This is a genomic window from Streptomyces sp. BK239, from assembly GCF_004217285.1.
Classification (GTDB): Bacteria; Actinomycetota; Actinomycetes; order Streptomycetales; family Streptomycetaceae; genus Streptomyces.
In genome coordinates this window covers 611,992-656,169 of record NZ_SHKS01000003.1, presented here as the reverse complement: position 1 = coordinate 656,169, position 44,178 = coordinate 611,992, and the positions used below count along the sequence as shown (strand labels likewise).

At 71.7% G+C, this 44,178-nt stretch carries 35 protein-coding genes, 3 tRNA genes and 3 pseudogenes (1 of these 41 only partly in view); 17 read left to right on the top strand and 24 right to left on the bottom strand.

Annotated features, from left to right (window positions below; translation table 11 throughout):
* Positions 1-192 (top strand): annotated as a pseudogene (locus tag EV567_RS28125) (hypothetical protein); the annotation flags it as partial.
* An 88-nt stretch (positions 193-280) separates the two neighbouring features.
* Positions 281-388, top strand: a pseudogene (locus EV567_RS27950) (PPOX class F420-dependent oxidoreductase); the annotation flags it as partial.
* Between the two features lie 26 nt (positions 389-414).
* Here the strand turns inward: EV567_RS27950 and EV567_RS12955 are convergent.
* The 8 genes from EV567_RS12955 to EV567_RS12920 all read right to left on the bottom strand — a co-directional run bounded on the left by EV567_RS12955 (position 415) and on the right by EV567_RS12920 (position 10,442).
* Entirely contained in the window at positions 415-1,176 is a 762-nt protein-coding gene (locus EV567_RS12955; RefSeq protein WP_130439344.1) for a TetR/AcrR family transcriptional regulator, read from the bottom strand.
* 93 nt (positions 1,177-1,269) lie between these two features.
* Positions 1,270-2,769 carry an MFS transporter gene (locus EV567_RS12950; RefSeq protein WP_130439342.1) on the bottom strand — a complete coding sequence of 500 codons (1,500 nt, stop codon included), beginning with the start codon at positions 2,767-2,769 and terminating at the stop codon, positions 1,270-1,272.
* A 147-nt stretch (positions 2,770-2,916) separates the two neighbouring features.
* On the bottom strand, positions 2,917-5,151 hold the full coding sequence (locus EV567_RS12945; RefSeq protein ID WP_130439340.1) for a glycosyltransferase family 39 protein: 2,235 nt from the start codon (positions 5,149-5,151) through the stop codon (positions 2,917-2,919).
* Positions 5,148-6,638, bottom strand: coding sequence for a bifunctional glycosyltransferase family 2/GtrA family protein (locus tag EV567_RS12940; RefSeq protein ID WP_130439338.1), 1,491 nt, complete (start codon positions 6,636-6,638; stop codon positions 5,148-5,150). Before EV567_RS12940 ends, EV567_RS12945 begins: the two co-directional genes overlap by 4 nt.
* A 14-nt stretch (positions 6,639-6,652) precedes the next feature.
* Positions 6,653-8,278 carry a HAMP domain-containing sensor histidine kinase gene (locus EV567_RS12935; RefSeq protein ID WP_130439336.1) on the bottom strand — a complete coding sequence of 542 codons (1,626 nt, stop codon included), beginning with the start codon at positions 8,276-8,278 and terminating at the stop codon, positions 6,653-6,655.
* Positions 8,275-9,015: a response regulator transcription factor gene (locus tag EV567_RS12930; RefSeq protein ID WP_165430366.1), complete on the bottom strand. Its 741-nt coding sequence runs from the start codon at positions 9,013-9,015 to the stop codon at positions 8,275-8,277. Before EV567_RS12930 ends, EV567_RS12935 begins: the two co-directional genes overlap by 4 nt.
* Positions 9,016-9,223: 208 nt before the next feature.
* Positions 9,224-10,096: a DUF2797 domain-containing protein gene (locus tag EV567_RS12925; protein WP_130439332.1), complete on the bottom strand. Its 873-nt coding sequence runs from the start codon at positions 10,094-10,096 to the stop codon at positions 9,224-9,226.
* Complete coding sequence (locus EV567_RS12920) at positions 10,017-10,442, bottom strand: HGxxPAAW family protein (RefSeq protein ID WP_130439330.1); 426 nt, start codon at positions 10,440-10,442, stop codon at positions 10,017-10,019. Before EV567_RS12920 ends, EV567_RS12925 begins: the two co-directional genes overlap by 80 nt.
* Positions 10,443-10,558: 116 nt before the next feature.
* On the opposite strand from EV567_RS12920, the gene EV567_RS12915 reads away from it, so the two are divergent.
* Positions 10,559-11,053: a MarR family winged helix-turn-helix transcriptional regulator gene (locus tag EV567_RS12915; RefSeq protein ID WP_130439328.1), complete on the top strand. Its 495-nt coding sequence runs from the start codon at positions 10,559-10,561 to the stop codon at positions 11,051-11,053.
* Positions 11,054-11,142: 89 nt separating this feature from the next.
* Here EV567_RS12915 and EV567_RS12910 read toward each other — a convergent pair whose 3' ends face one another.
* Together EV567_RS12910 and EV567_RS12905 are read right to left on the bottom strand one after the other, a co-directional pair.
* A complete protein-coding gene (locus tag EV567_RS12910; RefSeq protein WP_130439326.1) occupies positions 11,143-11,538 on the bottom strand; it encodes a hypothetical protein in 396 nt (131 codons plus the stop codon).
* A gap of 9 nt (positions 11,539-11,547) precedes the next feature.
* Positions 11,548-12,279 (bottom strand): hypothetical protein, encoded by a 732-nt coding sequence (locus tag EV567_RS12905; RefSeq protein WP_130439324.1) that lies wholly within the window; start codon positions 12,277-12,279, stop codon positions 11,548-11,550.
* A gap of 161 nt (positions 12,280-12,440) precedes the next feature.
* Between EV567_RS12905 and EV567_RS12900 the strand changes: the two genes are divergently transcribed.
* Positions 12,441-13,070 carry a hypothetical protein gene (locus tag EV567_RS12900; protein ID WP_242620780.1) on the top strand — a complete coding sequence of 210 codons (630 nt, stop codon included), beginning with the start codon at positions 12,441-12,443 and terminating at the stop codon, positions 13,068-13,070.
* Positions 13,071-13,728: 658 nt separating this feature from the next.
* The gene (locus EV567_RS12890; RefSeq protein WP_130439322.1) at positions 13,729-13,965 is read left to right on the top strand and encodes a hypothetical protein; all 237 of its coding nucleotides are present in this window, start codon (positions 13,729-13,731) and stop codon (positions 13,963-13,965) included.
* A 1,012-nt stretch (positions 13,966-14,977) separates the two neighbouring features.
* Here EV567_RS12890 and EV567_RS12885 read toward each other — a convergent pair.
* The gene (locus EV567_RS12885; protein WP_130439320.1) at positions 14,978-15,442 is read right to left on the bottom strand and encodes a hypothetical protein; all 465 of its coding nucleotides are present in this window, start codon (positions 15,440-15,442) and stop codon (positions 14,978-14,980) included.
* 1,041 nt (positions 15,443-16,483) lie between these two features.
* Between EV567_RS12885 and EV567_RS12880 the strand changes: the two are divergent.
* Positions 16,484-17,263 (top strand): annotated as a pseudogene (locus EV567_RS12880) (site-specific integrase); the annotation flags it as partial.
* A 94-nt stretch (positions 17,264-17,357) separates the two neighbouring features.
* Here EV567_RS12880 and EV567_RS12875 read toward each other — a convergent pair.
* Positions 17,358-17,430 (bottom strand) — tRNA-Arg (locus EV567_RS12875).
* A gap of 187 nt (positions 17,431-17,617) precedes the next feature.
* Positions 17,618-17,708 (bottom strand) — tRNA-Ser (locus EV567_RS12870).
* Between the two features lie 156 nt (positions 17,709-17,864).
* Here EV567_RS12870 and EV567_RS12865 point away from each other — a divergent pair.
* Entirely contained in the window at positions 17,865-18,395 is a 531-nt protein-coding gene (locus tag EV567_RS12865) for an SSI family serine proteinase inhibitor (RefSeq protein WP_130439318.1), read from the top strand.
* Positions 18,396-18,611: 216 nt separating this feature from the next.
* Positions 18,612-23,240, top strand: a complete 4,629-nt coding sequence (locus EV567_RS12860) for a PAS domain-containing protein (protein ID WP_130439316.1) — start codon at positions 18,612-18,614, stop codon at positions 23,238-23,240.
* Positions 23,241-23,431: 191 nt separating this feature from the next.
* Here the strand turns inward: EV567_RS12860 and EV567_RS12855 are convergent, their stop codons facing one another.
* The 5 genes from EV567_RS12855 to EV567_RS12835 all read right to left on the bottom strand — a co-directional run bounded on the left by EV567_RS12855 (position 23,432) and on the right by EV567_RS12835 (position 28,574).
* Positions 23,432-25,090, bottom strand: a complete 1,659-nt coding sequence (locus tag EV567_RS12855; RefSeq protein WP_165430365.1) for a long-chain fatty acid--CoA ligase — start codon at positions 25,088-25,090, stop codon at positions 23,432-23,434.
* A 177-nt stretch (positions 25,091-25,267) separates the two neighbouring features.
* A complete protein-coding gene (locus EV567_RS12850) occupies positions 25,268-25,816 on the bottom strand; it encodes a SigE family RNA polymerase sigma factor (protein ID WP_130439314.1) in 549 nt (182 codons plus the stop codon).
* A gap of 261 nt (positions 25,817-26,077) precedes the next feature.
* Positions 26,078-27,244: a lipid-transfer protein gene (locus EV567_RS12845; RefSeq protein WP_130439312.1), complete on the bottom strand. Its 1,167-nt coding sequence runs from the start codon at positions 27,242-27,244 to the stop codon at positions 26,078-26,080.
* Complete coding sequence (locus EV567_RS12840) at positions 27,241-27,657, bottom strand: MaoC/PaaZ C-terminal domain-containing protein (protein ID WP_130439310.1); 417 nt, start codon at positions 27,655-27,657, stop codon at positions 27,241-27,243. Before EV567_RS12840 ends, EV567_RS12845 begins: the two co-directional genes overlap by 4 nt.
* Positions 27,654-28,574 carry a bifunctional MaoC family dehydratase N-terminal/OB-fold nucleic acid binding domain-containing protein gene (locus EV567_RS12835; protein ID WP_130439308.1) on the bottom strand — a complete coding sequence of 307 codons (921 nt, stop codon included), beginning with the start codon at positions 28,572-28,574 and terminating at the stop codon, positions 27,654-27,656. The genes EV567_RS12840 and EV567_RS12835 overlap by 4 nt, the downstream gene beginning before the upstream one ends.
* A 655-nt stretch (positions 28,575-29,229) precedes the next feature.
* On the opposite strand from EV567_RS12835, the gene EV567_RS12830 reads away from it, so the two are divergent.
* On the top strand, positions 29,230-30,105 hold the full coding sequence (locus EV567_RS12830) for a bifunctional DNA primase/polymerase (RefSeq protein ID WP_130439306.1): 876 nt from the start codon (positions 29,230-29,232) through the stop codon (positions 30,103-30,105).
* A 42-nt stretch (positions 30,106-30,147) separates the two neighbouring features.
* On the opposite strand, the gene EV567_RS12825 is transcribed toward EV567_RS12830, so the two are convergent.
* On the bottom strand, positions 30,148-30,396 hold the full coding sequence (locus tag EV567_RS12825) for an SCO4226 family nickel-binding protein (protein ID WP_130439304.1): 249 nt from the start codon (positions 30,394-30,396) through the stop codon (positions 30,148-30,150).
* A gap of 186 nt (positions 30,397-30,582) precedes the next feature.
* The gene (locus EV567_RS12820; RefSeq protein WP_130439302.1) at positions 30,583-31,179 is read right to left on the bottom strand and encodes a dihydrofolate reductase family protein; all 597 of its coding nucleotides are present in this window, start codon (positions 31,177-31,179) and stop codon (positions 30,583-30,585) included.
* Positions 31,180-31,352: 173 nt separating this feature from the next.
* Here EV567_RS12820 and EV567_RS12815 point away from each other — a divergent pair, with 173 nt between their 5' ends.
* Positions 31,353-32,042, top strand: a complete 690-nt coding sequence (locus EV567_RS12815) for a hypothetical protein (protein ID WP_130439301.1) — start codon at positions 31,353-31,355, stop codon at positions 32,040-32,042.
* Positions 32,043-32,464: 422 nt separating this feature from the next.
* Here the strand turns inward: EV567_RS12815 and EV567_RS12810 are convergent.
* Positions 32,465-32,551 (bottom strand) — tRNA-Ser (locus tag EV567_RS12810).
* Positions 32,552-32,968: 417 nt separating this feature from the next.
* Here EV567_RS12810 and EV567_RS12805 point away from each other — a divergent pair.
* A complete protein-coding gene (locus tag EV567_RS12805) occupies positions 32,969-33,604 on the top strand; it encodes a hypothetical protein (protein WP_130439299.1) in 636 nt (211 codons plus the stop codon).
* Between the two features lie 147 nt (positions 33,605-33,751).
* Here the strand turns inward: EV567_RS12805 and EV567_RS12800 are convergent, their stop codons facing one another.
* Positions 33,752-35,365: a S1C family serine protease gene (locus EV567_RS12800; protein WP_130439297.1), complete on the bottom strand. Its 1,614-nt coding sequence runs from the start codon at positions 35,363-35,365 to the stop codon at positions 33,752-33,754.
* Positions 35,366-35,674: 309 nt separating this feature from the next.
* Here EV567_RS12800 and EV567_RS12795 point away from each other — a divergent pair, with 309 nt between their 5' ends.
* From EV567_RS12795 to EV567_RS12785, 3 genes are all read left to right on the top strand, one after another.
* Positions 35,675-36,511: a glycerophosphodiester phosphodiesterase family protein gene (locus tag EV567_RS12795; protein ID WP_130439295.1), complete on the top strand. Its 837-nt coding sequence runs from the start codon at positions 35,675-35,677 to the stop codon at positions 36,509-36,511.
* A gap of 242 nt (positions 36,512-36,753) precedes the next feature.
* Positions 36,754-37,392 carry an ATP-binding protein gene (locus EV567_RS12790; protein WP_130439293.1) on the top strand — a complete coding sequence of 213 codons (639 nt, stop codon included), beginning with the start codon at positions 36,754-36,756 and terminating at the stop codon, positions 37,390-37,392.
* 217 nt (positions 37,393-37,609) lie between these two features.
* Positions 37,610-38,575 (top strand): DUF5926 family protein, encoded by a 966-nt coding sequence (locus tag EV567_RS12785; protein WP_130439291.1) that lies wholly within the window; start codon positions 37,610-37,612, stop codon positions 38,573-38,575.
* A 277-nt stretch (positions 38,576-38,852) separates the two neighbouring features.
* Here the strand turns inward: EV567_RS12785 and EV567_RS12780 are convergent, their stop codons facing one another.
* Positions 38,853-39,653, bottom strand: a complete 801-nt coding sequence (locus EV567_RS12780; RefSeq protein ID WP_130439289.1) for a hypothetical protein — start codon at positions 39,651-39,653, stop codon at positions 38,853-38,855.
* Between the two features lie 56 nt (positions 39,654-39,709).
* On the bottom strand, positions 39,710-40,375 hold the full coding sequence (locus EV567_RS12775) for a bifunctional DNA primase/polymerase (protein ID WP_130439287.1): 666 nt from the start codon (positions 40,373-40,375) through the stop codon (positions 39,710-39,712).
* 516 nt (positions 40,376-40,891) lie between these two features.
* Between EV567_RS12775 and EV567_RS12770 the strand changes: the two genes are divergently transcribed.
* The 3 genes from EV567_RS12770 to EV567_RS12760 form a co-directional block, all read left to right on the top strand.
* On the top strand, positions 40,892-42,397 hold the full coding sequence (locus tag EV567_RS12770) for a PP2C family protein-serine/threonine phosphatase (RefSeq protein WP_207228761.1): 1,506 nt from the start codon (positions 40,892-40,894) through the stop codon (positions 42,395-42,397).
* 87 nt (positions 42,398-42,484) lie between these two features.
* The gene (locus EV567_RS12765; protein WP_130439596.1) at positions 42,485-43,954 is read left to right on the top strand and encodes an aminopeptidase P family protein; all 1,470 of its coding nucleotides are present in this window, start codon (positions 42,485-42,487) and stop codon (positions 43,952-43,954) included.
* An 18-nt stretch (positions 43,955-43,972) separates the two neighbouring features.
* On the top strand, positions 43,973-44,178 hold the beginning of the coding sequence (locus tag EV567_RS12760; protein ID WP_130439283.1) for a PLP-dependent aminotransferase family protein. The gene runs 1,192 nt beyond the window's last position; the window shows 206 of its 1,398 coding nt (coding positions 1-206); it begins with the start codon at positions 43,973-43,975; the stop codon falls past the right edge of the window.

The window sequence follows — 44,178 nt, the reverse complement described above, 5'->3', positions numbered from 1 at the left end:
CACCCGGCCCTCCCCGACGGACGGAGTCCGGCGCAGCGCGGCGAAGCCTGCGAAGCAGTGCGAGGGGCGCAAAAGGAAGGGGCCCGGGCGGCGATGGTCGAGCAGGGCAAGTCGATCATCCGGGTCACCCCGCGGAAGTGGGGACCGGTCGCCACCGGAGGCTTCCCGGCACGACTGGCGCCCCAGCAGTAGCCCACGCCCGGCCCTCCCCGACGGACGGAGTCCGGCGCAGCGCGGCGAAGCCTGCGAAGCAGTGCGAGGGGCGCAAAAGGAAGGGGCCCGGGCGGCGATGGTCCAGCAGGGCAAGTCGATCATCCGGGTCACCCCGCGGAAGTGGGGACCGGTCGCCACCGGAGGCTTCCCGGCACGACTGGCGCCCAAGCAGTAGCGGGGGCGGGCCCATCGGCCGCGGCGTCAGTCTCGGTCAACCATCGCCTCGATGCCCGCGACCAACAGGTCCAGGGCGAACGTGAAGTCGCGGTCCAGCATCTCCGCGACCGTGTCGCCGCCCCGGGCCGCCATGATGTCCTTCGACTGTTCCACCATCTCGGCCGTCTCCGGCGCCCGGGTCACCGATGCCATGGCGTTGTGGAAGTACTCGTCCGCGCTCATGCCGGTGTCCGCCGCCCGGCCGAGGAAGTGGCTCTCGATCGTGCCGTAGCCGTACACGAACTGGAAGACGGCGGAGATCGCGCCGGTGATGCGGTGGGCGGCGAGTCCGGTGCCGCGGACGACCTGCTGGACCGTCCGGGAGAACGCCAGCGAGTTCGGCCCGATGTTCAGGTACCGCCCGGCCAGCGGGGACAGCCAGGGGTGGCGGACCAGCAGCGTGCGGTATCTGGTGGCGAGCGTGCGCAGCTGCCCGCGCCAGTCCTCGTCCGCGGCGTCCGGGTCGGGCAGCTCCATCTCGCCGAAGGCCGCGTCCAGGGCGAGTTCGAGCAGGTCGTCCTTGGTGTCGACGTACCAGTACACCGACATCGCCGTCACGTTCAGCTCGGACGCCAGCCGCCGCATGGAGAACTTGTCCAGTCCCTTGGCGTCCAGCAGCCGCACGGTGGCCTCGATGATGCGGTCCCGGTCCAGTCCGGAGGGCTGCCCGCCGCCGCGACGCCGGTGCGCCTTGCCCTCCAGCCAGACACTGGTCCGCGCCGCCTTCCCGGCATCGGCCTTCGCCATGGGCGCAACCTTCCGACGTCGCTGTTCCTGGGGAGAATGCTAGGGCGTGCCGCGAGCGGCACCTCCGCCCCGTATCCCCTGGTCCCGCGCCTGTCACTCCGGCGGAGCCGCACGCTCCGCCCGGCGCAGCAGCGCCGCCGCGACCAGACCGCCCAGGAGGACGGCGACCGCCCCCACCAACTGGCTGGTCTCCAGCCCGGAGGCGAACGCGTCGGCGATCCGCTCCCGCTCCCCCGCCCCGTCCGCCGCGGCCAGCGCCGCCGGCAGCGACGCCGCGGACACCGCCACCAGGGACGCGAAGCGGGAGTTGAGCACGGCGCCCAGGACCGCGACGCCGAGCCCGTTGCCGAACTCGGCGAGCGTTCCGTTGATCCCCGCCCCGACGCCCGCCTTCTCCGGCGGGATCGCGCTCATGATGGCGTTGGCCATCGCCGGCATCGACAGCGCCACACCCGCGCCCATGACGACCAGCCCGAACAGCGTCCCGCCGTACCCGTGCCCGCCGAGCAGCGCGATCGCCGCCAGCCCGGCCGACACCAGCGTCATCCCGAGCGCGATGGCCGCCGGCGTGCCGGCCCTCAGCACCAGTTTCGCCCCGACGCCGGTGAAGTTGAGGACGACGACCGTCAGCGCCAGCGGCGCGGTCCGCAGCCCGGCGTCCAGCGGCTCGTAGCCGAGCACGAACTGCAGGTGCTGGGTGAGCAGGAACAGCGAGCCCGTCATGCCGAACGCCACCAGGATCGCGCCCGCGACCGCGCCGACGAACCTCTGGTCGCGGAAGAAGTGCATGTCCAGCATCGGGTGCTCGGTGCGCAGCTCCCACAGCACGAAGAGGCCCAGTACGACCGTCCCGGCCGCCGCCGGGACCAGCACCCGCGCCGAGGCCCAGCCGTGCTCGGGGCCGGTGATGATGGCGTACACGACGGCCGTCATCCCGACGGTCGACAGCACCGCGCCGACCAGGTCGGGCCGGTCGCCGGCCTGGTGCCTGGACTCCGGTACCAGCGCGGCGACCGCGACCAGGCCGAGCAGGGCGACCGGGATGTTGATCAGGAAGATCGCCCCCCACCAGAAGTGGTTCAGCATCACCCCGCCGATCAGCGGCCCGGCCGCGAAACCGAGCGAACTGACCGTCGACCACAGCGCGATGGCCTTCACTCGCTCCTGGTCGTCGAAGATCTGCACGACGACGGCCAGGGTCGTCGTCATCAGCAGCGCGCCGCCGACGCCCATGCCCGCGCGGGCCGCGATCAGCTGGGCCGGGCTCTGCGACAGCCCGGCCGCCAGCGAGCCCAGGCCGAAGACGGCGAGGCCCGACATCAGCATCAGCTTGCGGCCGTAGCGGTCGGCGGCGTTGCCCGCCGTGAGCAGCAGGCCGGACTGGACCAGGGAGTAGGCGTTCATCATCCACTGCACGTCGGCGGTGGTCGCGTCCATCTCCCGGGTGAGCGAGGGGATCGCCACGTTGAGGATCGTGTTGTCGAGCAGCACGGTGAGCTGCGCGAGGCAGATGACGCAGAGGATCAGCCAGCGCTGGGGGTGACCGGCCGGCGTGGTCTCGGGCGGGGCGGTTTCCTGGGGGGACGTCGTCATGCTGTACACCGTAGAACGACTCTCGTACGGTGTACAACGCGGTATTCGGGCACGGGGGTTCCAAGCAAGAGGGTGTCTTCGGGTACGGCGAAGGGCGGTGACCTGAGGCCACCGCCCTTCGCCGTGCCGTGCGCGTTTCCCGCGGGGTCAGCCGCTCGCCTTCTGCGTCAGGTCGTAGAAGGTGGCCGAACCCACCGTGACCTGCTTGAAGTTGGCCTGCACCCATGCGGTGATCTGGGCGGACGAGCCGTTGTCGCTGCCGCTGCCGCGCATGCCGCCGCCCGAGCCGCCGGAGATGAAGTAGTGGATCTTTCCGTCGGTCACGTACTGCTTGAACTGGGCCGGCGTCGGGGACGGGTCGGTTCCGTTGAAGCCGCCGATCGCCATCACCGGGTCGCCGGTGGCGAGCTGGTAACTCGCGGCGTTCTGGGCGCCGATGGCCGCCGCGACCCAGGTGTGGTCGCCCGAGTCGGTCTCCAGCAGCTTCTTCGCCTCGTCGGAGACGCTGGCGCCGTTGATCAGACCGCCCATGCCGCCACCGCCGCCCATGCGGCCGCCGGTGCCGTTCTGCTGGTTCTGCCGGCCGTTCTGCTGGCCCGGCATTCCGCCACCGAAGCCGCCGAAGCCGCCGCCGGGGAAGCCGTTGCCGTTCTGCTGACCCTGCTGGCCGTTCTGCTGACCCTGCTGACCTTGCCGGCCGTTCTGCTGGTTCTGGCCGTTCTGGCCTCCGCCGGGGAACCCGCCCGTCCCGCGCCCGCCGCCGGGGAAGCCCCCGCCGCCCGGGCCGCCGCGACCGCCCGCGACCGCCGGGCCGGCGGTGACGATCGAGCCGGTGTGGCCCTCGTTCACCGTGGTCAGCGTGTACGCCGTCGGACCCGCCAGCGCCGCGACGACGCCGAGGCCGGCGACGCCCAGGGCCAGCCCGCGCCCCAGCCTGCTGACGAAGATCAGGCCGAGCGCCGCGGTCAGGCCGCCCACCAGCACGAGCCACTTCAGCCAGGGCAGGTAGTCGGAGGAGCGGTTGAGGAGGACGTACCCCCACACCGCGGTGGCCGTCGTCGCGCCCGCCAGGGTCAGCGACGCCCACGCCCTGCCCCGCAGCTCCCACAGCGTGACCGCGCCCATGCCGATCAACGGCGCGATGTAGGGGGCGAGGGCGACGGTGTAGTACTCGTGGAAGATCCCCTGCATGTAGCTGAAGACCACCATGGTGATCAGCAGCGCGCCGCCCCACACCAGGAACGAACCGCGGGTGACGGACGTCCGCCGGGCCCTGCCCGTGGCCACCAGGCCCGCGACGAGCAGGATCAGCGCGGCCGGGATCAGCCAGGAGATCTGGCCGCCGATGCCGGAGCCGAACAGCCGGTCCCAGCCGGTCTCACCCCAGTTGCCGCCGCCGTTGCCGCCGCCACCGCCGCCGACGCTGCCGGTCTCCTCGCCGTTGAGGCGGCCGAGACCGTTGTAGCCGAAGGTCAGCTCCAGGAACGAGTTGTTCTGCGAGCCGCCGATGTACGGGCGGGAGGAGGCGGGCCACAGCTCGACGATCGCGACCCACCAGCCGCCGGAGAGGACCAGCGCGCCCGTCGCGGCGGCCAGCTGTCCGAACCGCTTCCTCGCACTCACCGGCGCGCAGACCGCGTACACGACCGCCAGCGGCGGCAGGATCAGGAAGGCCTGGAGGGTCTTGGCGAGGAACGCGAAGCCGATCGCGGCTCCGGCCCACAGCAGCCACTTCGTCCGGCCGTCCTCCAGGGCGCGGATCACGAAGTAGCAGGCCACGGCCATCAGCAGGGCGAGCATCGCGTCCGGGTTGTTGAACCGGAACATCAGCGCGGCCACGGGGGTGAGCGCGAGCACGGCGCCCGCGATCAGGCCGGCCGCGGCGCTGAACCGGCGGCGCACCGCCGCGTACACCACGGCGACCGTGCCGACGCCCATGAGGACCTCGGGGGCCAGGATCGCCCAGGAGCTCAGGCCGAAGATCCTCACGGACAGCGCCATCGGCCACAGGGAGGCCGGCGGCTTGTCGACGGTGATGGCGTTCGCCGCGTCCAGGGAGCCGAAGAAGAAGGCCTTCCAGGACTGGCTGCCGGCCTGTATGGCAGCGGAGTAGAACGAGTTGGCGTAACCGGAGGCGCTGAGGCCGTAGAGGTAGAGGACGAGGGTGGCGGCCAGCAGGCCGAGGAAGGCGGGGCGGGCCCAGCGGGGGTCCTCGGGGCGGCCGCGCCACAGTCTGCGCACGAAGGGCTGCTTCGGCTCACCCGACTCGGGGGCCGGGACGAGCGGTTCGCGTCCGGCGTCCGCGGCGTTCTGCCCCGCGGGCGTCCCCGGCGGACTCCAGGCGGTCGTCGCGGTCGTCGTCGGGTCGAGGTGCGTGGTCATCGGGCGTCCCCCGGGTCGGTGTCGTGGGGGCGCACCGGCTGCAGCCGCATGGTGGCGTCGGTGGCGTCCCCCCAGGTGCCGTCCGCGGCTTCGCCGGCGCGGAACCGGGTGGCGGGGTCGTACGAGCCCCGCGGGCCGTGCGAGCCCCGCGGGTCGTACGAGTCCCGCGGGTCGTACGAGTCCCGCTCGTCGTACGGGTCGTCGTGCCGGACGGGGCCCGCGGCCGGCGTCGGCTGGGCGTCGTCCCCCCGCCGGTCGGCGAACACCCACGCGCGGAAGAGCAGGAAGCGCAGGACCGTCGCCGCGAGGTTGGCGGCGACCAGCACCGCCAGTTCGGTGGAGTGCGCGGGGTCGGAGGTCGCCGCGTTCAGGGCGAGGAGCGAACCGCTGGTCAGCGCGAGGCCGATGCCGAAGACGACCAGCCCCTGCGCCTGGTGGCGGACGGCGCCGCCCTGGCCGCGCACCCCGAAGGTGAGCCGGCGGTTGGCGGCCGTGTTGGCGATCGCCGACACCAGCAGGGCGAGCGCGTTCGCGGTCTGGGAGCCGGCGAACAGCCGGAAGCCGCTGTAGAGCAGCAGGTAGAACAGTGTGGAGAGGCCGCCGACGACGCAGAAGCCGACGAGCTGGCGGGCCAGGCCCTTGGGTACGTCCATGATGTCGCGGTCGCGGGGGTCGTCGCCGAACGGCCTGGTCAGCCGGTCCAGGGGGAGCGAACCGGTGGCCAGGGCCTTCCCTACGCGCCATACCCCCTTCAGGTCGTCGGTCGCCGTCTTGACGATGTGCACCGTGGAGTCCGGGTCGTCGACCCAGTCGACCGGCACCTCGTGGATACGCAGTCCGGCCCGCTCGGCGAGCACCAGCATCTCAGTGTCGAAGAACCAGCCGGTGTCTTCCACCAGGGGGAGCAGGATCCGGGCGACGTCACGGCGGATCGCCTTGAAGCCGCACTGGGCGTCGGAGAAACGGGCCTGGAGCGAGCCGCGCAGGATCAGGTTGTAGCTGCGGGAGATGAACTCCCGCTTCGCGCCCCGCACCACGCGTGAGCTGCGGGAGAGCCGGGAGCCGATCGCCAGGTCGGAGTGGCCGGAGATGAGCGGCGCCACCAGCGGCAGCAGGGCGTTGAGGTCGGTGGACAGGTCGACGTCCATGTACGCGAGGATCGGGGCGTCCGAGGCGGACCAGACGGTCCGCAGCGCACGGCCGCGGCCCTTCTGAGCCAGCCGGAAGGACCTCACCTCGGGGATCCGCGTCTCCAGCAGTCGCGCCACGTCGGGTGTGGCGTCCGTGGACGCGTTGTCCGCGATCGTGATGCGGAAGGAGTAGGGGAACGTCCGCGTCAGGTGGTCGTGCAGTCTCCGGACGCACGGCTGGAGGTCCCTCTCCTCGTTGTAGACGGGGATCACTACGTCCAGGACAGGCGTACCGGCGGTGGCGGCCGGGAGGTGCTCCCGCGCCGGCAGGGTGCCGGGAGAAGAGTCGGTTCGCATGAGGACGACTTTCGTCAGGCGCCCTGTCGCACCCGTGTGCCGGCCCTGTGCTGGTCCTGTGAGTCCAGTTGCCAGTTGGTTTCGGGCGCGGGCTGGGGCAGGGTGGGTCCGAGGGCGGGCAGGTGCAGGGTGAAGACGGTCCGGCCGGGCACGCTGTCGACGGTCACGGCGCCGTCGTGCGCGGCCGCCACGGCCTGCACGATGGCGAGGCCCAGACCGGTCGAGCCGGAGGCGCGCGAGCGCGAGGAGTCCCCGCGGGCGAACCGTTCGAAGACGTGCGGGAGCAGGTCCGGCGGGATGCCCTGGCCGTCGTCCTGGACGTCCACGCACAGCCAGGGACCGCGCCGACGCACCCGTGCGGTGACGGTCGTGCCGGGCGGGGTGTGCGTGCGGGCGTTGGCGAGGAGGTTGACCAGCACCTGCTGGAGCCGGGCGGAGTCCGCCGACACCATGGCCGGCTCGTCGGGCAGGTCGAGCCGCCAGATGTGCTCGCGGCCCGCTGCGCGGGCGTCGCTGACGGTGTCGACGACGAGGGGGACGAGGTCGGTCTGATCGAACTGCAGCGGGCGGCCCGCGTCGAGGCGGGCCAGCAGGAGGAGGTCCTCGACGAGGAGGGTCATGCGTCCGGCCTCGGACTCGATGCGGCCCAGCGCGTGCCGGGTGTCGGGGCCGACCTCCTCGCGTCCGCGGCGGGTGAGTTCGGCGTAGCCCCGGATGGAGGCCAGCGGGGTGCGCAGTTCGTGGCTGGCGTCGGCGACGAACTGCCTCACCCGCGTCTCGCTCTCCTGACGCGCGTGCAGCGCGCCGTGGACGTGGTTCAGCATCCGGTTGAGCGCCGCGCCGACCTGCCCGACCTCGGTGTGCGGATCGGTCTCTGACTCCGGGACCCGCTCGCTGAGGTTGACCTCGCCGGTGTGCAGGGGCAGTTCGGAGACGCGGGTGGCGGTGGCGGCGACCTTGCGGAGGGGGCGGGTGGCCACGCCGACCATGACGGTGCCCGCGAGGCCGGCCGCGATGAGTCCGGCGGCGGTGAGGCTGATCTCCACGAGGATCAGGGTGTTGATGGTGTTGTCGACGTCCTTGGTGGGGATGCCGACGTAGTACCCGGAGTCGTCGTTCCACGCGTACTTGACGCGGTACGAGCCGAGGCCGGGGAGTTCCACGGTGTGCGGCTTCCCGTCCCGGGAGACGGAGCTGAGCGCCTTGACCTGGGACGCTTCGAGATTCGCGGCGGTCATCGTGAGGGCCGACGCCACACCCCGCTTGGCCTCGGTGACGGAGCCGTCGACGACCTTGGCGGCGACCGTCCCGGGGAGCTGCGGTCCCTTGGTGACGAAGTCGGAGAGGTCGGTCACCTTCGGCCTGCCCTGCTGCGTGGGCGTGCCGGCGGTGTTCGTGAGCCGGCCGGGCAGCCCACCGAAACCGCGCGGCGCCACCCGTGCCGCGGCCTCGGCGAGCCGCCCGTTGAGCTGGCCGTACAGATGGTCCCGCAGCACGATCGTGGTGACGGTGCCGATGACCGCGCAGACCACGGCGATCAGGGTGACGGAGACGACGACGAGGCGCGTCCGCAGGGTGCGCGGCTGCCCGGTCCGTCTCTTCGCCGTCCTCTGCCCGCGCGGTCGCCGCCGCCCGCTCATGACGCGGCGGGCTTGATCAGGTATCCCGCGCCACGCCGGGTGTGGATCATCGGCTCGCGTCCCGCGTCTATCTTGCGCCGCAGGTAGGAGATGTACAGCTCGACCACGTTGGCCTGCCCGCCGAAGTCGTACGACCACACGCGGTCCAGGATCTGCGCCTTGCTGAGCACACGACGCGGGTTGCGCATCAGGAAGCGCAGCAGCTCGAACTCGGTGGCGGTGAGGTGGATGTCCGCGCCGGCGCGGGAGACCTCGTGGCTGTCCTCGTCGAGGGTGAGGTCCCCGACGACGAGCACGGAGTCGGAGCGGCGGTCGGCGGCGCCGGAACGCCGGATGAGCCCGCGCAGCCGCGCCACGACCTCTTCGAGGGAGAACGGCTTGGTGACGTAGTCGTCGCCGCCTGCGGTGAGGCCCGCGATCCGGTCCTCGACCGCGTCCTTGGCGGTCAGGAACAGCACCGGGACGTCCGGCAGCTCACGCCGCAGCCGGCCCAGCACGGTCAGACCGTCCATGTCGGGCAGCATCATGTCGAGGACGACCGCGTCCGGCCGGAACTCCCGGGCGGCCTGGACGGCGCCGGTGCCGTCGCCGGCACTGCGGATCTGCCAGCCCTCGTAGCGCAGGGCCATGGACAGCAGCTCGGTGATCGACAACTCGTCGTCCACCACAAGCACTCGGACGGGGCTCCCGTCCGGCCTCAGCAGTTCGGTGCGCCCCTGGGGCGAGGTCGTGGTCATACGGCACACGATGTCGAGGGGCTCTGAGAGCACGCTTTCGGCTGTCTGTGATTTCCCTGAGAAACGCACAGCCGGCTCTCAGCCGAGCCGCCGGCGCGGGGCGGAATCCGTGCCTGTGTCCCTCTTCCTCCCCCTGGTCCTGCCCCTGGGCGGGCGCCGGAAGTCATGGCCTCCCCTATGAAGGCCCTTTGCGCGGGCTGTCACTCCCTCAGAACAAGCCGTCTTGGGGAATCGACCTGGTGAACTCCTTCACCGGCAGCGCGAGTTCGGGGCTTCCTTCCACCGGGACGAGCTGCCACCCCCGCATCAGCCGGGTGTCGAGCACGACCGCTCCGGCCGGCGTCCCCAGATGGAGATCGGGGCCCGCGGCCGCCAGGAGTTCGCCGTTCAGCATGCCGCCGGGGACCAGTTCGCTCACCTGGCCCAGCGGTGCCGGCGTGCCGTCGAGCCCGAACGCGCGGACATGGTCCACGGGGAGAAAGGGCTCCCGCCGCAACGACTCGGGCCAGGCCGCCAGTTCGAGGGCCTGTGCGTGCAACTCGCTGATCTCCGACGCCCTTTCCTCCGGACTCAACGGCAACTCGGCGCGTACGGCACGCTTCTCGGCGTACGGGATCCGGTCCGGGACGCGCAGGGCGGCCCGCAGCAGCTCCTCCGTGCGCCGGGCGGCCATCAGCGGGCCGGCCCCGAGCCAGCTGAAGCAGACCGCACCCTGTTCCAGCAGCCGGGCCGAACCCCGCTCGACCGCCGTGATCCCGACCTTGACCATGCCGGGCCCGAACCACGCGAGATACACCCGGTACGGCCGGGGATCGTCGGCGATCCCGTCGGCGGCCACCGAGTGCGCCCGGTCCAGCCGCGCGCACTCCTCGCACCGGCCCCCCGTGCTCCGCCCCGGCACCTGCGCCCGCACCGGACACGGATGCCCTCGCGCCCCCGCACACTCCCGCACACCCCCCTCCAGGACCCCGAAGGCCACCCGCTTCCCCCAGGACAGCGGACTACGACGCCCCCCGTCCCACATCAGCTCGGGTCCCCGCTCCGACCACCGCAGCCCCGCGCACTTCCATGCCTGTGCCATCGCTCACCACCGTAGGCCCTGCCACCGACAAAGCCCCCGCCCTTGCGCGCGCACGCCCACGCCCGGCGAGGCGGCACCCCAGGCACTCCGGGTGGCCGCCCCGGGCGTGCGGGTCGCGCACCCGCATCCCCCACTCCTCCCGCGGCCGCACCCCCGGCGGCTTGCCCCACCCCGTCAGGTGCAACACCCAGGTGACCAGCGCGGCCAGGGCGACGATCATCAGCCCGACCGAGAGCAGCGCGCCGGAGGAGGCGCACACCCCGACGCCCGCCACCGAGCCGCCGACGGCCGTGATGGCGACCCCGGTCCAACCGGCGATCGTGTGCCCTTCGTCGTACAGAGACATAGAACCCTCACGCTCTAAGAAGTTGCAGTACTTAACCTCTTACAAGGTAAGAGAAACCGAAAGCGGATAACAAGGAGCCAGCACCACCGGAACCGGAGAGGAAGCGAACCCCCGCGATGACAGCCGCCCAGCCCCCTCGCCCCGCCGCGACCCCAGTACAGGCGCTGGCCGCGATGGACGACCTCATCGCGGCCCACCTGGTCGGCCAGCAGGAGATGGCCCAGCGCCTGGGCCTGAACGTGAGCGACCTCACCTGCCTCGGATACGTCTTCCAGGCCGGCGAGGACCTCCTCACCGCGGGCGACCTCGCGACCCGGGTCCATGTCACGACCGGCGCGGTCACCGGCATCCTCAACCGCCTCGAACGCGCCGGCTACGTCACCCGCCGCCCGGACCCCCGGGACCGCCGCCGAGTCCGTGTGGCCCCGCGACCCGATGCGGCGGCACGCGTCCAGGCCCTCTACGAGCCGTACTACGCCCGCCTGAACGCCCTCTTCGCCGACTACGCCCCCGAGGAGATCGCCGTCCTCACCGACTTCTTCACCCGCACGACGAGCCTGGCCAACGCCTACCGCGAGGAACTGCGCGACCAGGCCGACGAGTCCTCCTGACCCGGGAAGCCGGCGGGCCACCGCGCCCGCGCACGTCGAAGCCCCCTCCGGAAGGACCCGGAGGGGGCTTCGACGCGCCGAGACGGATGTCAGCCGACGAGGCCGACGGACACGAGCCCGCCGCCCGCGGCGATCGCGCAGGCGATCCCGCGCTGCCACCACGTGACGGTCTCGGGGCGTCCGCGTGTCGCCATCACCAGGACGGAGTTGGCGGCGAACGCCGGGAGCAGGACGCCGAACAGCGCGAACGTCCCGACCGCGGACAGGGACAACTCCACCCGGGCCATCAGGGCGCCGACGGCCATGGCGACCGCGGCGAGCGCGTACAGCGCCGCCGAGACGAGCGTGATGTCGTCCCTCTTCACCGGCACGGGACCGCGCCGCTTGTGGTGGTTCCAGTGACGCCGCTCGGTGCCGAGCCGGGCCAGCACCATGATCACCACCTCGACCCCGAGGGCGGTCACCGCCACGTGCTCGATCGTCATGCCGTCACCTCACTTGTGGCAGGCCTGGGAGATGGCCGAGATCCCGATGAACGCCTTCACTGCCTCACGCTCCGCGGAACCGACACGCTTGCCGTTCACGAAGCGCCAGATGATGTTCGCGGTCTTCTTGGCGCCGTACCTCTTGAACAGCGCCACGGCCCGGACGACCTTGATGCTGGAACCGGCCGGCGCGAAGCTGATCAGGACGGCCGCGATGGCCGCACCGCACTTGACGACGAACTTGGTCTTGTCCCACCACCCGAAGGCGGCGCCCGGGTGGCTCCCCTTGCTGCCGCCGGTGAGCTGGGCGAGGACGGTGTCGCGCACCTCCGCGTTGGCGAAGACGGGCAGCAGCGCGGCCTGGGCCTCGGCGTCGCCGGGGTAGGCGGCCTGCACCAACTGCTGGGCGTTCGGCTTCGCCGGCAGCGCGGCCAGACGGGTGCGGAAGGCGTCCGCGTCCGGGGCGGGACGGGTCAGCGCTATGTCCAGCGCGGCGGCGAACTGCTCCTCAGTCACGCCGAGTGCGGCCACGCTCTCCGAAAGCGCCGCGCCCTGCTCCTTCTCCGCGGGCGTGAGGCCCGAGTCGTCGACGGCCACAGCGGCGCTGACAGCGGCCTGCGGCGCCGACTCCGCGGCATGGGCGCCGGTGGCGGTGGCGAAGAGGGCGCCGGCGGTCACCGCGGCGACGATCATCGCGCTGGTGCGGTGGAACGTGCTGCGCGGCCTCGTACTGGTGGTCATGCTCAAGTCCCCGTGTTTCATGTTCACTTGTATGAGGCGGTGTGTGCCTCGGTGGTCGAAATGAACGTATGACGCCGGAGAAGCCCCGTAAAGGATCTTGAGGAAGATCAGAGCTGGCGACGGGCGGCTTTCGGCTTCCCCTGTCGGAGCGGTACAGCAGGATGCGGGCAGGAGCGTGGGAGGAGATCGGCGTGGGCTTCGGCTACAAGACGGCCTGGCTGGCCGTGGGCAGCGGCGAAGTCGCCGACGCGCTGGGGCTGATCGGGCGAGTGGCCATGGACTGGGAGGCGGGCACGGAGGCGGCCTACCGGCGGGGCGTGTTCGTGGCTTCCCCGGTGGACGGCTGGACCATGGCCCACGGCCGGATCCACCTCGCCGACGGACTCGACGCCGACGGTCCCGCCCTTCTGTCCTGGCTCGGGTCACTCGGCCTGCGCCTGGGCGACCTTCAGTACTTCCACACCGACCGCATCGGCGAACTCCACGCCTGGGCGAGGGTGGAGGCCGGCCGGGTCGTCCGGGCCTACTGCTACGACGGCTCACGCGGCGACGTGCCCCTGCACATCGGTGAGCCCACCGGGATCGAGCGCCAACTCGGCGTCGGGCTCGGAGGACTGGAGGACGGCAGGGAGCACTGGACCGACTCCGACTGGGACGACTGGCATGCCGCCATGCCGCACGAACAGCACGTCATGGCCATCGCCCGGCACTGGGGAATCTGCCCTCTTGACCTCCCCGAGCCGCCACCGATGCCCCACGGCATCCACGGTTTCCCACCCGGCACGGAGTGACGACCAAGCCGCCGAGCCCGGATGCCATGCTCCGCCAAGGCTTGATCGATGTAGAGGCATAGCTCTTCACGCTCTTCGGTCTCGTAGCCGGCGCCGTCGTGGTCCTCGTTGATCTCGTTCAGCACCAGAACGACACGCTTGATCGCTTCGAAGACCTGCTCGTCGTCCTGGTCCCGGAGCGCCTCTACGTCCGACTCGAACGTACGCAGCGCCTCATCCGTCGCCGCCAGCAGCGACTGAGGGAAGAGCTCTGCCAGAAAGGCATCACTCTGGGACCGTGTCCCCACCGCGAGCTCCGTTGCCTTTTCGTCCACGCGCGCACGCCAACGTGCTGATGGTCTGATTGCCATGTTCTGGACCGTAAGCCCAGGCTCTGACAGTGCCGTTGCTGCGCACGCTTTCCAACTGTGTTGGTGCTCCCGAAGTCTGCGAACAGGGCTTTCACCTGCGTTCATGGGCGGCCAGTCGTCTGGGTGGCTACCGTCTCCGGTCCCATCTGAACGGCCGTGAACGGCGCTGAATGAGACGGAGACTGAGACGGTCGGAGACATGCCCCGACCGGGTGACATGCAGCCCGTTCGACCTCGGTGACCATTGGGGCGCCTCTATGGTGCGTCTCGCTCTTGCATACTCAGCTCACCAAGGAGTCGAACGCAGCATGGCGACACCGCCGGGTCAGCAGCCTGCCCAGCCGTACGGGCAGCCTCCGACGATCATCATCAACAACAGCAGTTCTGCCGTGGCATCTTCTGCATCGGTTATTGGCGGGGCAGGTCTGAGGCGTCGGCGTCAGTCGCTGTGGGTCCACTTCTGGCTGCTCATGTTCACTGCCGGTTTCGGCAATGTCTTCTATGGGGTGCACGTGAGCCGCTGGAACCGAGATCGGGGTCTCTGACCACCGATGAGAGGCCCTTCCGGCTCGACACGTCCGGGAGGGCCTCCGCCGTGAAATGGCTGGCAGGAGTGACTGGCTGCGACCTGGTGCATGCTGATGGCTCATGGACGGCCATGTAGTTTCTTACCGAAGATGCCGGCGTCGGGATGACTCTTGCCGAAAGTGCTCTTTGTGGCACTGGATGCGGCAACATTGTCCCACATGAACGAGGCCGTAGCAGCGTTAGCAGGAGCCTTGATCGGTGGGGGATTCGCGTTTGCTGGAGCGCTCGCGCAGGCCCGCAGTGCCCGAGCGCAGGCCGACGCCTCTCGCGCAGCAGCTAGGCACCAGACGGAATCCGCGCACATGCAGTGGGTACGCGGTGGCAGAAGCTCAGCGTGCTTTGAATTCCTGGCCCTGACTTTGGAGGTGAAAGACCAGGCATTTAATCTGCACAGTTTAAGAGAGCCGCTGGGTGGACGAGGCTTCTGGCGCAGAGTCTGCTCTTGGCGGACGGAAGCGGCAATTAGAAATGCCATCAATGAAACTCTCAGGCAGATGCGAGCCACCCTCGCCGTGATCGAGCTGTACGGTCCGGATGAGGTCGCCGGCGCCGCGCACAGAGTGGAAAGAGCATGCCTGGACCTGACCATGTGTGCTGAAGGATGGGTGAGGACTTCCGGTCTTCCTCAGTTCGACTGGAACACAGAATTATCAACAGTGCAGCGGGCGCGCGAGGAGTTCGCGACGGCCGTACGCCCGCATCTGAATGCGACGGGTGCCAGCCGATGATGTGACCGGCGCCAAAGGCTTTGTGGACTGGCCTCATCTTTATCAAGTCGATCACAGGGGATTCTTGACGTCGGTCAACCCGGCCTGCGCCTCGGCGGATCGTCCACTGAGGTCCGCCGCCGAGCGCTGCTGTTCGTGCTTGTTGGTGTCAGCCGCTGGTGTCAGTCGTCGCACGCAGCCTTGACAAGCGCGGCCGTTCTCTCGGGCTTGGACGGGTGTCGGGCTCTGCACTCTCGCCGCCTCAGACTCCGTTTGCCTCCTGATTTGGGCGAACGCTGCCGAGGTCCACCGTCTCGGCGGCGATCCCGGCAAGCGCGTCCTGGAGTCGGCGGACGGCATCCTCCGCCTCCGTGTATTCCTCAGAGCTGGGGAGGACAGTGCCAAAGCTGCCGCCACGGTCGGCCGGCATGGCGCGCCAGCGCAGGACCGGTTCAAGCGCGTTGAGAGCGCCGGAGAGAAACCAGGCCAGACGGCCGTGAGTACGCGCGAGGGAGATAGCCAGGACGGCGAGAGTTTCCCGCAGGTGTTCGAGCCGCTTGATCTGCGGCAAGTCCTCCTGGACGTTCGGCGGACCGACAACGTCGCGCAGGCCGGCTTCGGTATCAAGGGCGAGTGCACGGTCGCTCGGCTCCAGTTTCCACACCTGGTCCTGGATCTGCTGCTCCGCTTCCTCGACCAGCACTGCGACGATCCTGCGCATGTCCATGCAGATCAGCCTAGAGGAACGGGCTTAGGCGCTGGTGCTACCCCTCGATGCGAACTACGGGCGGGACGGTCGTTGAGGTCTGCCGAGCTGGTCAGCGAGCTTCTGGGAGCCGGTGACGACCGGTGCAGTCGTGGTGGTTGGTGTACTTCGCTGCTGTACCGCAACTTGATGCCGCTTCGCAGCGATGCGCTTACGAGGCTGCACATTTCGATCTTGAGGGCGGGCATTCGAAGATTGCCCGCCCTCAAGGAGGTTCGAAGCCTATGACCGTCCCTATTGCATACAAGGGGCTTGAGTTGATGCCCACGTGGTTTGTCATCACGGCTGCGGTTCTGGCTGTAGTCGGGATCATCCTGGCCTACCGACGGAGACAATGATGATCAGCTCAGAGCTGGTGAGCCGTCGCCCATCGGTTGATGGAGGCGGCTCACCTAGGGCCATGAGAGACGGATTGACCTCATCCTTGTCAGGTCGATCATGGGTAGCCAGGAACCTTGGCGAATCCGTTCTGCGCCCGGACTCCTCGACCGCTGACATCCGACGCCGATCGCCACCGTCCGTGGCTGTGTCAGGCATTGGTGTCAGATCAGCAAGGCACCCGCTCGGACCGCTCGACGGCGCCCTCGTAGTCGCTGTCGTCGTACCAATCTCGATCGGTCAAGGCACCCCTGCTCCAAAGGCTGGAGGGCGTGGCCGACTCCTTACCCCAGCCCACCACTGTCCCCAGCTCCCATCCCGTCCGCCGTCGACCCACACACCGTGGAGCGGGCGTGGTTCAGGGCGTCAAGGTGGAGCGCGCCACTGCACGAACGACCTTGACGCCCCTGGGCCGCGTCTGCTCGGCTCTGCCTGGGTCGACGGTGGACGGGATGGGAGCTCCCCGTGCACGCCCCTACGTGCCCGCAGTCGGCGCCGGCGCCCCCTCCATCCCGATGCCGGCCGATCCCCCGCCGGAGGCATCATCTTGTGCCCGCGGATGACGTCTAGCCCTTGCCCGCTTGCACGCAGCGCGCCGCCGGGCGGGGCCGCCGCTGGCGAAGACAGGCGTTCCCGTCCCGGCGGGTCGTCCAGGCCGCCCGTGACGCCCTGCGCGCCGCGCTCACTCACGCCGTGACCGAGGAGGAGATCAGCAAGAACGTGGCCTCCCTGGTCAAGGTCCCCAAGCCTCGCCGGAAGCGGATCAAACCGTGGTCCGTCGTCGAGGCGGGGCGCTTCCTCGCCGACGCGCTCACGCTCACCCGCGAAGATCCGCTCTTCGGTGCCTGGGTCCTGGTGCTCTGCCTCGGAGTCCGCCGAGGTGAAGTCCTCGGGCTCACCTGGAAGTCGATCGACTTCGAGACGGGGGAGTTGTACGTGGATCACCAGATCCAGCGGGCGGGCCGTCAGATCCTCCACCGGAGACGAAGACCGAGGAGTCGGACGACTTCCTTCCCCTGCCCGCGTTCTGCCTCAAGGCGCTGCGCATGCGCCACGCCCAGCAGACCGGGGACCGGAAGGCGGGCGGGGAACTCTGGCAGGACACCCGCGGCCTGGTCTTCACCACGAAGTACGGGACGCCCGTCGAGCCGGGGAACCTGACACGCATGTTCGCCCTGCGGTTCCGCCGCGCCGGCCTCCGTGTGATCCCGCTGCCGGAACACCCGGCACACGTGCAGCTCGCTGCTCGTCGCCCTCAAGGTCCACCCGAAGGTGGCTCAGCGGATCCTCCGGCACTCGCAGATCGCGATGACGATGGAGGTCTACGCGGAAGCGAGCGAGGAAGAGGTGCGTGCCGCACTCGGCAGGCTGTCGGCAGCGATGGGCGGCAGCGAAGCGGGCTGACATCAAGACCTGACATCAACCGTTGCTGTACTTCGCTGCTGTACGGCACGACAAAGCCCCCTCCGGGATGATCCCGAGGGGGCTTTGACCTGTGTGCACTCGGCAGGATTCGAACCTGCAACCTTCTGATCCGTAGTCAGATGCTCTATCCGTTAAGCTACGAGTGCTTGTGTGTTTTCAGTTTTTGTCTTCGCTCTCGGTCCTTTCGGCCCGCTCGCGGCGACAGGAAGAACATTACATGACTGCCGCCGCCATGTGAAATCCGATTCGCACACCCCTTGTGACCTGCGGAAACGCCTGGATGGCGGGGTAACGACGAAGCCCCGGTCGCGGGGACCGGGGCTTCAGGACGAGCGGAGGCGGAGGGATTTGAACCCTCGATGGGCCGTAAAGCCCAAACCGCATTAGCAGTGCGGCGCCATAGACCGGACTAGGCGACGCCTCCAGCACAGCCGCTCGCTCTTGTGCGAGTGGTGCGTGCAGATGATGACACAGTCGAGCGTCGTGTCACCAATCGGCCTCCACGGTACTAGGCAGGCGGGTCGCAGGGCAAAGCCATTGGGCGGCGCAACGTCCGCGCGCCGGTCGCGTTGGTCAGGTCATGTCGCAGGTCACCTCACGAGCCGTGTCACAGTGCGCGCCGCTCCGGCGCCTCGCCGTCACCGCCCTCGTCCTCGCCGTGTCCGTCACGTCGTCCGCCGCCTTCGCCGCCTCCGCCGGGCCCCTCGTGCCGCCGCCTCCGCCTGACGACGACCGGGTCGTCGGTGATCACCTCACCGTCACCGTGCGCGACGCGGGCGAGGGAGCGGACGGGACGTTCGAGCTGTACTGCCACCCCGCGGGCGGCACTCACCCGGACCCCTCGGAGGCGTGCCGGGCGCTGGAGCGGAACGCCCGGTGGGGGACGGACACCTTCGCCCCCGTCCCGGACGACAGCGTGTGCACCATGCGGTACGGCGGCCCCGCCACCGCCCATGTCACCGGCCGCTGGGCCGGCCGTCCGGTCGACGCGGTGTTCGACCGCGCCGACGGCTGCCGCATCGAGCGGTGGGACCGCTTCGTACCGCTGCTGCCCGCAGTGGGCGGGCAGACGCCCGCGACGGCCGGCGGGGCGGGCGGTCGGGTTCCGTGACGGAGGGCGGGGCGGGGTGTGGACGTCGCGGGGAGGTCACGCGGAGTCGTCGGGGGCGGTCACACGTTCTCCGTCACTTCGTCGTGCGAGCTCCCTCGCATCCGGCACCGGCAGCCCGACCCGAGCCCTTAGACTCCCTCGCGTGACACGCTGCGGGACGGTTGGCAAGATGGCCCGAGCGGTCGGCAAGGTGCGGTAACAGGGAGGAAGCGACTCGTGAGCAGCAGGCCATCCCGAGGCGCTGCTCGCCTCGCAGCCATACTGGACGCCCTTCCCGACGCGTTGGTGCTGGTCAACGCGAACGGGACCGTCGTCAACGCGAACACCATCGCGCTGGAGGCCTTCGAGGCGCCCGGGACCGCCCTCGTCGGACGGGGGCTGCTCGATCTGCTTCCGCAGTTCGACTCCAAGCTCATCCCGGGCTCCATGCGACGCCCCGACCACATGGATCCGCGGGGACGCACCAAGCCGACCCGGATGGTCGCCCGGCGCACCGACGGCACCGAGTTCCCCGTCGAGGTCACCAGCGCCAACCTGGAGAACGCCCAGCAGGCCTACGACAACCAGGGCTACGCCGGCGACGAGCTGCTGATGCTCGTCGTACGCGACCTGTCGGGCACCGTCGACACCGAGGCCGAACTCGCGCGCTCGCAGCGGCAGACCGAGATGATCCTCCGGGCCGCCGCCGAGGGCGTCGTCGGCACGGACACCGACGGGCGGATCGTGCTCGTCAACCCCGCCGCCGCGCAGATCCTCGGCTACCGGGCGAGCGACCTCGGCGGCAAGGAGCTGCACGCCCTCGTCCTGCACTCGCGCACCGACGGCACGCCGTTCCCGTACGACGAGTCGCCGCTCGCCGACACCCTGCGCTCCGGGCGCAAGCACCGGGTGCGCGGCCAGGTGCTGTGGTCCAAGAGCGGGGACAAGGTCTCCGTCGACCTGACGACCGCGCCGGTGCGCGACGGCGACCAGCTCGTCGGGGCCGTCATGACCTTCACCGACCGCCGGCCGTTCGACTCGCTCGCCGAGGAGAAGGCCGCCGTCGAGAAGCGGCACGAGGAGGCGCTGGAGAAGCTCTCCGAGGAGCACGCCTCCGATCTCACCGCGCTGCGCCAGCAGCACGTCGCCGAGCTGGAGGAGCTGCGCGACAAGCACGAGGAGGAGCTCGCCGCCGGCGAGGAGCGCTACGCCGCGCTGGGCGAGCGGGAGAAGGACCGCTACGAGGCCCTCGCCGCCCGGCACGAGCAACTCCTCACCCTGCTCGGCCGTTCGCTGCGCGGGCCGCTGGACGAACTGCGCCGTGAGCTGTCCGCGCTCGCCGCCGACGACGCCGGGCAGCTGTGGCCCGAGGCCAACCAGGTGCTGCACCACCTGTCGGCCGGGTACGCGCGCATCACCACCCTCATCGACAACGTCCTCGGCTACCAGCGGCTCGACGCCGGCGGCGAGGGGATCAGCCGTACGAAGGTGATGCTCGACGCGGTGGTGGCCGCCGGTGTGGACGGGGCCGTCGAACTCGTCGGACCGGGGCGGGTGCAGTTCGCCGTGCACGCGCCGCCCATCGAGGCCGAGGTCGACGCGCGGCTCCTCGCGACCGCGCTCGCGCACCTGGTGGCCGACGTCGCCGGTGTCGACGCGACCGGCAACGCGCCCGTCTCGACGGGCGGTTACATGGACAACACGGTCGTCGTGGCGGCCGCCCAGCGCGGCGAGGTCGTCCGGATCGAGGTGCGCGGGCCGTACGCGGGCGGCGACCCGGTGCACGAGCCGATCGTGCGCGGGATCGTGCGGGCGCACGGCGGGGTGCTCCAGACCCACGAAGTGCCGGGCATGAGCGGCAACGCCTACGTCCTCGAAGTCCCGTTGGGCGGCGGGGCCGGGGCGGTCGTCACCGCCCCGGCCGCTCCCGTGGGCTCCGCGCTCGCGCTGCCCGCGCAGGCAGGGCACGACGGGATGGCGGCGGGCGCGGGAGCGCTGGAGGCGGTGGCCCCCGACGGCATGGCCGCGGGCGCGCCGGGGTCCGGCGCGGGACGGCGGCGGGCCCGGCGGTCCTCCGTGGACGCCTTCCTGGAGAGCGACCTTCCCGACGCGGCCGCGGACGGCGGCGAGGCGGAGGCCGCCACGCCGACCGGACGGCGGCGCCGGCGGGGGCCGGCCGCCGAGGAGCCGCAGGCAGAGACGCCGGAGGAGCAGACGGACGCCTCCGGGGGCACCGGGCGGCGCCGCGGACGGCCCGCCGAGCCCGCGGTCGGCGACGCGGAGAGCGCCGCCCCGGGCGCGGGTTCCGGTGTCTCGGAGGGCGCGGTCGTCACCGCCGACGAGCACGCGGCGGGGACCGCGGCCTCGGGCACGGGTCTCGGCGGCACCGTTCCGCCGCAGGGCGTGCCCGCGCCCGCCGGACGCCGGGCCCGGCGCGCCGGCGACGAACAGCACGCGCTGCCGCCCGCCCTGCCGGCGGTGGCGGGAGCGCCCGCGCCGGGCGAGGCGGCGGACGGCGAGGGCGGCGCGCAGCCGACCGGACGCCGTCGGCGCGCCCTGGCCGCCGCGAACGAGCGCGCCGCCGCGCAGGAGGCCGCGCCCCGCACGGTGTTCGCCCTGCCGCCGGCCGAGGCGGACCGGCCGGCCGAGGACGAGGCGACCGCCGGGGTCGAGGGCGCCGCCGGAGCCGAGGGTGCCGCGGGCGCACAGCCCGTGGGACAGGTGCCGGGGCCCGACGCGCAGCCGGTGCCCATGCCGATGCCCATGCCGGTTCCCGTTCCTGTGGTTCCGGTTCCTGCGGCGGGCCAGCAGGTTCCGGTGCCGGGCCAGCAGGTTCCTGCGGCGGGGCAGCAGGCCCCCGTGCCGGGGCAGCAGGTGCCCGTGCCGGGGCAGTCGGTGCGGATTCCCGCGCCCGGGCAGCCGGGGCCGATCCCGGTTCCCGTAGCGGGACAGCAGGTTCCGGCGCCCGCTCAGGCGGTCCAGCAGCCGACGCCGGCTCAGGTTCCGGCACAGGGCACGTCCGAGGACGCCCTGCTCGACCAGGCACGCCATGACGCCGCCCCGCTCGACCAGGCCGACGACCACACGCCTCCCCAGCCGCATCCGACGAGCGCGCCCACGGGGCGTCGTAGGCGTGCAGTGGGTCAGCCGGCGGCGGAGGCCGCCGAGGCGCCCGGCGCTGTGCCGCCCGGTGCCGTCCCCGCGCAGGCGCAGGCTCAGCCGCAGGAGAACGGTGGGGCGGCGGCGACCGCGGGGCAGCCCGTCGCACAGGTCCAGCCGGATCCGAACGGACAGCAGCCGGGGGTCGCCGTACCCGCGCAGGGCGCGGCAGGTCAGGCCGATCCGGGCCGGCCGGCTCCCGCGCAACCGGCCGCACCTGGGCAGCCGACCGTCGGCCGGCCCGCCGCCGCGCCCGCCGCCGCAGCCGGACAGGCCGCCGCCCCGGGGCAGCCGCTCCCGGCTGCCCCGGCCCAGGCGGCTCCCGCCCAGGCAGCGGCCCCCGCTCCTGTGAACGAGCCCGCGCCGACGACCACTCCGAGCACCGGCACCCCGTTGCCGCCGGAGGCCGCCGTGGCCCAGCCGCGGGTCGCGCAGCCGCTGCCGGCGGAGACCGCCGCCCGGCCCGAGGACCCCAACTCCACACAGGGACGCGCGATCAGCGTGCGGACGCTCGGCCAGGGCGTGCCGTTCACCCGTCAGGCCGCCCAGGTCCAGCAGGCGGCGGCGCGTCAGGCGCCGCAGCCGCTCCAGCCCTCGGGCACGCCCGCGCCGAACACGCCGGGCGGTTCCGGCCGCCGCCGCAAGCTGGGCACGCCGCCCGACCCGGCCGCGCGACCGGAGCAGACGGCACGTCCGCACCCGCAGAACGAGCAGCCCGCCGTGGCGCAGGCCCCCGTGCCTCAGGCGCCGGCGGCCGCTCCGCAGGCCCCGCCCGCGCCGCAGCCGTCCCTCGCGGGCCAGCCGCTGCCCGGGCAGTCGATGGCCGGGCAGACGCGGCTCGCGCCCGGGACCGAGGGGGTCGGGCGGTCGTACGCCATAGGCGCCCCGGACGAGAACGCCGCCGAGGGGCCCGAGCCGCTCGACGGGCCGGGCGGGGCCGTCGAGGTGGCGGACCCGCCGCGTCCGCAGCCGCTGGACGACGAACTGCCGCCGGAGCCCCTGGACAACCCGCGTCGGCTGCTGGTCTGGCCGGCCCCGGACGTCAGCACCCAGCAGGCGCTCAGCGACCGCGGGTACCGTCCGGTGATCGTGCACTCCCGCGAGGAGGTCGACGCGCAGATCGCCGCCTTCCCGGCCGCGCTGTTCGTCGACCCGCTGACCGGGCCCATCACGCGCACCGCGCTGCAGTCGCTGCGTCAGGCGGCGGTGGCCGCCGAGGTGCCGGTGCTGGTCACGGCCGGTCTCGGACAGGCGACGCGCGAGGCGGCGTACGGCGCCGATCCCGCCGTTCTGCTGAAGGCGCTCGCCCCGCGTGACAGCGAGCAGCATCCGCCGCGGGTGCTGCTCGTCGAGGAGCACGCGGAGATCGCGCTGGCGCTGACCTCGACGCTGGAGCGGCGCGGTATGCAGGTGGCCCGGGCGGCGAGCGACGCGGACGCGGTCACGCTGGCCTCGCAACTGCGGCCGAATCTTGTGGTGATGGACCTGATGCAGGTGCACCGCGGGCAGGCCGGGATCGTCGACTGGCTGCGGGCCAACCAGCAGCTCAACCGCACCCCGCTGGTCGTCTACACCGCCGCCGTCGACCAGGCCGACCTGCCGCGGCTGGCGTCCGGCGAGACGGTGCTGTTCCTCGCGGAACGGTCCACCAGCACCGAGGTCCAGGACCGGATCGTCGACCTGCTGGCCCGCATCGGCACCAACTGACGCCCGCCGCCCCGCCCTCCGAGGAGTGCGGGGCGGTCCCGTCGGTCCACCGCGGCCCTGCGGCGCGCGACGGATGCGTGCCCGGCCCGGCACAGCACACCCACGCGTGCGGCCTCACCGGCCCGGCTCGGGCAAGCGCACGACAGGAGCCCCCGACCTACCGGTTCGGGGGCTCCTGACTGCTGTTCAGGTCAGCTGAGAGTGGTCACGTCCAGCTGCCCCGACCTGTGTGCTTCGCGGATCTTCTTCTTGTCGAACTTGCCCACGCTCGTCTTCGGGACCGCCTCGACGATCGTCCAGCGCTCCGGGAGCTGCCACTTGGCGATCTTGCCCTCTTCGGCGAGGAAGGCGCGCAGGCTCTCGAAGTCGGCGGCGGCGCCCTCCCTGAGGACGACCGTGGCCAGCGGGCGCTCGCCCCACTTGGCGTCGGGGACCGCGACCACGGCGGCCTCGGCGACGTCCGGGTGGGACATCAGCGCGTTCTCCAGGTCCACCGACGAGATCCACTCGCCGCCGGACTTGATGACGTCCTTGGCGCGGTCGGTGAGGGTGAGGAAGCCCTCGGGGGAGATGATGCCGACGTCGCCGGTCTTGAGCCAGCCGTCCTCGCTGAACTTGTCGGCGGGGCGCAGGGGTTCGGCGTCGGGGCCGTTGTAGTACGCGCCGGCGATCCACGGGCCGCGCACCTCCAGCTCGCCCGCGGACTCGCCGTCCCAGGCGAGGCGTTCGCCGCCGGGGCCGGTGAGGCGGGCCTCGACGCCGGCCGGGAAGCGGCCCTGGGTGAGGCGGTAGGCGAACTCCTCGTCGGTGCCGACCGCGGCGGCCGGCGGGCGGGCGATGGTGCCGAGCGGGGAGGTCTCCGTCATGCCCCAGGCGTGGCAGACCCGCATGCCCAGGTCGTCGAAGGCCGTCATCAGGGAGGGCGGACAGGCGGAGCCGCCGATGGTGACCTGGGTGAGGGAGGAGACGTCGCGCGGCTTGGCGGTGAGCTCGCCCAGCAGGCCCTGCCAGATGGTGGGGACGGCGGCCGCGTGGGTCGGCTTCTCGCTCTCGATCATCTCGGCGAGCGGGCCGGGCTGGAGGAAGCGGTCCGGCATCAACATGTTGACGCCGGTCATGAAGGTGGCGTGCGGCAGGCCCCAGGCGTTGACGTGGAACTGCGGGACGACCACGAGCGAGGTGTCCTGGTCGGTGAGGCCCATCGACTGGGCCATGTTGACCTGCATGGAGTGCAGGTAGATGGAGCGGTGGCTGTAGACCACGCCCTTGGGGTCGCCCGTGGTGCCGGAGGTGTAGCACATGGCGGCGGCCTGGCGTTCGTCCAGCTCGGGCCAGTCGTACGCGGTGGGCTTGGCGGCGATCAGGTCCTCGTACTCGTGTACCCGGACGCTCGCGCCGGCGAGGAGGGAGCGGTCGCCGGGGCCGGTGACGACCACGTGCTCGACCGTCTTGAGGTGCGGGAGCAGCGGGGCCAGCAGCGGCAGCAGCGAGCCGTTGGCGATCACGACCCTGTCGGCGGCGTGGTTGACGATCCAGGTGAGCTGTTCTGCGGGCAGACGCAGGTTCAGGGTGTGGAGGACGGCGCCCATGGAGGGGATCGCGAAGTACGCCTCGACGTGCTCGGCGTTGTTCCAGGCGAGCGTCGCCACCCGTTCGTCGCCGGTCACCCCGAGGTCGTCGCGCAGGGCGTGCGCGAGCTGGGCGGCCCGGGCGCCGATCTCGGCGAAGGAGCGGCGGTGCGGTTCGCCCTCGCCGGTCCAGGTGGTCACCTGCGATGTGCCGTGGATCGTGGATCCGTGAGTCAGGATCCTCGAGATCAGCAGCGGTACATCCTGCATGGTGCTCAGCACGGCGTCCTCCCAGGTGCGGCGACATTGCCTACGCGGTGGTAACGGTTGCGCTGATTCTGCGCACATACCGCGCGGTATGTCACTAGGGGAGCGATGATCGATCAGGACTCGTCAGGGATCGGCCCCCGGATCGCTCAGGATCCGTTGAAGCGCGTCCTGAATGCCCAGTTCAGCACGCTATCGAACAACGTCCAGCTCAGGGTCCTCCCGGAGCTTGCCGAGGGCCCGGGACACCGCCGACTTCACCGTGCCGACCGAGACGCCGAGCACCTCCGCCGTCTGCGCCTCGCTCAGATCCTCGTAGTACCTGAGGACTACCATCGCCCGCTGCCGCGCCGGCAGCCGCATGATCGCCCGCCACATCGCGTCGTGCAGCGCCTGCTGCTCGGCCGGATCTGTCCCGCCCGGCAGCGGCTCCGGCTCGGGCAGCTCGTCGCACGCGAACTCGTCGACCCTGCGCTTGCGCCACTGCGACGTGCGGGTGTTGACCAGGGCCCGGCGGACGTACCCGTCGACGGCCCGGTGGTCCTCGATCCGCTCCCACGCGACGTACGTCTTGGCCAGCGCGGTCTGCAGCAGGTCCTCCGCGTCGCTCGGGTTCGCGGTCAGCGACCGGGCGGTGCGCAGCAGCACCGGCTGACGGGCCCTGACGTACGACGCGAACGACGGGTACGGCGCGGGCCGCCTCATGCCGTCGGACGCGCTGGTGCAGACGGGTGTGGTCATGGCTCCACGCTAGGTTCGCGCCCCGCCCGGCGGATCGGCCGCAGGTGCCGAAGCCGGGTCCCTCTCAGGTTGTAGGGGTGGAGCCGGCTCGACCTCCTGAAGGTGGACGGGGGGCGGAGCGTCCCCCCGAGGGGGCGCGGTCATGCGCGGCACGGCCGGTCAGCCGTCGTCGCGCTTCAGTGCCGCCCGGCCGGGCGGCAGTGCTCGCGCTTCTTCGCCGCCCAGCCGCCCAGCCGCCCAGCCGCCCAGTCACTCAGGCGCTCAGTCGTCGGCGACGAGCACCAGACCCGAGGTCGGTACACCCGTGCCCGCCGTCACCAGGGTGCGCGCCGTGCCCGGCACCTGGTTCACGGACGTGCCCCGCAACTGGCGTACCGCCTCCGCGATGCCGTTCATACCGTGGAGGTACGCCTCGCCGAGCTGGCCCCCGTGGGTGTTGAGCGGGAGACGGTCCTCGGCCACGAAGGCGGCGGCCTCGCCGGGCGGGCAGAACCCGAACTCCTCCAGCTGCGCCAGCACGAACGGCGTGAAGTGGTCGTACAGGATCCCCACGTCGATGTCGGCGGGCGCGAGGCCCGAGGTCCGCCACAGCTGGCGGGCGACCACGCCCATCTCCGGCAGCCCGGTCAGGTCGTCGCGGTAGAAACTGGTCATCTGCTCCTGCGCCCGGCCCGCGCCCTGGGCCGCGGCGGCCACGACGGCGGGCGGATGTCGCAGGTCCCGGGCGCGCTCCACGGAGGTGACGACCAGCGCCTGCCCGCCGTCGGTCTCCTGGCAGCAGTCCAGCAGCCGCAGCGGCTCGACGATCCACCGGGAGGCCGCGTGTTCGGCGAGGGTGATCGGCCTGCCGTGGAAGTACGCCGCCGGATTCGCCGCCGCGTGCCGGCGGGCGGTGACGGCCACGTGCCCGAACGCCTCCGGGGTCAGCCCGTACGCGTGCAGGTAGCGCTGCGCCGCCATCGCCACCCAGGAGGCGGGGGTGAGCAGCCCGAACGGCAGCGTCCACCCGAGCGCCGTGCCCTCCGCCGACGGCTCCCGCTGCCGTACGCCCGAGCCGAAACGGCGGCCCGAGCGCTCGTTGAAGGCGCGGTAGCAGACGACGACGTCGGCGACCCCGGCGGCGACGGCGAGCGCGGCCTGCTGGACGGTCGCGCAGGCCGCGCCCCCGCCGTAGTGGACGCGGGAGAAGAAGGACAGCTCGCCCATGCCGCACGCCTGGGCCACGGTGATCTCCGGGCTGGTGTCCATGGTGAACGTCACCAGGCCGTCCACGTCCGCCGCCGTGAGCCCGGCGTCGTCCAGCGCCGCCCGCACCGCCTCCACGGCCAGCCGCAGCTCGCTGCGCCCGGAGTCCTTGGAGAACTCGGTCGCCCCGATGCCGGCGACGGCGGCCCGTCCGCCGAGGAGGTCCCGCGTACGGACGCTCATACGACGCCTCCGGCCGGCCGCTCGTCGCCGTCGCCGGGGACGGTGACCGTGACCGTGCCGGTGACGTGTCGCCCGAGGCCGTTCTCGCCCAGGACCCGCACCACCGCCGTGCGGCCGTCGACCTCCTCCACCGTGCCCCGCAACACCATCGTGTCCCCCGGGTAGTTGGGTGCCCCGAGCCGGATGGCGACCCTGCGCAGCACCGCCGTCGAACCGAAGTGGTCGGTGATGAAGCGGCCGACCAGGCCGTTGGTGGTGAGGATGTTCATGAAGACGTCGGGAGAGCCCTTCGCGCGGGCGGCCTCCGGGTCGTGGTGCACGTCCTGGAAGTCGCGCGAGGCGACGGCCCCGGCGACGATCAGCGTACGGGTGACGGGCACTTCCAGCGGCCCCAGCTCGTCCCCGGGCCTCACATCGCCACCGCCTCGAAGACCGGCAGCACCAACTCCTCGTCATAACGCCTGAATTCGAGCCGTACGGGCATCCCGACGCGCACCTTGTCACAGGGCACTCCGACCACGTCGCTGACGATCCGCACGCCCTCGGCGAGTTCGATCAGGCCGACCGCGTAGGGCGGGTCGAAGGCCGGGAAGGGCGGGTGGTGCATCACGACGTAGGAGAAGACGGAGCCGTCGCCGCTCGCCTCGACGGTGTCCCATTCCTGCCCGCCACAGGCGTTGCAGCCGGGCAGCCAGGGGAAACGCAGGGTGTCGCAGGCGGTGCAGCGCTGGATGAGGAGGCGGTGCTCGCGGACGCCCTCCCAGAACCCGGCGTTGTCCCTGTTGATCACCGGGCGGGGGCGGCGTTCCCTCGGTTTCCGTTCCGCAGGCGCGTACTTGAGGATGCGGAAGCGGTGCGTGCCGACCGGTTCACCGTCGACGCGCACGTCCGTCCGGGTGGTGACGAAGTGCCCGGCGCCGAGGGCGGTCGTCTTGCGGGCGGAGACCGACTCGATCACCGCGTCGAAGGCGACCTCGTCGCCCGGCCGCAGGGGGCGGACGTACTCCTGCTCGCAGTCGGTGGCGACGACGGCGGTGCAGCCGGCCTCGTCGAGGAGGCCCAGCAGCTCCTCGTACTCCCGCGTCCGGCCCGAACTGCTTTCGCCGGCAGGGTCGTCGCCCCCCAGCCCTCTCATGATCCACGCCTGGAGCATGGTGGCCGGCGCGACGGCCTCCGGCCCGCTGTACGCGGGGTTGGCGTCGCCCATCGCCTCGCACCAGTGCCGGATCATGGGCAGGTTGACGGGGTCCCGGCCGACGCCGGCGACCGCGGCGGGCCGGCCCTCGTACGCCTTCAGCCGCGCCTGGAACCCGTCCGCCCCGTCGCTCATCCTCGCCACCGCCCCCTCGCGTCGCAGAACCGTGCCGCGGAGGTTTCTGACTGTCCGTCAGACAGGTGGCCTTGTCAAGGTCGTTCACCTCCCGCAAGCGCGTCTGCGCGGCGACGCCGAAGCACCGCCGCGCAGACGCGTGACCCCCCTACAGCCCCCGCCCCGGCACTCCTGTCGCCCTGGCTGACGGCTGTGGCGGCGGATCCCCCGATCTGCATGGAGTCGCACTGGCGCGAGGCGCCCGAGCCGACGGCGTTCCGCGGGCGGGGACGGGGACGGCGGCGACGACGGTGCGGGTGCTTGCCATGAGGTTCCTCCAGCACAGGGGCTGTTCAGCGGATCGTGAGCGGTGCGTCGACCGACCGGTGCGGCGACGACGTCACGTGGCCAGAGTTGCCCGGAGAATCCCGCCGGCAGCCTCCCGGGGGCCTCGATTAGCACGCAAGCGTGAGGACGAGTCGATAAACCACCGTTGGCGCCTGTCTACTCGCCAAGCCCACAGTCCCCGACAACCGGGACATAAGGTCGCCGGGCCGGCCAAGCGAAGAACCGTTCCGGCACAAGTCACCCCGCTTTCCTCTTGCCGCTTTCACCCTCGGCGCGTCGCGGCGCGAACCCCCTTGCCTTGTTCGAACACGCATACGAAAATGAACGCATGGCCACCACCGACCGGTACCCCCGGCAGGCCGGCACCCTGGCCCTCGCCCATGCCCTGTCGGCCGCCGAACGCGGCTTGGCCGTCATCCCCCTGTCCCGGACGAAGCTCCCCGCCCTGCGCTCCCCGCACCGCGGTGACGACCCGACGGCCCCGCCCTGCCACGGCGAGTGCGGTCGCCCCGGCCACGGCGTCCACGACGCCTCCACCGACCCGGCCCGCGTCCGCGACCTCTTCGCCCGCGCCCCGTGGGCCACGGGCTACGGCATCGCCTGCGGCCTGCCCCCGCACCACCTCATCGGCGTCGACCTCGACACCAAGTCGGGCACGGACGCCACGGCGGCCCTGCGGGAACTGGCCCTGCGCCACCTGTTCACGATCCCGCCCACGGTCGTCATACGCACCCCCTCCGGCGGCCGCCACCTCTGGCTCACCGGCCCACCGGACGTCGCCGTCCCCAACTCGGCCGGCCGCCTGGCCCCCGGCATCGACATCCGCGGCGCCGGCGGCTACCTGGTGGGCCCCGGCTCCCGCACCGCCCACGGCGTCTACACCACGGCTCCCGGCACGGCCCACCTCCCGCCGGCGCCCTGCCCCCGCCCCCTCCTGCGCCTCCTCCTGCCCCCGCCCCGCACCCACGCCGCTTCCCCGCAGGGCGACGCACAGGGCGACGGCCTGATCAACTTCGTCCTCACCGCGCACGAGGGCCAGCGCAACACCCGCCTCTTCTGGGCAGCCTGCCGCGCCTACGAATCCGGCCTGGGCCCGACCCTGAGCGAACCCCTGATCACGGCAGCGGTCCGCACGGGCCTGTCCCCCCAGGAGGCCCGGGCCACGGTGACTTCGGCAGCCCGGATGACGGGCCGCGCGAGGTGACGGTGTCCCCCGCCTGAGGCTCTTCACAGGCGGGGGCGCGGTTCACACGGTGAGGGGAACGGGGTGGATCTCGTCGGCCGGGTGTCCGGTGCGTTCGTGAATGCGCTGCACCGCTTCGGCCGAGGGAGCCTCGGACAGGCAGTAGACCGTCCCGGACTCCGGGTCCGCCCAGGCCTTCTCGAAGTGGACGCCTTCCTGCCCCTCTATGGCGAGGTCGTCCTGATGCGCCTCCCTCAGCCGGTCGGCCGTGATGTCCTTCATCCCGTGGTGGACGTCCATGAACTTGGGCATACCGCCACACCTCCTTCTGCGGCTGGACCCCGGCACCTAGGGCGCCGGGCCGCTTGCTGGGCATCACTTCCATCCTGTGCCCGCGGACGGACGGCGGCTACCGCACAGACCCCGGCCGCGCCCTGGGATCCCGACAGCCTCAGCGGAGCGAACCCGTACCCGGCGAGGCGTGCCGGTCCGGGGCGTTCAGCTGTCGACGCGCGTGTAGGTGAGGAACACCGCGCCGCTCTTGAGGACGGCGTGTTCGGCGAGCGTCCAGGAGCGGGGGTCGAAAGCGGCCTTGCGGGAGAACAGCGGTATCCCGTCACCGATGGTCAGCGGCCCGACCTTCAGGATGAGCGTGTCGATCTCGGCGTACAGGGAGCCCGCGAGTTCGGCGCCGCCCAGGAGCCAGATGTCCTTGCCGTCCTGCTGCTTGAGCGCGCGCACGGTCGCCACCGGGTCGTCTGCGACCAGTTCGACGGCCGGGTCCGGGCTCTCGGTCAGGGTCCGGGAGAACACCAGGTGACGCAGGTGGGGGTAGGCGTCGGTGATGCCGGCCGCAAGACCGATCTCGTAGCTGCGCCTCCCTTCCAGCACGGTGTCGAAGTGCGTGCCCTCCGCCGTGACGGACAGGGCCTGCCGGGCCTGGACGGGCAGCGTCTCCGGATACTCGGCCACGAGGTGCTGTATGTAGTCCTCCGTGATGGGCCAGAAGCCGTCGGGACCGGTGGGGTCCCCGCCGTCCGGGCCCGCGATGAAGCCGTCGAGAGTGGTGGCGATGTAGTGGACGAGTCTGCGCATGCCGGTCCCTTCCGTTGGTCACGCCGCCGCGCCACGGCCCGGCACTGCCTGACGGCAGGCGAGGTGCGAGGCGGCTGAGTGATCATGGCACCCGCCCGACCGACGCGGCCCCCGCGCCGTCATATCTCCGCGGGTCGAGTTTCGTCACCGCTCCCGCGACAGCCGACGGAGTTGTGCACTCAACAGCCGCAGACGGCATCACGGTCGGTATCGGCCTGCCTGGCAACAACAACGCGCCCGGCGTCAGAACAGAGAACGGCACCATCGTCTATCCCGGTGCCGGAAACAATGCCGACCTGGCGGTCCAGCCGACACGGTCGGGCGTTCGCGCCCTGATCACCCTCAACAACGCCGGCGCGCCCACGGAGTACCGCTTCGACCTGGGCCTTCCTCAGGGTGCCGAAGCCGAGCGACTGGCCGATGGCAGCGTCCTGGTATTCAAGGACGATGAGGTCCTTGGCATGTTCGCCGCCCCCTGGGCGAAGGACACCAATGGAGCAACCGTCCCCACCAGCTACCGCGTCGAGGGCCACACGCTGGTCCAGACCATCTCCACCACCCCTGGAACAGCCTTCCCTGTTGTCGCCGACCCGGCCTGGTGGGACAAGACGAAAGAAATCGCCGGCGGCATGGTCAGCGACACCTGGAACTCCATGAAATGCGGCGCAGCACTGGGCGCGGCCTTCATTCCTGGCGCGAAGGCCTACAAGGCGATCAAGGCCGCCGGTGGAGTGAAGAAGGTCCTCAGCATCCTGGCCAGTGTGGATACCAAGAAGGGCGCCTTGTCGGCCCTGGGGTCCGGCGGATCCACGCTGTTCGGGGTCAAGGCCGTCAAAAAGGCCTGCTTCGACGACTTGAAGTGAACCGGGAAACTCGCAAAGGTGCTTGGGCGAACACCCTCGACGCTGATTTGCAGACCGCCGATCAGCGCCTGGCGCGGGGCTTCACTGCCAGGGGCAGCCTTGCCGTCCATCAAAAGGCCCCTTGGAACTCCCTGTGCACGACATCGCCCTTCTGTTGCCGGGGTCGCTGTACCTGTTCTGCATCCTGGTGCCCGCTTGGGAGCTGGGCCGTAAGTCCACTGGGCGGAAAGTCAGGAAGCTGCCGGTCTTCGCTGCGGTGGTGGCTTTGGGGCTCACCACGCTGCCAGGTGCCTAGAGACGCCCCATCGAAGTGCCCCTCGCGTGCCCGTTCGGTCAGAAACAGCGGGGAGCCTCGTCACTGACGGACAACGCTGACGTGTACGGCCCCCGACCGAGTTACCTGGTCAGGGGCCGTTCACCTGCGGTGGGTGTGGGATTTGAACCCACGGTGACATCGCTGCCACGACGGTTTTCAAGACCGTTCCCTTAGGCCGCTCGGGCAACCCACCTGCGCCCCTGCCCACCTGGGGCGGAGCGGGTACAGACTACCGGGCGCGGGCACTGCTCGGGGGGTGTGGTCCACACGAGGTCCGTGGCCCCCGCTTCTGGCGGCCAGTGCCGCCGCCCGCGATCAGCGCGACTGGCCCCCGGCTCCTGCCGGCACGCGGAAAGAGGACGAAGGCCGGCCCTGGGCTGCCGACTTCGCCTGACAGGTGTCATCCTCACCGCTGACGCGTGGCGAGGAGCATCAACCCCCGGGTCCGTGACCTCGAGTTGATCTTGTAACGGGACTGTGCCGATGTTGTCCTGACTCAAAGACCGAGGCACCCGTTCGGTTCCCGGACCCCTCCTAATGATCGAATACGCACTGAGGGGACTGAACGCACCTCAGCCCCAACCGATCGACCATTCAGGGGACTTGACCCATGATCCGCAACCGTCGCAAGGCCTTCCTCGTCTCCGCCGCGCTCCTGGGTTCGACCCTGCTGATGACGGCGTGCAACCAGGGCGACGACGCCGCCGACAGTTCCTCCAGCAAGGCCGCCACGTCCGCGGCGGCGAGCGAGCCCGGCGCCACGGGCGCCAGCGGCACCTCCGCGTCTCCCTCCGGTTCCGGGAACACGTCCGGCGGCAGCAGCACCTCGGGGTCCGGGAAGACGTCCGGCGGCAGCAGCAAGTCCGGATCCGGGGAAACGTCCGGCGACAGCAGCAAGTCCGGGTCCGGGAGCACATCCGACTCCGGCGAGACCGTCGTGGAGGGCCTCGACAAGGGCAAGGGCGTCAGCGGCACCTGGTACGGCATCGTGCGGTACGTGGCACCCGGCAAGTACCTGGTCGACGGACCTGCGGCCAAGGGCTCCGGCGGTGAGCAGCAGGCGTTCTTCCTCGCCGAGGACACGGTGATTCTGGGCGGTGGCCAGATCTGCGGCACCGCCGGCTCGAAGGTGGACGCTCCGTGCGAGGAGGCCGACCTGGAGAAGGCCTCCAAGAACGGCGTGGAGGCCGAGGTCGTGATCAAGAACGGCACAGCCACTCAGATCACGGACGGCGCGCTCCGCTGATCCGGTAGCTCGCGACGAGTGAGGCGGTCTGCCGGAAGCCTGGCTTCGGCAGACCGCCTCACTCGTTGCCGCGTCTCAGGGAGGCACCCCTTCTGACGAGCACACCCATCACTTGCGGAGGTGGTGCTGGGGGCATGGCCCCGTGCGTCAGTTGTCGCCCTTGCGGGAGCCGAGGGTGAGGTCGACCGTCTGGGTCTTGCCGCCCCGCTCGTAGGTGATCGTCACCTTGTCGCCGGGCTCGTGGGTCCAGATCTCGCCGATGAGGGTCGGGCCGCTGTCGATCACCGTGTCGTCGAGCTTGGTGATGACATCGCCGGGCTTGAGGCCCGCCTTGGCCGCGGGACCGCCGGCCTCGACCGCGGCAGCGCCGCCCGCACCCTGGTCGGTGATCTTCGCGCCGTCGGTCGACTCCTCGAGGGAGACGGACGCGCCGATCTTGGCGTACACCGGCTCACCCGTCTTGATCAGCTGCTTGGCGACGTACTCGGCCTGGTTGATCGGGATGGCGAAGCCGAGGCCGATCGAGCCGGACTGACCGGCGCCGCCCATGCCGCCGCTGCCGGTTGACTGGATCGCGGAGTTGATGCCGATGACGTTGCCCTGGGCGTCCAGCAGCGGACCGCCGGAGTTGCCCGGGTTGATCGAGGCGTCGGTCTGCAGGGCGCTCATGTAGGAGGAGGAGCTGCCGGAGCCGTCGGACGAGGCCACCGGGCGGTTCTTGGCGCTGATGATGCCGGTGGTCACCGTGTTGGAGAGGCCGAAGGGCGCGCCGATCGCGATCGTCGAGTCGCCGACGGCCACCTTGTCGGAGTCGCCGAGGGTCAGCGGCTTGAGGTCCGAGGGCGCGTTCTTGAGCTTGATCACCGCGACGTCGTAGCCCTTGGCGTGTCCGACGACCTCGGCGTCGTACTTCTTGCCGGTCGGGAAGGTGGCGGTCACCTTGCCGCCGTCGACCGCCTCCGCCACGACGTGGTTGTTGGTGACGATGTGGCCCTGGGTGTCGAAGACGAAGCCGGTGCCCGTGCCGCCCTCGCCGTTGCTGGACTCGGCCTCGATGGTGACCGTGCTCGGCAGGGCCTTGGCGGCGACGGCCGCGACCGTGCCGGGGTCACGCTTGATGGAACCGCCGCTGTCGGAGGCGGAGACCGTGGTGGAGCCGGAGCTGTCGTCGTTCTTGGCCAGCGTGTAGCCGAGACCGCCGCCGAGGCCGCCGGCGGCCAGCGCGGCCACCAGCACCGCCGCGACGAGTCCGCCGCGCCCACGGCGGGCCTTGGGCTCGGGCTGCTGGTAGGAGGAACCCCACCCGCCGTCGCCGCCGGAGCCGAAGCCGCCGTCGTACGACGCGGTCGTGGCCGGCGGCGGGGGAGGCCAGCCGCCCTCGGCCGCGGTGGCGGGCTGCGGGGCGGGGTACTGGGGCGCGCCGTGCGCGGGTGCGCCGTGCGGAGGCGCGGAGTGCTGGGGCGCGGAGTGCTGGGGGCCCGCGCCCTGCGGGGCGGCGGGCGGGGGCCAGCCGCCCTCGGGGGCGCCGCCGGAACCGGGTGCGGGCGCGGCGCTGTACGGGGCGCCGTTGGCATAGGGGCCCGCCGGCGCCGCCGCCGGGGGCGGGGGCGTGGACGGCATCGGGGTGGTCGGGGCGCCCGCGTCGGCCGGGGGCGTCTGCGATGTGGGGGAGGCCGAGGGAGATTCCACCGGCACGGGAGGTGCGGACGGGGCCGGGGGGACCGTGGCGCCCTCGTTGGTGCCCTCGTTCTCGGTGCTCACAGCTCTTCTCCTCGATCCACGGCTGTTGTCCTCGGTCGCACTTCGATCACGCTCGTTCGCGCGTGTCGACGACCCGGCGCGCTGCAGCTGTGCATGTGCTTTTGTACATCTCAGCTTTTCCCACGGGCCGTCAGAGCACCATAAGCGGTGGCTGTGGGTCCATGGCCATTCTTTACATAGGACATTTTCCAGCATTTCGGTCACTTCTCCGGAACATTCAGACTGTTCTCAGACGACCGGTCCGACGGCCGGGCATTCGGCTTTCCCACCGGCCGGACGCGTGACCCGCGCCGGTGGCACCATGACGCGGTGACCCAAGCACGGCAGCACCATATTCAAGTCGTCGCCCACCGCGGGGCCTCCGAGGAAGCCCCCGAGCACACCCTCGCCGCGTACCGGAAGGCGATCGAGGACGGCGCGGACGCCCTCGAGTGCGACGTACGGCTCACCGCGGACGGCCATCTCGTCTGTGTGCACGACCGACGTGTCAACCGTACGTCCAACGGCCGCGGCGCCGTCTCCGCGCTGGAGCTCGCCGACCTCGCCGCCCTGGACTTCGGCTCCTGGAAGACGAGGGAGGCGCGGGAGGCGTGGACCACGCGCGACGAGGAGCCCGACTGGGAGGTACGGCCCGAGGACCGCGAGGCGACCTCCGTCCTCACCCTGGAGCGCCTGCTGGAACTCGTCGCCGACGCGGGACGCCGGGTGGAGCTGGCGATCGAGACGAAGCACCCGACGCGCTGGGCGGGGCAGGTGGAGGAGCGGCTGCTGGAGCTGCTGAGGAGGTTCGGACTGGACGCGCCCGCCACGGCCGCCGACTCGACGGTGCGGATCATGAGCTTCTCCGCGCGCTCGCTGCACCGCGTGCACGCCGCCGCGCCGACACTGCCGACGGTCTACCTGACGCAGTTCGTCTCGCCCCGCCTGCGGGACGGGCGGCTGCCGGCCGGGGTGGGGATCGTGGGCCCCTCGATCCGGGTCGTGCGCGCTCACCCCGCGTACATCGAGCGGTGGAAGCGGGCCGGCCACCAGGTGCACGTGTGGACGGTGAACGAGGTGGAGGACGTCGACCGCTGCGTCGGACTCGGCGTCGACGCCATCATCACCAACCGCCCCCGCGCGGTCCTCCAGCGCCTGGGCCGCTGACCGGCGGAGCCGGCGGGCGGGACCGGCGGCGTCGAGTCGGCCGGGCGGACAGAGCGGTTCCGTGAGGCGAAAGATCCAAACGGAATCACAGAAGTCACAGAAGTCCCATCCACACCTCTTGACCGCACCGTCCGCCTGCAGCATCCTCCATTTCCGGCCACACCGAAGAAATCAAGCCACACGAGGACCGTCCCGTCACGGGGAGTGCTCCGGCGCGTTCGGTCCGTATTCGATCGTTGTGAATGCGTCCCGGGACGGGGATTGGCCGGTTTCCGGTACAGGCCAATGGGGCATCCACACCGTGGCGTGGGGCGAAGGAGGTCTCGGGGGTGGCGTTGGTGGTGGCACAGGAGGTGCCCACGTCGTCGAGCATGGCCGTACCCCATGGCCCTGCGGGCGTGGGCAAGGCGCGGCACCGTATGCGTGACCAACTGCGCAGCGGTGGGGTCGCCGAAGCGGTCATCGACGACGCGCTGCTGATCCTTTCCGAACTGTTGAGCAACGCGTGCAAACACGGCCGGCCGCTGGGCGACGCCCTGGCGGGGGACGGTGACGTGCGTGCCGCGTGGTGCGTGGATCCCGCCGGCCGGCTGGTCGTCGAGGTCACCGACGGCGGCGGCCCGACCCGCCCGGCCCCGGCCACCCCCTCGGTCACCGCGCACGGCGGTCGGGGGCTCAACATCATCACGGCGCTGTCGGACGACTGGGGCGTGCGGGACGACGCCCGCGGCGAGGTCACCGTCTGGGTGGTGGTCCACGCCGACGTCCACGATCCCGACGCCGGCTGCCGGCGCGACGACTTCGCCTCACGGGTCGCGGCCCCGGCGGTGTCGACGATCCCGGGCCTGGACTTCGCGGACGCGTTCGACGACTTGGACTGAGGGTCCGGCTGACGGGGCCGAGGGTCCGGTTGACGGACGGGGTTCCGGCTGACGGACTGAGGCTCCGGCTGACGGTCCGGCGGGCGGGGCGGTTTCGCCGGAGGCGCGGCGGTGGCGCCCCGGCCCGTCCGTCGGTGTCCACAGGTCCCCCTGACTACCCGTACGAACGGCTAGGCTCCCGCCCGTACCAGACGAGCCGTACCCGGGAGACACCCAGATGGCCAAGAAGCGACACCAGACGACGGCCAGGCGGCCGCAGCTCACCGACGGCGAGATCCCGGTCGTCGGCGCGCGGGAGCCCTGCCCCTGCGGCAGCGGCCGGCGTTACAAGGCCTGCCACGGCCGGGCCGCCGCGCACGCCGCGACCGAGCTGGTGCAGCGCCCCTTCGAGGGCCTGCCGGGCGAGTGCGACTGGGTGGCGCTGCGCGAACTGGTCCCCGCCGCCACGGTCGAGCTGCCGCTGAAGGGCGGCCTGCCCGAGGGTGTCCCCTCGGTCACCCTCGCCACGGTGCTGCCGATGGCCTGGCCCGCCCTGCGCCGCGACGACGGCTCGGTCCTGCTCGGTCTGCAGAACGACACGGCGTCCGGCGACATCAGCCGCGACATGGCCGACACGCTCCAGCGCGCCCTGGAGGCGGAGCCGGGCACGCCGATCCAGGCCCGTCGCGCCCCCGCCGACGGTCCGCGGATGCAGGACCTGCTGGACGCCGAAGGCGCCTTCGAGCCAGTTGTGCACAGCGGTTTCGAGTTCTGGGTGCCGGACTCGGAGAACGCGGCCCCGGAGGTGGCGGCCTCCCTGGAGCGGGCCAACGCGGCGGCGATCCCGACCGTGAAGCTCACCGGCGTGGACGCCGCGTACTGGTGCGAGACCCCGGAGAAGAACCACCTCCGGTGGGTCATGCCGCACCCGGAGGAGCAGCTTCTGGACGCCCTCGCGCGGCTGCACGCGGCGGGCCGTTCGAACCTCGGGGAGGGCACGCGCCTGGTGGGCTCGTTCCGTGCTCACGGCCTGACAGTGCCGGTCTGGGACCTGCCGAGCGGCGTCTCGGCGGACGACGTGGAGAAGCCGGCGGCCGAGTTCGCCGAGCGGCTCGCCGCCGCCCTGGCCACCGACGCGCCGCTCACCCCCGAGGAGCGTCGCGCGCGCGGCGGACTGACCAACCGGCAGGTCACGCTCAGCTGAGGCACAGGTCCAAGGCCCGTTCCGGCTGACCGACGGGTCGATGCCCCGGACCGGGCGGCCCGCGCGGCCTGACTCACAACTGCCTTGTGAAAGAGGCGAGTCGGCGACGGACGCGCCGTTCGCCCGGTGTCCGGAAAGCCGAGGAAAACAGGAGATCGAATTTGCTTGGAGCCGATCTCTTGTTACCGTTCGAGTAGCCCGGTTGCTGGTGCATCCCCCGTCGCCAGCAACCGGGTCTTTCCATGCCCGGTGCCGTTCTCGCGCTGACGGCCGAGTGTCAACTTCCGGTACGCGCTTCGGAGTTGCTGCCGGACCGCAACAACAGCGGTCCACCGCCGACACCTCCGGCCGCCCCCGCGTCCCCGGCGGCGGTCCCCGTGCCCGCGTCCGCTCCGGCGCTTCCCGCGGCTCCGGCGCTGCCCGCGCTCGCCGCACCCCCTGTGCCCGCCGTGGATCCGCCGGCACCCGCGCCGTCCGCTGCACCCGCGGCACCCGTTGCGCCCGAGAACTCCGCGACCGCCGAGTACGCCCCCGCGTCGCCCTGCGCGCGCTCACGGGGCGTCTCGCAGGCGCCCGGCTCGTCGTCCGCGCCCACCGCGCAGCGCATCTGCACCGTGCGCCCGTGCGGCCCCATGAAGCTCAGTACGGCGTTCAGGGCACGGCCCGTGGAGTTGCGGTAGTAGGTGCGCGCCCAGGTGTCCTCCCCCTGGGTCAGCACACAGGTCTGCGCCTCGACGCCCTCCGGGGAGCTGAGTTCGGGACCGCACCGGGCGCCGGTCGCCAGCCCGAGGCCCAGCAGACGCGGGGACGCGGAGGGCGTGACGACGGGCGGCCGTGCGTCGTCGGTACTGTGCCCGTCACGCGTACCGTGCGCACCGGCCAGGCCCGAGCGGCCCCCGCCCGCCGCGCCGACGGCGCCGCCGCCCGCTCGGCCGTCGGTCACAGGGTCGTCGGCCAGGGGCAGCGGACTCACCGCGAAGTCCCCTTCGTCGTCCACGGACCCCGCGGACGCCACGGCCAGGGGAAGCACGATCGCGCACACCACAGCGCCCCCGAGGGCGAAGAGACGCAAGCTCATGAAGCGGAAGATAACGAGCGAACGCGTCCGTTCCGTCCGGCGCGCGCCCGACACCCTCACAACTCGGGCGCGCTCACACCCGTACGAGTGAGGGCGTCGACGACCGCGTCCACCACGGCCTCCACGTCGGGCACCCACGGAGTGGCCGAGCCGGGCAGCGGGGCCCGCTCCCAGCGGATCTCCCCCTGGCCGGTCTCGGACGGGGGCAGGGCGAGGTAGCCGCCGTCGCCGTGGAAGCGCAGCGAGCCGGGCACGTGGTCCTTGGCGTACAGCAGCTCGCCCAACTGCTCCATGCCGTAAGGGCGGACGAGGATCGCCCAGCGGGTGGGCGAGGCGACGACCGGGCCGAGTCGCATGCCGTCGCGGTCGAGCGCGGCGAGCGCGCGGGAGGCCGCGAGGGCGGGCAGGCTGACCGCGCAGGGCGCGCTGCCGCCGGTGGCCAGGACGATCGGGGCGGCCGGCCGGTCCGTCCACCACCAGCGCACCATGCGCGCGTCGGTGGTGGCCGCCAGGAGGCCGGGGTCGAAGGGGTGAGCGCCGGGGACCGGGCACTTGGGGTCGGGGCAGCCGCAGCGGGACGCCGCCTGCGGGTCCGCCGTCACGCCCGGGAGCACGGGCCACTGCCATTCCGTCGCGAAGGTAAGGGCCGCGTCGATCGCCTCAGGCCCCCCGTCGCTGCGCTGGGACAGGAGCCTGCGTCGCTTTCCGAGGATCTCGCGCATGAGCGCTCGTTCCTTTCCGTTGCACCGCTGGCAACACCGTGGGCCACATCACATCGTGTGTCGATCACTTCACTGTGCGTACCTGTTGGCGCATCACACCCCTGCCGGAGACAAGGGGAACCCCTGGGGGCCGAACATCGGCTGCTTCCGCGGCCACTGGCATCCGTACTGCGCCCATCGTGAACATGGGCCTGGCGTAGGGGTGGCGAAGTCTGGCGTTTTTGCGCTCCGCGTACTGCTCTCCGCCTCCGCCACGGGAGGATGGGGCACGGTCGTCGGTGGCTAAGACGCCCGGGTCGGTCACCAGGTTCCGGGTGGCTCCCGACGACCTCTGGTCCTTACCGAGTACGTACCCATCACGACCGCTGTGACGCTCCGTCGAGCAAGCCCAGTCGACCGCAGTCACACGTCACCTCAGGCAGTTTCAAGCCAACTTCGTTGTTTCGCAAGGGAGCCGGAGGAAGCGTGCCCGACGAAGTCGCCGACCCCACTGACACCGGCGATCCCAGCAGGACAATGCTGGACATCCCCTCTCGAGTGCGTGTACATGTGGAGACACTGCTAGCGGCGCAGAACGACATGGGGGTTTGCGATGCTTCCCAGCAATACGCACCGGTCCGAGAGCCGGACGCCATGAACGCCCCCCACCCTTCGAAAGTGGCCGGAATCGATTCAACGGTTCCCCCGCCCGCACACACTGTCGCGCCCGCGCCCACAGCCACGCCCGCCCCACTGGCCCCGCCCGCCGCGGGAGCACTCCTCCAGGACCGGCTGGCCGGCTGGGTCTCGGATCTGACCACCCTCCACGAACTCACCGAGCGTCTGGCCAGAACCGACTGCCTCGCGGACGCCCTCCAGGAACTGCTGCGCGCCGGGTCCGCCCTCGTGGGCGCCCGGCGCGGTCTGGTCGTGCTGGAGCCCGCCGACGGGTTCGGCCCGGACACCACGATCGGCCTGGGCCTCGGCCGCGCGGACCTCGGGCACATCGAGACCGTCCCGCGCAGTTCCACGGCGTACGGGCGCATCCTCGACGGACTGCCCGGCGGCGACGGCGACATCGCCCAGCCCGACCTGTTCGCCGAGGACGGCCTCGACCCCCGCCACCGCGAGGTGGCCGCCCGCCTCGGCTACGCCGCCAGTTACGCCCTGCCGCTCGCAGGCGAACGCGCCGGCCGGCTGGGCGCCGCGGTCTGGCTCTACGACGAGCCCGCCGAGCCGGACGAACGCAGACGCCACCTGGTCGGCCTGTACGTGCGGCACGCCGCCGAGCACCTCGCCCGGCTCCTGGAGGTCGAGCGCACGCGCGCGTCCATGGCCACGATGACCGAGGAGCTGCTGCCCTCCCGGCTGCCGAGGGTGGCCGGCGTGCAGCTCGCCGCGCGGCACCGCACCGGGCCGCGCGGGGGCGGCGACTGGTACGACGCACTGCCGCTGCCCGACGCGGCCCTCGGCCTGGCGGTCGGCTCGGTCACCGGCTCCGGGCCCAGCGCCGTCGCCGCGATGGGCCGGCTGCGCGCCTCGCTGCGGGCGTACGCCGTGATGGAGGGAGAGGACCCCGTCGCCGTCCTGTCCGACCTGGAGCTGCTGCTGCGGCTGACCGAGCCCGCCCGCTCCGCCACCGCGCTGTTCGCCTACTGCGAGCCCGCGCTGCGCAAGATCACCCTGGCCGGCGCCGGACACTGCCCGCCGCTGCTGGTCGGCGAGCGGCGCACCGAGTTCGTCGAGACGTCCGTGTCCGCCCCGCTCGGCATGCTCGCCTGCTGGGAGGCGCCCAGTGTCGAGGTGGAGGCCGCGGCCGGCGAGACGGTCCTGCTCTACAGCGACGGTCTGCTGCACCGCACCGGCGACTGCGTCGACCGCGCCTTCTCCCGGCTGCACGCCGCGGCGGCCGGGGTGCCCCGGGCGCTGCGCCACGACCCCGGCGCGATCGCCGACCACGTGCTGCGCACGGTGCTGCCGGACGGCGCGGCCGACCAGGACAGCGCGGAGGACGTGGTGGTGCTGGCGGCGCGGTTCGACTGACGGCGGCCGAGGTCTTCCTCCTCCTGGGCCCCCTTCCGTACGACCGTACGATGGACGGGGTCCAGTGCCTTACCTAGGAGGATGACCGTGGCCGATGAGCTCACCCCGGAGACCCCGGAAGCTGAGTCCGAGGAGCCCGTCAAGCAGCGCAAGAACGGCCTGTACCCGGGGGTGTCCGACGAGCTCGCCGAGAACATGAAGTCCGGCTGGGCCGACACCGAGCTGCACGGACTGGAGCCGATCGCCCAGGCCGCCGAGACCGCCGCCCGCCGGGCCGCGCTCTCCGCGCGCTTCCCCGGCGAGCGCCTGGTGATCCCCGCGGGCAACCTCAAGACCCGCTCGAACGACACGGAGTACCCCTTCCGGGCCTCCGTGGAGTACGCCTACCTCACGGGCAACCAGACGGAGGACGGCGTACTGGTCCTGGAGCCCCGGGGCGAGGGCCACACCGCGACGATCTACCTGCTGCCGCGCTCCGACCGCGAGAACGGCGAGTTCTGGCTCTCCGGTCAGGGCGAGCTGTGGGTCGGCCGCCGTCACTCCCTCGCCGAGGCGGAGCAGCTGTACGGCCTTCCCGCCTCCGACGTGCGCGAGCTGGCCGAGGCGCTGCGCGAGGCGAGCGGCCCGGTGCGCGTCGTACGCGGCTACGACGCGGGCATCGAGGCGGCGCTGACCGACAAGGTCACCGGCGAACGCGACGAGGAGCTGCGCGTCTTCCTCTCCGAGGCCCGCCTGGTCAAGGACGAGTTCGAGATCGGCGAGCTCCAGAAGGCCGTCGACTCCACCGTCCGCGGCTTCGAGGACGTCGTGCGCGTCCTGGACAAGGCCAAGGCCACCTCCGAGCGCTACATCGAGGGCACGTTCTTCCTCCGCGCGCGCGTGGAGGGCAACGACGTCGGCTACGGCACCATCGCCGCGGCCGGTCCGCACGCCTGCACGCTGCACTGGGTGCGCAACGACGGACCCGTGCGCCCGGGCGACCTGCTGCTGCTGGACGCGGGCGTCGAGACGCACACGTACTACACCGCCGACGTCACCCGCACGCTGCCGGTCGACGGTCGGTTCAGCGACATCCAGAAGAAGATCTACGACGCGGTGTACGACGCCCAGGAGGCCGGCATCGCGGCGGTGCGGCCGGGCGGAAAGTACCGCGACTTCCACGACGCGGCGCAGCGGGTGCTGGCCGAGCGGCTCGTGGAGTGGGGGCTCGTCGAGGGGCCGGTGGAGCGGGTGCTGGAGCTCGGCCTCCAGCGGCGCTGGACGCTGCACGGCACCGGGCACATGCTCGGCATGGACGTCCACGACTGCGCCGCCGCCCGCGTGGAGTCCTACGTCGACGGGACGCTGGAGCCGGGCATGGTGCTGACCGTCGAGCCGGGGCTGTACTTCCAGGCCGACGACCTGACCGTCCCGCAGGAGTACCGGGGCATCGGCGTGCGCATCGAGGACGACATCCTGGTCACGCAGGACGGCAACCGCAACCTGTCCGCCGGGCTGCCCCGCAGGTCGGACGAGGTCGAAGCGTGGATGGCCGCGCTCAAGGGCTCCCAGGGCTGAGCCCTTTCGATGTGATCCATGGCTGATCACGCCGACGGTGCGGTTCCGCTCGCCCTCGGGGGCGCCGGTGTGGACCTGCACCTGGAGGCGGACCCCGCCGAAGGGCGTCGCGCCGGGCTCGAACGGGCCCTGCGCGACGCCGTGCGCGACGGAAGGCTGGCACCCGGGACACGGCTGCCGGCCACCCGGCTGCTCGCGGCCGAGACCGGCATCTCGCGCAACAC

Coding starts and splice junctions, on each gene's coding strand:
- EV567_RS12900 (WP_242620780.1), top strand. CDS start 12,441: ATGCGGGCAGGAGCGTGGGAGGAGATCGGCGTGGGCTTCGGCTACAAG.
- EV567_RS12890 (WP_130439322.1), top strand. CDS start 13,729: ATGGCGACACCGCCGGGTCAGCAGCCTGCCCAGCCGTACGGGCAGCCT.
- EV567_RS12770 (WP_207228761.1), top strand. CDS start 40,892: ATGCTGGACATCCCCTCTCGAGTGCGTGTACATGTGGAGACACTGCTA.
- EV567_RS12935 (WP_130439336.1), bottom strand. CDS start 8,278: ATGAGCGGGCGGCGGCGACCGCGCGGGCAGAGGACGGCGAAGAGACGG.
- EV567_RS12955 (WP_130439344.1), bottom strand. CDS start 1,176: ATGGCGAAGGCCGATGCCGGGAAGGCGGCGCGGACCAGTGTCTGGCTG.
- EV567_RS12910 (WP_130439326.1), bottom strand. CDS start 11,538: ATGACGATCGAGCACGTGGCGGTGACCGCCCTCGGGGTCGAGGTGGTG.
- EV567_RS12825 (WP_130439304.1), bottom strand. CDS start 30,396: ATGCCCAAGTTCATGGACGTCCACCACGGGATGAAGGACATCACGGCC.
- EV567_RS12830 (WP_130439306.1), top strand. CDS start 29,230: ATGGCCACCACCGACCGGTACCCCCGGCAGGCCGGCACCCTGGCCCTC.
- EV567_RS12835 (WP_130439308.1), bottom strand. CDS start 28,574: ATGAGCGACGGGGCGGACGGGTTCCAGGCGCGGCTGAAGGCGTACGAG.
- EV567_RS12805 (WP_130439299.1), top strand. CDS start 32,969: ATGATCCGCAACCGTCGCAAGGCCTTCCTCGTCTCCGCCGCGCTCCTG.
- EV567_RS12850 (WP_130439314.1), bottom strand. CDS start 25,816: ATGACCACACCCGTCTGCACCAGCGCGTCCGACGGCATGAGGCGGCCC.
- EV567_RS12780 (WP_130439289.1), bottom strand. CDS start 39,653: ATGAGCTTGCGTCTCTTCGCCCTCGGGGGCGCTGTGGTGTGCGCGATC.
- EV567_RS12940 (WP_130439338.1), bottom strand. CDS start 6,638: ATGCGAACCGACTCTTCTCCCGGCACCCTGCCGGCGCGGGAGCACCTC.
- EV567_RS12945 (WP_130439340.1), bottom strand. CDS start 5,151: ATGACCACGCACCTCGACCCGACGACGACCGCGACGACCGCCTGGAGT.
- EV567_RS12930 (WP_165430366.1), bottom strand. CDS start 9,015: ATGACCACGACCTCGCCCCAGGGGCGCACCGAACTGCTGAGGCCGGAC.
- EV567_RS12845 (WP_130439312.1), bottom strand. CDS start 27,244: ATGAGCGTCCGTACGCGGGACCTCCTCGGCGGACGGGCCGCCGTCGCC.
- EV567_RS12905 (WP_130439324.1), bottom strand. CDS start 12,279: ATGACCACCAGTACGAGGCCGCGCAGCACGTTCCACCGCACCAGCGCG.
- EV567_RS12790 (WP_130439293.1), top strand. CDS start 36,754: ATGCGTCCCGGGACGGGGATTGGCCGGTTTCCGGTACAGGCCAATGGG.
- EV567_RS12915 (WP_130439328.1), top strand. CDS start 10,559: ATGACAGCCGCCCAGCCCCCTCGCCCCGCCGCGACCCCAGTACAGGCG.
- EV567_RS12775 (WP_130439287.1), bottom strand. CDS start 40,375: ATGCGCGAGATCCTCGGAAAGCGACGCAGGCTCCTGTCCCAGCGCAGC.
- EV567_RS12950 (WP_130439342.1), bottom strand. CDS start 2,769: ATGACGACGTCCCCCCAGGAAACCGCCCCGCCCGAGACCACGCCGGCC.
- EV567_RS12785 (WP_130439291.1), top strand. CDS start 37,610: ATGGCCAAGAAGCGACACCAGACGACGGCCAGGCGGCCGCAGCTCACC.
- EV567_RS12865 (WP_130439318.1), top strand. CDS start 17,865: ATGTCGCAGGTCACCTCACGAGCCGTGTCACAGTGCGCGCCGCTCCGG.
- EV567_RS12885 (WP_130439320.1), bottom strand. CDS start 15,442: ATGGACATGCGCAGGATCGTCGCAGTGCTGGTCGAGGAAGCGGAGCAG.
- EV567_RS12820 (WP_130439302.1), bottom strand. CDS start 31,179: ATGCGCAGACTCGTCCACTACATCGCCACCACTCTCGACGGCTTCATC.
- EV567_RS12925 (WP_130439332.1), bottom strand. CDS start 10,096: ATGGCACAGGCATGGAAGTGCGCGGGGCTGCGGTGGTCGGAGCGGGGA.
- EV567_RS12920 (WP_130439330.1), bottom strand. CDS start 10,442: ATGTCTCTGTACGACGAAGGGCACACGATCGCCGGTTGGACCGGGGTC.